Genomic DNA, 46845 nt, shown 5'->3' with positions numbered 1-46845 from the left:
TGATTACATCGAAATGTTTTATAACAGTAAGCGTCGGCATGGTTCGAGTGATCAGATGCCACCGACGGAATATGAAAATCAATATTATCAACGGCTCGGAAGTGTCTAGATTATCCGTGGCGATTCAGAAAGGCCTCCAACCGGAAGCCTTTGTGTACCTACAATACCTTTTGCGTACCGCTATAACTTTTTCTATCATCCAGTTCAAACAGTCAGCGGAGAAATGCAATGAGTGAAGGATTACAGATTGTTATGTCACCGGTACAGATGGCAGCTGTGCTGTCAGATAAAACGGTGACAGAAGCAGAAACTATGCAAAACAGACTGCTTGGTGGCCTGGGCATTGCACTGAGCACCGTTGAGCTGGTAGGTGCTACCGTGTTGTGTGCAGCCCCCGAACCAACCGGGCTAACCAAAGCGGCGTGTGTTGTTGTTGGCGCTCATGGTATGGATGGGATCAGAGCGGCCATCGATCAGACCATCAGCGGGCGAGACACCCGAACGGCAGCATATCAATTAGCCGTTGAAACGGCGCGGCAATTTGGCGCGGATGAAGATACGGCTCTAAACATCGGTCTCACTGTGGATATTGCTGTTCCGGTAGCATTCGGTCTGTCACTTGGTGCAGCCCGGGTAGCCTATGTACGAACCGGTAATTTCAAACTGGCAGAACATGAAGCAATAAAAGGTATCAAAGCTGGCGGGCATACGGTTGCAAAACATGTCGCCATACCTGAAACAGATTTATTAGCCCGTCTGGCAAAAAGTCCACATATGGAATCAGTGTCATCTTTCTATAAAGTTGAACAGGCCGAAAAAGTTATCAGCGCAGGGTTAAAAGCCAATAGATTAAAAATACTACATTGGGCTAACTTATCCCGCGAGTCACGGCACGTACTGGAACTGACCTATAATTTCGGATCTGCAATTGGTTATGGTTTCCGCCAAGGTAGCCAGGTTAAAGAAACATTGTATGTTGTACGTATTGTATTAATTAAAAAAATGTACAACAACAAGCCTTATTACGTTTTAACTGCTTACCCATTCATGAGATAAACCCGTGAAAAAAAAATACCCAGACGTCAGGCTGCTAGTTGTTATTTTCTTTGGTCCAGATTTCCAGATCTTTGGTGAAACTATCGATGAGATCATGGAAAGTTACGTTGAAACAGAAAGTGAATATGCTTTTCGTAACCTGAAAAAACAGACCGCCCAGTTACTCGCTATGGAAAGTGATACAGAGCTAAATAATATTATGTCTGAACTTGCTGAAAATCAGTTTAGGCCCGAGTCATGGGGCGAAACATGGCGCTCTTTTTTACAAAAAGTCTTGCAGCATCTTCCCGAATAACGGATAACGTTACGGCCCACAAGGTGGGCCATGAGTAACAAACAGTTTTTTAACCTGATTGTTCTTTTCCCATCCCGATCTGTGTGCCAATCTCAGAAACCGTCTGGTTAAAACGTTCCTCTTCGAGTTCGACACCTATCGCCCTTCTTCCAAGTGCCAGCGCCGCTTTTATCGTCGAACCTGACCCCATAAAGAAATCCGCAACAATATCCCCCGGCCTGCTGCTGGCAGAAATAATCTGCTGCAACATATCAGCGGGCTTTTCGCAAGGATGTTTGCCCGGATAAAACTGTACTGGTTTGTGTGTCCATACATCGGTATATGGCACCGCTGCGGTGACAGCAAAGTGCCGCCGGAGCGATTTGTACTCTTCCAGTAGCTCGCAGTATTTGCGGTTAAGTGAATGGTACGTGGCCACCAGCTGGTGGTGTGGTTGAACCAGCCCGCTTTGCCGATGTTTCTCTACCGCTATTCTGGTGAATAATACCTGCAATTTCTGGTAATCAGCCTCCCCCGGCAATTGCCACTGACTGGCCCCGAACCAGTGGGAGACCATGTTTTTCTTCCCCGTGGCGTCAGCAATTTCTTTCGATGTCACGCCAAGGGATGCACGGGCACCCTGGAAATATTCGATTAGGGGAGTCATCAGGCTTTGTTTTAACTCTGTGCCTTTCCGCTCGTAGCCATCGTCTTTTGGTCTGTACGGCCCCAGATAGTGCTCTGCAAAAAGGATGCGTTCAGTTGACGGGAAATATGACCGCAGGCTCTCTTTATTGCAGCCGTTCCACCTTCCCCATGGCTTTGCCCAGATGATGTGATTCAGCACATTGAATCTGTGGCGCATCATCAATTCGATGTCTGCTGCAAGACGATGCCCACAAAACAGATAGATGCTGCCGGCAGGCTTAAGAACTCGCCAGAATTGCGCCAGACAGGCATCCAGCCACTTTAAGTAATCCTCGTCCCCCTTCCACTGATTGTCCCAGCCGTTCGGCTTTACCTTGAAATACGGCGGATCGGTAACAATCAGGTCAATGGAATCATTAGGGAGGGTTTGTATGTAGTGCAGGCAATCAGCATTGATTAAATCAATACTGTTTAAATTTACAGTATTTTTCATAGATCAGTAAGCGTATCTCTGATAGGCTCACTATGCTTTTGCGCGAAAGCAGTGGGCCCTGGTTCGCTTGTGACCTCAAACATGAGCGAATGGCTGGAGGGTGCTACAACATCCACCAGCCGCCCATTTCCACAACAGGAACCCCGACATTGATATCAGGGTCATGAAAAGACCCGCATGAGTGAGCCTAAAGTTTTGTGAGTTTATTGGCACGTAAAAGCGGGAGAAACCAACGGTGATAAGTCACTTCTACATGCAGGACACCATGACTGAGGGATAATCCTTCCATCCCCCATGTCTCTGTCGCCAAAATCTTCTAACCGATAAAAAACGTGATATCCAACTTTACCTGAACATTCAGGGCATGACTTATAGGCTTGCCCCGCCTGATTAATTTTGAGAGAACCACGTAAAGGTTTAGCACAACCGCTACATATCCCCATACTTTCTCCTTGCTGTGTGAAAAACCATTACTAGCAAGAAGAGAAAGCACTTTCTCTGATAAATATCACAGGGAGAAAAGAAGCTTTAAGTTCGTGACTAAGTGACCACTCTTAACAGGCTACAATGAAAAATGCGGTCCGCAGTAGTGTTTTTTTTATAAAAAAGAGATATTTTCGAAGCGATAAAGGATATGAAAAGAAACGAGGACCAGGTGGCTGAAGCAACTTCTTTCAAAGTTTTTTATGATGCTCAAGATAACGAATTAGCACAGCATAAAATTGATGCCAAAACCCTAAGCATTTCCATTGGCGCCATGGCAGACCTTATCAGTGCCGCTGATAAACGCCTTAACGAAGGGCAGGAAACGGTTAAGCTTATGGTAACAACCCCTGCTGAGGCGGGATCCCTAGGCATCGCTTATACACTGGTAGAATTGATCCCTGATGCAATCAATGTAGCGAAAGTAATTGGCTTAACTGGTATGGCTGGCGCCGTATTCGGCGCACCTGCACTTTCTTTGGTAAGGCAACTAGGAAGTAAAAAAGTCATCTCAGTAACGAAAAAAGTCGGAACTGATCACTCTGTACTGGAATTGGATGGTGAAGAAATTGTTTGTAATGACGCGGTGGCAAAACTTGTTACCGACCCTGTAATCAGGGATGCGCTGGTCAGCGTAGTTCGGGCTCCACTTGATGGTAAAGAAGAGCCAGTTTTTAAAATAGTCGATAACGAAGGCGAAGAACTCCTCCGCCTCGAAGGTGAGCAAACTGAAGAGATCAAGCCGCTGCCGAGAGGAACTCTGCTGGAAAAAGAAATCTCAACAGAAGAAGTTAACGTACGTTTTGTGCAGGTGAACTTCGATGGTACTTCTGGTTGGAGAATGGTGCATATCGACGAGGAAAGTGCTGTTCATGTTGAAGATCAAGCATTTATCCACCATGTACAAACAGGTCAAATCAGTTTTACAAAAGAAGACTTGTTCGTGGTAGATCTCGAAACAACGAAAACATACACTGCACGCAACGTTACTAAGCGTTATGCTATCAAAAAGGTCAAAAACAAAAGACCAGCTGAGAGGAATTAATGGGGAACGAGTCAGTGGTGCAACTAGTGATATGGATAGGGGTGATTTTGATCGTCCCTGTTTGCTATCGCTTTTGCTATGCTGCATCCTCTTTGTTATGGCGTCGTTTGTTCCCAACAAGGATGTTTGAATTCCAATATAGTGATGAAAATACGGGTCTTAAAAAATCGTTAACAATAAAAGTACCTCGCAATAAAAGCGAGTTGCTCGTTAACCTTATTGATGAAGCCATTCAGGAACAGTCGAAAAGAAAATGAGCACCGATTCAAAACCTTTGAGTACTGGCAAGGCTGCAATTGTTACCACTGGGTGGGGTGCGATTTTAAGTGTAATAGCTCAAGCAATATTTACTGATCCAAATAATCCTTGGAGAACAGTTGCTTTTGCCCTTGTCCCTGGCTGTTCCGCAGTTATTACATATTTTATGAATTGGGTGATATCGAGACATGGTCTAGAATCACCTGAAGATGCAGCTAAGCGTTCAAAATGTAAAAGGGATTTGAAGGAGATAGAAAAACTTCTCAAAGGTAAGATTACCCCTCAAATAAAAGCGACGCTTTTAAAGCGAAAAGAAAGAACTATAGAAATCCTCGTATCTATTGGTAGTAATAGTATTGTTACAGCCGAATCAACAACAAAAAATATAGCTGGTCAATCGGATTGACCAGCTTTGATTCAGAAGCAAACATCCATCTCAAGCCTAATATTAAGCATCGATAAGCACCCCTCTACAAAGCCTTCTGCCAGCATCATCTCGATGCGGATCTGCCTTTCGCTCTTTTTACGTTTCTTAGCCATCTGGCGCTTCGACACCATAAAAACGTAATGCCCTACCAATAGGTGATAATCGTAAGGTCGCTTTTTAAGTAGTCTGGCCATACACCCTTCTATCACCAGTCCGTCGTCGTCGGAACAAGTGATCCGCGTCTTGCCCGTCTGTGGCAGCAGGCCTTTGAACCCGGCGGCGATCGGCGAATAATCGACATTACATGAATCACTCGCAGCCCATGCGCCCCATAGTTCTAATACCTTTTGAATATCACGCATCGGTTACCTCCACTTCACGCCAGCACGCCGATAGCAAGCGCGCGATCTAAAAAACGAAACAGCAGCGCAAGCTGGCTGCCATATTTCTCTTCAAATGCCACGGCGTCAGCGTGCAACTCATCGTGATGCGCTCTGCAAAGCGGTATCACAAACAGGTCATGCGCCTTTGTACCCATCCCACCCTGCCCGTGGCCGATCAAATGGTGGGGGTCGTCCGCCGGGTTGTTGCAGCACATGCACTGCTGCGACTTAACCCAGCGGGTATACTCCTCGTTTTCCCAGCGGCGGCGTTTCGGGAGCAACATAAAAGACTCCGGCGTCTCGGGGTCAATGCGCAGCGCCAGCACCTGCTTGGCCACCTCCTCAACGATTTCCCGCGCCAGCGGCAGGCCGGGTACCAGGTCTGCTTCACGGGTTACCGACCGGATAATCGGATCCGGCATGCGAAGAACCTGCCGGGCGGCATCTTCCGGCAGCACGTCAGCCAGGCCGTTGCGCGCCAGCCACCAGCAGAACTCAGCCAACGTGAGGGGATGAGAATCATCGAAGCCCAGTTCGCGCCGCGTGGTGGTGAGAATGTATTCCGCGCAGTTCGCTCTGGCGATGCCCGCCAGCTGTTCTGTGCTTTGCTTCCGCAGAATATTGTCGCAGTGCCAGCACAGGCGTATCGCGCCGGGCGTGTGGCGCATAGTTGTTAAATTTTCATCGTGCCAGGATTCGTGGGGCCACTGGCACCTTTTCCCCTCCATTAGCCAGCTTTCCAGCCCGTTAATGCCGCCAGCGCGGCGCAGCACTGCTTCATTTTCAAACATACCAGCCAGCGCAGGATCCTCAGCAAGCGGCTGATCTGCTGGCGGCAGTTCGCCGTTTGGCATAACCGCCAGGCGCTCGGGTTCGTTCTCCAGCAGCATTCGTCCGCGGCGAAAATGCGGCAGCAGTTCACGGCCAGGCCTGAACATAACGAGGCCAAGCTCAGTAACGACAACGGGGTTTAACAACGCCCTCACTGCGCATCCCCCTGCGCTTTATGCGCCGTCCAAAGACCACCGATCCACTGCACGCCCTTCGCAGTAAAACGGGCCTGGCTGAAAGCATAATTCGATGCGGTAGTGGTACCGGTCTTCACCTCAAAGCGTTTCGCCTCGATGTGCTGGTGGTGAGGCGTCAGGACGCCCCCCAGGCGATACATGATCCCGCGCTCAATGAGGAAGAGGCGAAATTCCGGCTCTTTTGCGTTAAGCAGCTTCGCCACCTGGCGGAACGACATGGAACCGCCCGCCGTGCAGTAGCGATCGACAAATTCAACCTTAGGCGCGGCGGCAACCAGTTCCTGCTTAAGCTGTTGCTGTTGTTCTGCCAAATCAGCCGCAAGGCGCAATGCCTCAGGTAGTGACTTTGGCACAACCATCGCCTGCTGGCTCTCCAGTTCCTGCCAGCGATCCACCAGGCGGGCGGTAAACTCCGGCGACAATTGTGCCACCACCACATAGCTGTCGCGCTTGCCAATCCGGTAAACTGTGACAGTCTGCCCAAGGTGATTTTTAACTTCCCCCATTGGAGGAAGTTGAATAATCCCACGCTCCGCCAGCCTCTCAATTGAGCGTTTAACATGATCGTGTCGCGACTCAACCAGATCGGCAATGTCACTGCTGCTCATCGTCAATTCCTGCCCGGCAAACAGAACGTTATGCGGGGTGAAAACTGGTACTGCGTTTATCAACTGTTCCATCGTCTTCTCCACTGATTCAGGCGGCTACACCCGCCGTTGATTCATATTTGCTGATCGTTATTTCTACCTTCCCTTTCGTCACTACTTGCTCCCTCACAGAACGGCTACGATGTCAGTCGCGGTTTCCCGCGTGCTGCTTTTGCTGGAGATTGCGCGACGGGCGCTGACGTGATGCAGCGTGAAACCATGCTGTTCATAAAGCTCAATGACGCGAGGTGCGGTTGAATTGCTGATCACCACTTTCGCGCCACGCTGATGCGCGGCCACGCAACATTCAGCCAGCGCAGTCTGGTCATCCCAGCTAAATCCACCAGCGGAATAGTTTGTAAACCCGGTGGTACCGGGAAGTGGTTCATAAGGCGGATCGCAGTACACTACATCCCCCTCACCTGCCAGCAACAGCGTGCGACGGAATCCGGCGTTCATGAAGACACAGTTGTGGGCCATATCCGCAAAGGTTTTGAGTTCCTTTTCCGGAAAATACGGAGCGCGGTATTTGCCATAACCGACATTAAACTGCCCGCCGCGGTTATAGCGGATCAGGCCGTTAAAACAGTGGCGATTGAGATACAGGAAAGCGGCTGCGCGCTCAGGCCCGGCCATGTGCTGGGAGTTGAACTCATCCCGGCAGGCCAGAAAACCGCCCTCATTGTTCAATACGTCAAAGAAGTCTCTCGCCCAGTGCGTTACCAGTTCCGGCACAACAGACAACATCTGGTACAGGTTGATCAGATCCGGATTTACATCGGCCAGAAGAAAATCGGCATGCTTGTCTGAGTTGAGGAACACAGATCCACCGCCGACGAATGGTTCTATAAGTCGCTTACCTGCCGGGATCAGGCGATCCAGCTCAGGCAGCAGCGAATATTTGCCACCGGCCCATTTCAGGAACGGGCGTTGCCAGGTGCGTTGAGAGGCATTTTCTTTCGGTAAAACTTCCGGTACACACGTAACCGCACTCACAGATCACCCCCGATATAGTTTCCCGGCATGGCGCCAAAACTGTCTGTCACGCCATGTGTCATGCCTGCCAGGCAACGGGTGCGAAACTTAATGTAGCGTTCGCGTGCCGTGTGAGTTTTAGCCAGATCGTAAGCCTCAAGCCATGTCGTTGCCGCCCTGCGCCAGAGGTGCCGGGCTTCCAGTCCAAGCGCTGTGTTCTCCAGTTGCGCCAGTTTCTGAGACTCGTCATCTGTCATCAGATCCTCAACGTAATAAACCCAGTTGTGCCCGTTGTTGTGCCGTTCGATTGTTCCGGCGGTGTACAGGCGATCCAACGCACTGCCAACCGAGTTTTCGTTGATGTGCGGCAGCCCTTCAATGATGTAGCGGGCTGACGATACCGGATTGAGTTTCACGAACTCGAATACCTGATCAAATGTGCTCATCCCCGGAACCCCTCTGGAATGGTTGTCTGAACTGTACTCATCGCGTTGATGTCTCTTTCCCGGTTTTTGTCCCATGTATCACGCAATGGGCGGCCTTTAGCTTCCCAGCGTGTGGCGCTTTGCAGGTAACCTTCGAATTTCTTCGGCCCGAACAGTGTTTCAGGGCGCATGTACTGATACTGCTCGTCGTTGTCGTGCCAGTGTTCGTGCTTCAGGTCGATAACCAGTTTCAAATCACTGACGCTGTAACCCTCACGGAGTCGCGCCCGGATGTTTTCCAGTGATGTTCTTGATTTCTGATAGCGTGAACCGCTGACCTGATTCAGATGGGAAAGGACTTCAATCGCATGATCGGTGATCATCACTTCGGGGTCGGGTTGCGCAGCAACCGGACAAGAAGGTTTTTTACTGTCTGATGGATCAGTAGTTGAATTTACTGACGGATCCCCGCCAGATTCTGACGGGTCAGAATTGCCGTTTGTGCTGGATTTCGATGCATCAAATTTTGAGCGGTCAGATTTTGATGTGTCGGAATTTGATGCATCAGATTTTGACGCGTCAGATTCTGACAGGTGAGAAAACGCCCTAGCCTGGAGTTTTGCGACGTTAAGCTGGTAAACGTTCGATGCATTGCGGTTACCTTTTCGACGCTGCTGACGGGATAACCAGCCCTCTTTCTCCAGCTTTGCAATTGCCGTTCTGACAGTGCTTGCGCCCGCACCTAATTGCCGGGCGATAGTTTCGATTGACGGCCAGCATACGCCCTCGTCGCTGCTGAAATCGGCCAGTCGTGCCATTATCGCCACACTGGATAACTTCATGCCAGAAGCGGCGCAGGCGTCCCAGACGTAACCGGTTAATTTAGTGCTCATGGTCGCCCTCTATTTCCCTGAATTTGCGTCGAAACTGCTCAAGCGGGCTGAAACACTCATGCTCATAGCCTTGTCGCAGATAGATAACGCGCTGCGTTTCTGATTCCCTGCGGATAACACGAACCGGGACGCCGTAGTGGTCTTTGAATCTCCGGTTAAGTTCACGCATAAACGTTTTGCCCTCCGGTAATAGATCCCCACGATTGCGCATGCCCGGCTGTGGTTACATGCCACCCAGCGGTTTGATAATCTGCGTTCATACCGAAACGACGGGAGGCCCGGCACCGGGATCATCCGCAGTTGCGGTAAGCGGCTTTTAGCCGTTAAACTGTTCATGCGTTAGTATCTCCCTGATAGCGATACGCCACGGCGCCCGGAGCTGCATACTCGCGGGCGTCACTCTTTTCTGGTGCGCAAAAAACGCGATAAAGCAGCGTTAAATGCTCCTGCCATTTCGCCATCACCTGATAGCTGTTCTCTTCAATCTGCTCGCGTTCCGCCGCGTCAATTACTCCGTCAGCAGTCGCTTTACGTAGATATTCTGAATGCCTACCGATCCATTCGATGGATTCCATCATGCGCTGGTTAATATCCGCATTGCCTACATCGTCAATCTCCACCAGCGGTACATTCACGCTATTCGACTGACGCGAAACTGCATCGGCGATGTGTTTTTTGCCGCTTGCCTGCTGGAGCACCATCGCCCACCCCATCGGGAAGATCTGATCACCACCGGCGCGTAACCGGTTAAACAACGCGTCCTCAGTAACCCCCAGCCACTCAGCCGCCTCGGCATATCCGCCTGGTAACTCAGAAATGGTTTTCTTTATCGCGACCATCAGCCACGCGGGCTGTTTTTCTACTTGCCAGTATTGTTTCCCCACGGTTAATTCCTCTGTTCTGTGGTTACATTTAAGCCGCAGGTTGGCTAGGCTTTATAGGACGATCTGGATTTGCCTCCCACAACAGCCAGGCGGCAGTGAATTTTCCACCAGATGCATTAGCCAACATCTCGGCGTAACGGGTTTTCTTTGTGTATTCAGTGCGCGGAAGCCGACCGCTTTTCACCCACTTGTGAATAGCTACGGCTGACTTGCCACATATTTTTGCCGCAGCAGACTGACCACCAACGGCCTCAACTGCGAGTTCGACAGGATTCATGTACTCTCCTCACCTTAAAATTAACCACAAGTTAATAATAAATATTAACTGACAGCTAAGTCAAGTTTTCGGATATTTAACTGATGGTTAAAAGAGATAACTCGAAAGAAGCGTTTACAGCCCGATTAATGCAGGCGTGCCAGTTGGCAGGTTTGACAGGACATGGGAAAAATAAACAACTCGTTGACTTGCTGAAAAAGGCTGGGGTCAAAGTATCTACGCCCGGCGTTTGGAAGTGGTTCAACGCTCAATCCATTCCTGACACAACAAATATCATGGCCTTGAGCAAAGTCTTAGGGGTCAGAGCGGAATGGCTTGAATATGGTGTCGGCGAACCAACTGAAGGCGGGGAAGTGAAAAGTCTGGTTTCACAAGCTGACTCAGATGTGTTCCGTATTGAGGTGTTGGATTTGACTGTAAGTGCCGGACCAGGCTCATACATGATCTCAGATCACGTTGATGTGCTATATGCCATTGAGTTCACCAGCTCGCATGCTAAAGATCTGTTCGGGAATCGCTCACCGGAAGATGTCAAAGTCATGACTGTTAGCGGCGATAGCATGGCTCCAGCCCTCACTTCCGGCGACCGTTTATTCGTTGATATCTCCGTCAGGCACTTCACTACAGACGGGGTTTACTCTTTTGTTTTCGGTAAAACATTCTATGTGAAACGTCTCCAGATGCAGGGAATGCGCCTGGCTGTGCTCTCTGATAACCCGGCCTATGAGACCTGGTACATCGAAGAGAAAAATCAGGATCAGCTCTATGTGATGGGTAAGGCATTGATCCACGAATCCATAAAATACAATAAATTATAATATCCCCCCTATCCTGACCCGACCAAAGCGTCGGGTTAATAGTTTTACACTCAATTATTCCAGCCATCTCCCGCAGAAAGCCTGGCAGCTCATCTTTTAAAAAATAAATCTATTTTAAAAACAATAGATTGAGTTCATATGCACGAATAATTAACCATTGGTTATTTACAATTATTATCTAATGGTTAATTATTGTATTTATCAACAGCGGACAGGCAGGAAGCCCACGAAGTAGCCGCCCGGGGCGTATGAAGGCCGGGATGATTCGCTACTACATCATTTTTCAAAGGAGTTAACTGTGGACGAGAACGAATTAAAGCATGTCATCGCTCTGTTGCTGGAGGATGCAAAGCGAGTTCAACAACTTGAACCAAATTCAGGTACAGAAGCGCGCATTCTTCTTGCTCAAACAGTGCTGAAAAGTACCCAAAAGAACAACGATGGGAAGAAGCGCCTCAATGGGGTGGAAGTTGTTGAGGCGATCTTGAAACAAAGGGAAAAATCATCTCAGCGCGATTACGAGCAACTCAAAACGGCTCTGTCGGGTCGCTATTAAGTGGATCTAACAACTTGATGGTTCTCAAGTAAGTTTCGCGCTTTTTGTCCGTTATATCAGGCTTTTCAAAGAGTTCACGAAAATGAGCTATAGAACGTTCGAGTTCATCAGCATGCGGACCACCGGCCTCGGTGATAGATGTAGCCAGTCGTGATATCGCTATTTCAATAGCATCAAGTCTGGCATGGAGAAGATCAGCAACATTGTTCATAAAAAGCATCCTGGCTGTGTGAGAGCAACCAAGATACCACCGAGCCTGATGTGGTTAAAAGACAGGCAAGCGGTTTCTTCGTGTGTGGTGAATTGCAGCCCTGAAGGCAACCAGAAGATAAGCATCTGGCGCCACACACGAAGATGCCTCAGCAGTAAACCTGGCAAGTGTGTAGTCGTTTGGCGGTACCCGTTTTATTCCCGTTAGTCCGACTGGTACCGCCCTTTTTACTCAACACAAAAGAGCATCAGCGAGTTACGGACTCATAACCCAATCCACCCGGGTAGGTGCTCTTTTGTGTTGTGTGGGGAGATCATTTAAACGCTCTATCCAGGCGTATATCAGAAGGCCAGTTATTTAACTATCGCCATCCGGCGAGGGATCCTTATACCCAAAATCCGCGCGGTGCAGCGCGCAAAGGAGTAACACCAGTGAAGCAGAATTTTATTCAGACCTACACCGGGAAGAAATTCGATTATCTCGCGGCCACTGCCGATGATGTTGATATTGAGGATATCGCCAATGCCCTCTCGAATATCTGCCGCTTTGCCGGTCACTTACCGGAATTCTACAGCGTGGCGCAACACTCAGTGCTGTGCAGCCAGATCGTACCGGCTGAATATGCCTTTGAAGCGCTGATGCATGATGCCGCCGAAGCGTATGTGCAGGACATTCCCGCCCCGCTGAAAGCTCTGCTGCCTGATTACCGCCAGATTGAAAAACAGGTTGATGACCTGATCCGTGGGAAGTTTGGTTTGCCGCCGGAACACGCCCCGGTGGTGAAGTATGCAGATCTGACCACGCTGGCGACCGAACGCCGCGACCTGGAAATTGATGACGGTACCCGTTGGACTATGCTCGACGGGATCCCGCCTTTGGATCTGATCCAGATTTACCCGCTTCGCCCGGGACAGGCTTTTGCTTTATTCATGAATCGCTTTAACGAGCTGCAGGAAATCCGCAAATGCGCCTGAAAGCCAAAGAGCTGATCGCTAAAGCACGCACCACGGCGGCGACACTGCCACCAGCGGAAGCAAAGTTAATGAACGAAATGGCGGATCGGATTGATATCCAGTATGCAGCTTTGTGTGAAGCACTGAAACACAAAGAACATTTAACGGCTGAAAATCTGGCGAGCCGCGACATCATCGAACGTCTGATCGGGCAATACAGCGCCGCCGGGTTACATGCGATTCAAAACTCACTCAACCCCGGCCAGGCGTTGCTGTATGACGCCATACAGGTTTTGAGAAGCACAGCGACGGAGTTGCCCTCTGAATGCATTCCCGTCGAAGCGCAGGCGGTTACGACCACCAGCAGATCAAACATTTGCAGCAAATGTAAAGTCGGTGCCCGTGACGGGTGCTCGTCTTGCGCGTATCGTTAATTAGCCGGGTGCAGCCGGTAGTGGAGGAACGAATGTCACGAATGATCTCCTTACTCGACTGGGCAAAAGAGGAATTTGGTGCGCAAGCCCCAAGTGAGCGCGTTTTGAAAAAATACGCCAAAGGCAAGATGATGGTGCCACCAGCAATTAAAGTGGGCCACTGCTGGATGGTGGATCGTAGCGCTCGCTTTGTTGGTGTACTTGCTGAACCGCAAATTCCTGTCAGCGCCAGTCCAAAATTAAGACGGATTATTGCCGATGGCTGCTAGACCACGCGCACATAAAATTACTGTCCCGAACCTCTATTGCAAGCTGGATAAGCGCACCGGAAAAGTGTACTGGCAATATAAGCACCCTGTTTCCGGGCGCTTTCATAGTCTCGGCACGGATGAGGCCGAAGCAATACAGGTTGCCACTGAGGCGAATACCATTATTGCCGAGCAGCGCACCCGGCAGATCCTCAGTGTTAATGATCGTCTTGCCCGGATGAAAGGACGACGCACAGATATCACCGTGTCGGAATGGCTGGACAGATATGTTGAGGTTCAGGAAGAACGGCTCGAACACAACGAACTCCGCCTTAACTCTTTTAAACAAAAGGCCAAACCGGTACGTCTGTTTCGTGAGCGCTGCGGGATGCAATATTTAAAGGATATTTCCGCGCTGGATATTGCTGAAATAACCGATGCAGTAAAAGCCGAAGGCCATAACCGCATGGCGCAGGTTGTTCGTATGGTGCTGATTGATGTATTTAAAGAAGCGCAGCATAGCGGGCATGTTCCACCCGGATATAACCCGGCGCTGGCAACCAAACAGCCGCGAAACAGAGTTACCCGGCAACGTCTTTCGCTGGAAGAATGGCAAACGATTTATAACGCGGCGGAACGGCAGGAACCTTATCTCCAGTGCGGAATGTTGCTCGCGCTTATTACCGGCCAGCGTCTGGGTGATATCTGTAATATGAAATTTACGGACGTATGGGATGAGATGCTGCATATAGAGCAGCAAAAAACAGGTTCACGTCTGGCAATTCCACTGGATTTAAAATGCGATGCGATTGGATTAACACTACGCGAGGTTATTTCCAAATGCCGGGATGCTGTGGTTAGTAAATATTTGGTGCATTTCCGGCATACAACATCGCAGGCTAATCGTGGAGATCAGGTTTCCACCAGTTCACTGACCTCAACATTTAAAAAAGCACGCAATAAAAGCGGTCTTGAATGGGAGAATGGAACGGCACCGACGTTTCACGAACAGCGTTCTTTATCGGAAAGACTTTACCGCGAACAAGGCATCGATACGCAAAAACTACTCGGCCATAAATCGAAAAAAATGACGGACAAATATAACGATGACCGGGGAAAAGATTGGGTGATCGTCGTCACAAAAACAGGGTCATGAAGAGGGGGTTTTGGGGAAGAATTTTGGGGAAAGTTTTGGGGAAGATTTTCACAGGCAATAAAAAACGGGAACCAACCGGCTCCCGTTCTTGTTCAACCAAAGCGGTTGATTACATATTCGCGATAATCGCGTCGCCAAACTCGCTACATTTCAGCAGCTTAGCGCCGTCCATCAGACGTTCAAAATCGTAGGTTACGGTTTTGGCAGCGATTGCGCCTTCCATACCTTTAACGATCAGGTCTGCAGCTTCGAACCATTCCATATGGCGCAGCATCATTTCTGCGGACAGAATAATCGAACCTGGATTTACCTTATCCTGGCCTGCATATTTCGGTGCCGTACCGTGGGTAGCTTCAAACAGTGCGCATTCGTCACCAATATTTGCCCCCGGAGCAATACCGATCCCGCCTACCTGCGCCGCCAGGGCGTCAGAAATATAGTCACCGTTAAGGTTCATACAGGCGATAACATCGTATTCAGCCGGACGCAGCAGGATCTGTTGCAGGAAAGCATCAGCAATCACATCTTTAACAATGATCTCTTTGCCGGTTTTCGGGTTTTTAATTTTCTGCCACGGACCACCATCGATCAGCTCACCACCAAACTCTTCGCGTGCCAGCTGGTAACCCCAGTCTTTAAACGCGCCTTCGGTGAACTTCATGATGTTGCCTTTGTGAACCAGCGTTACAGAGTCGCGATCGTTGGTGATAGCATACTCAATCGCCGCACGGACCAGACGCTTCGTCCCTTCTTCAGAACACGGTTTGATACCGATACCGCAATGTTCAGGGAAGCGAATTTTCTTCACGCCCATCTCTTCACGCAGGAACTTAATCACTTTTTCTGCATCCGCAGAGTCCGCTTTCCATTCGATACCTGCATAGATATCTTCCGAGTTCTCGCGGAAAATAACCATATCGGTCAGTTCAGGATGTTTTACCGGGCTTGGAGTGCCCTGATAGTAACGAACCGGACGCAGGCAAACATACAGATCCAGTTCCTGGCGCAGCGCAACGTTTAAAGAACGAATACCGCCGCCAACTGGCGTGGTTAGGGGGCCTTTAATCGCAACGCGATAATCACGGATCAGATCCAGCGTTTCAGGCGGCAGCCAGACATCCTGGCCATAAACCTGGGTAGATTTCTCACCGGTGTAAATTTCCATCCAGGAAATTTTACGCTCGCCCTTGTAGGCTTTCTTCACAGCAGCATCCACCACTTTCAGCATCGCTGGCGTCACGTCAACACCGATACCGTCACCTTCAATAAACGGAATAATCGGATTATTCGGAACATCAAGCTTGCCATTTTGCAGGGTGATTTTTTTACCTTCCGCCGGAACAACTACTTTGCTTTCCATTCACCTCTCCTTCGAGCGCTACTGGGTGTTTTACTCGTTGACTTCATACCGGGGAGCCCGGACTGCATCCGCTCACCTGTTACGTGAATCACACAGAGCAAACCGTTTTTTGTTAATGAATTGTAATGAACCCGTCAATACTAACCGATTGTTGGGTTCCATGAAAGGCGATCGTGATTCAGCTATAATGCGGCAATTGATAACCACTGAAAATACCATGAAGAAAACTTCTTTTAAAAATCACCAGGTTAAGCGATTCAGCTCACGTCATAGTGCGAAATCAGTGCAACAAAACCAGCCTAAACGGGTCATTTTGTTTAACAAACCTTACGACGTTCTGCCTCAGTTTACCGATGAAGCCGGGCGCAAAACGCTGAAAGATTATATCCCTGTGGCGGGCGTTTATGCCGCCGGGCGCCTCGACCGGGACAGCGAAGGACTGCTGGTACTGACAAACGATGGCGCTTTGCAGGCGCGTCTTACTCAGCCGGGCAAACGCACCGGGAAAATCTATTACGTTCAGGTCGAAGGCGAACCGACCGACGAGGCGATTCATGCCTTGCGCAATGGCGTGGTGCTCAACGATGGCCCCACGCTTCCCGCAGGCGTGGAGCAAGTTGATGAGCCAGCCTGGCTGTGGCCGCGCCATCCGCCGATTCGTGAGCGCAAATCCATACCGACCCGTTGGTTAAAAATCACCCTTTATGAAGGGCGTAACCGCCAGGTACGCCGGATGACGGCTCACGTTGGCTTCCCTACCCTGCGCCTTATCCGCTACGCTATGGGAGATTACACGCTGGAAGCGCTCGCAAATGGCGAGTGGCGTGATGCTAAATAAAGGGGAGCGCAATGTTTAAACCGCACGTAACCGTCGCCTGCGTCGTTCACGCACAGGGTAAATTTTTAGTTGTCGAAGAAACCATTCGCGGCAAAGCGCTATGGAACCAACCTGCGGGCCATCTTGAAGCAGACGAAACGCTGGTGCAAGCCGCTAAGCGCGAGTTGTGGGAAGAGACCGGTATTGATGCCGAGCCGCAGCATTTTCTGCGTATGCACCAGTGGATAGCGCCGGACAGGACGCCTTTTCTACGTTTTTTATTTGCCATTGAGCTTAGCGAAATGTGCGCCACCGAGCCGCATGATAGCGATATTGACTGTTGTCACTGGCTGAGTGCAGACGCGATCCTGACTGCGCCAAACCTGCGCTCCGCGCTGGTTGCAGAGAGCATTCGCTGTTATTTAACCGGCACACGCCTGCCGCTGGATACCGTTGGCGCATTTAACTGGCCGTTAACAGGGGATGCCTGTCCCGTCAGCCCGTGATAGAATACGCCGCCCTGAAGTTCTTCGTTGTGAGTATTCTATGTCTGAAAGCCCAAAAAAAGTGATCGTCGGTATGTCCGGCGGTGTCGACTCTTCTGTCTCCGCCTACCTGTTGCAACAACAAGGGTATAAGGTGGAAGGCCTGTTCATGAAGAACTGGGAAGAGGATGACGGCGAGGAATACTGCACCGCGGCGGCCGATCTTGCCGACGCGCAGGCCGTCTGCGACAAGCTCGGCATTGAGCTTCACACCGTCAATTTTGCCGCAGAATACTGGGATAATGTGTTCGAGCATTTCCTGGCGGAATATAAAGCCGGGCGCACGCCAAACCCGGATATTCTGTGCAATAAAGAGATAAAATTTAAAGCATTCCTTGAGTTTGCCGCCGAAGATCTTGGCGCAGACTTTATCGCTACCGGCCACTATGTGCGCCGCGCGGATGTCGGCGGCAAAAGCCGCCTGCTGCGTGGCCTGGACGGCAACAAAGATCAGAGCTATTTCCTTTATACGCTCGGCCATGAGCAAATCGCGCAAAGCCTGTTCCCGGTAGGCGAACTGGAAAAACCGCAGGTGCGTCAAATCGCGCAAGAGTTAGGCCTGGTCACCGCGAAGAAAAAAGATTCCACCGGTATTTGTTTTATCGGTGAACGGAAATTCCGTGAATTCCTCGGTCGCTACCTGCCCGCTCAGCCTGGCAAAATTCTTACCGTTGACGGTGAAGAAATTGGCGAGCATCAGGGGCTGATGTACCACACGCTCGGCCAACGCAAAGGCCTGGGCATCGGTGGGACAAAAGAGGGTAGCGAAGAGCCGTGGTATGTGGTCGATAAAGATGTGGAAAATAATATCCTGATAGTTGCGCAGGGCCATGACCACCCACGGCTGATGTCCGTTGGCCTGATTGCCCAGCAGCTGCACTGGGTCGATCGCGAGCCGCTCACCGGCACGCTGCGCTGCACAGTGAAAACCCGCTACCGTCAGGAAGATATCCCCTGCACGGTCACCGTACTCGATGCCGATCGCATAGAAGTGCGTTTTGACTGTCCGGTGGCCGCCGTCACCCCAGGTCAATCCGCCGTCTTTTACAGCGGCGAAGTCTGCCTCGGCGGCGGAATTATTGAGCAGCGTCTGCCGCTGCCCCTTTAAAAAATAGATACCGGACTGGCGAAAGCCCGCACAAGTGAAAGATGCGGGCACTAAAAGGAGTGAGCGTGGCGAAGAATTATTACGACATTACCCTGGCGCTGGCAGGAATTTGCCAGTCAGCACGTCTGGTGCAGCAGCTTGCGCACCAGGGGCATTGCGACAGCGACGCGCTCCATGTTTCGCTCAACAGCGTTATCGATCTCAATCCGGACTCGACGCTTGGCGTGTTTGGCGGCAGCGAAACGAACCTGCGCACCGGGCTGGAAACCCTGCTCGGCGTGTTAAACGCCAGCAGTCGCCAGGGGCTGAATGCCGAGCTGACGCGCTACACGCTGAGCCTGATGGTGCTGGAGCGAAAGCTTGCTTCCAGCAAAGGCGCAATGGATACGCTTGGCGATCGCATCGCTGGTTTACAGCGCCAACTGGAGCATTTTGATCTGCAATCAGAAACCCTGCTCAGCGCCATGGCGGGGATTTATGTCGACGTTATCAGCCCGCTGGGGCCGCGTATCCAGGTCACCGGCTCACCTGCCGTGCTGCAAAGCCCGCAGGTGCAGGCAAAAGTGCGCGCCACGCTGCTTGCCGGCATTCGTGCCGCCGTGCTGTGGCATCAGGTTGGCGGCAGTCGGCTGCAATTAATGTTTTCCCGTAATCGCCTGTCAACACAGGCCAAACAAATTCTCGCTCATTGTTAACCTCCCGGAGTTGTGACTTATGGAATTATCCTCCCTGACCGCCGTTTCCCCTGTCGATGGACGCTACGGCGATAAAGTCAGCGTGCTGCGCGGGATCTTCAGCGAATACGGTTTGCTGAAGTTTCGTGTGCAGGTAGAAGTACGCTGGCTGCAAAAACTGGCGGCGCATACGGCTGTCAAGGAAGTTCCTGCTTTTGCCCTGGACGCAAACGGTTACCTCGACAAAATCGTCGAAGACTTCAATGAAGAAGACGCACGTCGTATCAAAACCATTGAGCGCACGACCAATCACGACGTGAAAGCCGTCGAGTATTTTCTTAAAGAAAAAGTGGCAGATGTCCCGGCGCTGCATGCAGTGTCTGAATTTATTCACTTTGCCTGCACATCTGAAGATATCAATAACCTGTCCCACGCGCTGATGCTGAAAACCGCGCGTGATGAAGTCATTCTGCCTTACTGGCGCAAGCTCATCGATTCGGTGAAAGAGCTGGCGCAGCAGTATCGCGATATTCCCCTGCTCTCCCGCACCCACGGCCAGCCTGCGACGCCGTCGACTATCGGTAAAGAGATGGCGAACGTTGCCTATCGTATGGAGCGCCAATTCCGCCAGCTAAATCAGGTGGAAATTCTGGGCAAAATTAACGGTGCAGTCGGTAACTATAACGCGCATCTGGCGGCCTACCCGGACGTTGACTGGCACCAGTTTAGCGAGGAGTTCGTCACCTCGCTGGGCATTCAGTGGAACCCCTATACCACCCAAATCGAGCCGCACGACTATATTGCCGAGCTGTTTGACTGTATCGCGCGCTTCAACACTATCCTTCTCGATTTTGATCGCGATATCTGGGGATATGTGGCTCTGAACCACTTCAAACAGAAAACCATCGCCGGGGAAATTGGTTCTTCAACCATGCCGCACAAAGTTAACCCGATCGATTTTGAAAACTCCGAAGGCAACCTCGGCCTGTCAAATGCGGTGTTGCAACACCTGGCGAGCAAACTGCCGGTTTCACGCTGGCAGCGCGATCTGACGGATTCCACCGTGCTGCGCAACCTCGGCGTCGGCATTGGTTATGCGCTTATCGCCTATCAGTCTACCCTCAAAGGTATCAGCAAACTGGAGGTTAACCGCGAGCGTCTGCTGGACGAACTGGATCATAACTGGGAAGTGCTGGCCGAACCGATCCAGACCGTGATGCGCCGCTACGGTATCGAAAAACCGTATGAGAAACTCAAAGAGCTGACCCGCGGCAAGCGCATCGATGCCGAAGGTATCAAGCAGTTTATTGATGGGCTGGCCCTGCCGGAAGAAGAAAAAGCGCGTCTTAAAGCCATGACTCCGGCCAACTATATTGGTCGTGCAGTCACCATGGTCGATGAATTGAAATAATCTTCTGCTGAATGAAAACCCTCTTTTGTCACAAAAGAGGGTTCTTCTGCTGTGGTTTAATAAATGTTTATCCCCTCGTACGGTGAATCAGCGTTAAACTCTTAATATCTATAAATATGGAGAAGTGAGACGATGCGCGTACTCGTTGTGGAAGATAATGCCCTGCTGCGTCACCATCTGAAAGTTCAGCTACAAGAACTCGGACATCAGGTGGATGCGGCGGAGGATGCAAAGGAAGCCGATTACTTTCTTAACGAACATATTCCAGACATCGCCATTGTCGATCTGGGGTTGCCGGATGAAGATGGTCTGTCGCTTATTCGCCGCTGGCGAAGCCACGAGGTGACAATTCCGGTGCTGGTATTAACGGCGCGGGAAGGCTGGCAGGATAAGGTCGAAGTGCTGAGCGCCGGTGCGGATGATTATGTCACCAAGCCGTTTCATATCGAAGAAGTGGTGGCGCGCATTCAGGCTCTTATGCGGCGAAACAGCGGCCTTGCCTCACAGCTTATCTCCATGCCGCCTTTCCAGGTCGATCTCTCCCGCCGCGAGCTTTCCATTAATGATGAAGTTATCAAGCTCACTGCGTTTGAATACACCATTATGGAGACGCTTATCCGCAACAGCGGCAAAGTCGTCAGTAAAGATTCGCTGATGCTGCAACTCTATCCCGATGCGGAATTACGCGAAAGCCACACGATTGATGTGCTGATGGGGCGATTGCGCAAAAAAATTCTTGCCCAGTATCCCTCCGATGTTATCACCACCGTGCGTGGTCAGGGTTATTTGTTCGAACTGCCGAAATGAGAAACCTGCTGCGCCACTTTCTTCCGCTGTCGCTGCGGGTTCGCTTTTTACTTGCCACGGCGGCGGTCGTTATGGTGCTCTCGCTGGCCTATGGCATGGTGGCGTTAGTAGGTTATAGCGTCAGTTTTGACAAAACCACTTTTCGCCTGCTGCGCGGCGAGAGCAATTTGTTCTATACGCTGGCAAAGTGGGAAAACAACAAACTTAGCGTCGATCTGCCAGAAAATCTGAACCTGCAAAGCCCAACGCTGGCGCTGATTTATAATCAGCAGGGCCAGCTTATCTGGTCGCAGCACGACGTGCCGTGGCTGCAAAAACGAATAGCGCCGGAGTGGCTCACCGCCAACGGTTTTCATGAAATCGAAACCAATATTGATGCCAGTAGCACGCTGGTGGATGCCGATCATGTCGCGGCCAGAGAGTTACAGGAGCTTCGCGAAGACGATAGCGATTCCGAGATGACCCACTCCGTGGCGGTCAATATCTACCCCGCGACGGAACGGATGCCGCAGCTAACGATTGTCGTGGTGGATACCATCCCTGTTGAGCTTAATCGTTCCTATATGGTGTGGAACTGGTTTATGTATGTGCTGGCAGCCAATTTGCTGCTGGTCATTCCGCTATTGTGGCTGGCGGCGTGGTGGAGCTTACGGCCCATAGAAGATCTGGCGCGGGAAGTTCGGGAGCTGGAAGAGCATCACCGCGAGCGTCTGAACCCGGAAACCACCCGCGAGCTGACGCGCCTGGTACATAACCTCAACCGCCTGCTGAAAAGTGAACGCGAGCGTTACGATAAATACCGCACCACGCTGACCGACCTCACCCATAGTCTGAAAACCCCGCTGGCCGTGCTGCAAAGCACCCTGCGCTCGCTGCGCAGCGAAAAGTTAAGCGTGAGTGATGCCGAACCGGTCATGCTGGAGCAAATCAGCCGTATCTCACAGCAAATAGGCTATTACCTGCACCGGGCCACCATGCGCGGCAGCAGCAGCCTGTTAAGCCGGGAACTGCACCCGGTCGCGCCGCTGCTTGATAAACTGGTTTCAGCACTGAATAAAGTTTACCAGCGTAAAGGCGTTGATATCACCCTGGATATTTCACCGGAGATTAGCTTTGTTGGCGAACAAAACGATTTTATCGAAGTGATGGGCAACGTGCTGGATAACGCCTGTAAATATTCTCTGGAGTTTGTCGAGGTTTCCGCCCGGCAGACGGATGATACGCTGCATATCGTGGTCGAAGACGATGGTCCCGGTATCCCGCTAACCCAGCGGGAGGTCATTTTCGATCGCGGTCAACGGGTCGATACCTTACGCCCGGGTCAGGGTGTCGGCCTCGCGGTGGCACGGGAAATCGTTGAACAATATGACGGGCAAATACACATTGCTGAAAGCCCTCTCGGTGGAACGAGGATGGAAGTTATCTTTGCTCGTCAGCATAACGAGGCAGCGCCTGGTTAAGCGCATTACTGCTCGCCGCTAAGCGGTAGAAAAACAGGCCTTCACTTCGCCAACGCACTATTTTGTGCGTTTTTTTTATTTCCGGCTATCGCCGTGCTGGTATTATTACTGCTGTATATTTAGGTGCAAAACAGCAAATTAAAGGTAATTCTTTGTACAATCATCGCCTGAAGAATAGTTATTTTTGACCTTGCATCAGAGAATAACACCAAAACGCAAGGCCATCGCAATGAATATCAGCACCATACCAAACAAAAAAAATAGGGTGGCCTTTTTATGGCGTGGCTCCTATTGTTCCCCCTGAAACAAAATCACAGCACCACACAAGAATAGTCATCAAAAAAATCAAATCATTATTTTTAAAACATGTCATTTCTGTTTTTAGGAAATATCATGACTTATTTTAAGATACGTCATTCCTAAATAATAATATAAGCACTCAGCGGCTTTATAATTATTACGTGAACGCAAATCAAACAAGCGGAGAAATATAATAGCTACTACGACCAATGTTTCATTTTTAGCCGAATACACCCAGGTTTCAGCCTGGTCCGGTGCATTAAAAATCACTTTAACGAATAATATCGGCGCCCCGCTCGAAAGCCCGGTCGAAATTATTTTTGATATGCCGGTGGAAGTTTCGCCCAGCACGAACACTGGGCTTACGGTTGAAAACAGCGGTACGCCGACAACACGCGTGGTGGGGCAGCTCTCACCGGAATTGACCCCCATCGCCGATGGCGAAAGCGTCAGCTTTACCGTCGGCCTCGGTTCCAGCACGGGTGGGTTAACCGCAGACGTATTATCGACAGCCTATTATGTAAACGGTATGCTGGCACAAGGCGGCGGTGACGAAGGTTCTGAGCCGGATGATAATGCACCTTCCGCACCCGCCGGGCTGTCGGCCACGGCGTCCACCAGCTCGACCATCGACCTTTCGTGGAATGAATCCACTGATGATGTCAGCGTCGGCGGGTACATTGTTTACTACACTCCGGAAAATGGCGTGACACAGTCGAAACGTGTTACGGCACCGGCAACCACCGTTACGCTCGATGGCCTTAGCGCTGATACCCCGTACAGCATTTATGTTCAGGCCTACGATACGTCAAATAACTTATCTGATGCGTCAAATACTATTAATGTACTGACCGCCACGGTGCCAACGGATGTCACGCCGCCTACCGTACCGGCGAATTTACGCCTGACCGCTATTACGCAGAATTCCGCTTCTCTGGCATGGGATGCCTCCACCGACAACAGCGGCGTGAAGAACTACGTTGTCTCCTGGTCCGCGCCAGGCAGCGCCGCGCAAACCTCGACGGTCACCGGCACGTCAGCCACCCTCACCGGTCTGTCGGCCAATACAGCCTATACCTTTAGCGTGGTTGCGGTTGATAACGTCGGTAACCAGTCAAATAGCAGCGCCAGCGTCAGCGGCACGACGCTGGGCCAGCCTGCTGCGGGCAGCGGGGAAACCGATTTTTCACCGTACGTTGACGTCAGTACCTTTGCGAAATGGGCAACAACCCTTCCGGCTCTGACGCCAGACTTTATTAACGACGCGATTGCATTAGGCATCAAATCTTTCCACCTGGCATTCCTTGTGCAGGACCCCTCTAACCCCAGAAGCCCGGTCTGGGGTAACGGTACCTTCCCGCTGGAGAGTATCGCACCGCTGGTGAATATCATCAGAAATGCCGGCGGCGAACCGATCTTTGCGTTTGGTGGTTTCTCCGGGGTGGACTTCTCCACCACGTGGACCGTCAATGAACTCGCCGATCTTTATATTCATATCGCCCAGACCTACGGCGTGACTACCATTGACCTGGACTTTGAAACCGCAGGTTTCTATAACAGCAGTGTCGCCTTCCCGGCATTTGTACAGGCAAGGAACACCGTACCTGAGTTAGAAGTCAGCGTGACACTGCCGGTATGGCCTACTGGATTAACCGCAGCTGGCCTCGATGTGCTCAATGTAGCCGCCGCCAATGGACTTCAGCCCTACGTGAATATCATGGCGATGGACTACGGCCCGATCTTTGCAGGCGATTATGCGATCCAGGCGATTAATTCCACTAAAGATCAGATGAAAACTCTCTGGGGTTACACTGATTCTGAAGCGTATGAAAAAATTGTTGTTACGCCGATGATTGGTCATAACGATACCGACCCGTTAGTCTTCACCGTCGAGGATGCTATTCAGGTCGCTGAGTTTGCTAAGCAGAATAATCTGCATCAGGTAAGCGAATGGTCACTGGGCCGCGACTTCGCGCCAGGCACGGTTGACTCCCATGGCAATATGCACAGCAATGACAAACCGACCAGTACGCTTATCGTGGGTCAGGAAGATTATGCGTTTACCAAAGCATTCCAGAACACCCTGAGTTCTTAATCATCTTTACCGGGGCCGGTAGCGGCCCCGTCCTGTGTCCTTCTTCCGGCAAAACCCTTTTCACCCACACCTGGCCTTGCCCCATTCCTTAAGCCATTCTGTTGCACCCATTATCGCCTGCCGTTCTTCGCGCCTGCCTGTAACAGGGAATAAGCGCGTATCTGCGCAACGGCAGGTATTTCTGCACAACAAGCTGGTTTAATAACCTTCAGCTGACTTAAGCCACAGGAAAATAACTTTCCTGCCGCTACGCCGGGATTTTATCTTTTTTTCATCGCGCACAAAAACTTCATCTGGATCACTTCTTATATATAAAGACAGTTCAGTCAGAACCTTAGCCAGAATATAATCCGATATATAATTAATATTAACGAGAAATTTAAGATTAAAACAGAGAGTGATATTACAGAGCACACTTATATCTAATATTATCAATTATTTATGCCACATCCAATAATTTAAACACCATTTTTCTGGGCTGCTATTATTTAACTGTTGCCACCTTATCTCACGGTAGTAAAAGGGGCGTAGCACCAGGTCTGAAATTTATTTAGGACGCTTCGCGGTATATTTTAAGATATATCACAAACTGAATCAGTATATATAACCACGAGTGCTGGCATATATTGCGCACTCTGAATCTCATTATGGAGAAATAGTATGGCTGTTACCTATAATTACCTTGCCGATGCCCAATACACATACCTCACTCCCTGGTATGGTACATTACAAATCGTGTTGACCGACCAGTCCTGGAATGGGGCAGGGCTGGAAGCCCCAATTAAATTTGCTTTTGATATGCCCGAGGAAGTGATTCCGAGTACAAACACCAATTACGATGTCGATGACAGTGGCGTGGCTACCACGCATGTATCGGGTACCCTGCCGCAGGCTCTGCCCGGGAGTGGACGACTCATTTTTAACGTAAATATTAGTTCTCCTACAGGAACATTAACCGCCGACGATTTGCCGACGGTATATTATGTCAATGATGCAACAATCATTGGACACCCACCTGTCGGGCCCGACAGAATATGGGTACCTGAAACTAGCGATACGACAGCCACCTTTATGTGGCATCCTGGAACGGCGGGAGATTATCCAGTTAAGGAATATTTAATTACTCTTGCCTATACTGCTCCGGATGGTAATCGTGTATACCGGGAAATCAGCGCATCGCAGGCGCCACTTACAGTCACCGATTTGCCGCCAGATACGCTAATAACGGTTTTCATCCAGGCGGTTGATGAGCAAGGTGGCGTATCCCCTGCAAATGCTTTCCAAACCTTCAGAACTGACCCGGCAAAATAACGCAAACCTGTTGTCTCTTTTCCGGGGCCGGAAACGGCCCCGCTTTCTGGCATCTCATTTGTACTTTCCATCTTTTCATCGTTATTCACCTTCCTTATTTTTTCTTCATTGGCGGGTCTTTATGCACCATTAATTAAAGAGGCTTCAGGATAAATTATGAATATAAAAATACGCTATCAATACAATTAAAAAACACATCACTTCAACCCTCAGAAAATAATAAGCTTGTCGATAACACAGCTTTTGATATATTTTGTAAGGCTTATAAGAAAAATACCCTTACAGAGACATAATGAATTTCCGCCACCATACAATACATTAGCTCGAAAATCATAGTAAAATTATAAAGCAGGCTTGTAAAAATTAAGAACGCATTAGGCAATGATAACGATAGCAGCAAATTAAACCTTTTAAAGCATCCATATGGCATTCAGAAAATATATCAAACACCCATACCGTTTCAGGCTATCATAAATGAGTAACAACAGCGACACTCATGAAATGAGGCCCTCGCGAATAAAGCATTTAAATAATTTAAGATGCTTCACCTTATAAATTGTTAATTAGCGATTTTTCAGGCCGTTAAAATCAAAAAAACTGCACGGCAAATCATTCACTCATAGTAATTGAACAGGAGAAACAAAAGGGCCGTTATCTATGGTATCAACTCGATGCCGAATATATGAGTTTTACGCGCTAATTAAAGTGAACTGGAAATTACCATTACCAACGTCGCAGCAACGGAAGATTTGGAACAACCCCTTACCTTCGCTTTCTTTATGCACCGGGAAAACGTACCCAGCACCCATTCGCAGTTCGTTGTCACTAATAGCGACGTTGCAACCTCACATGTGGAAGGAACACTGCCCGCCCTGCCGAAGCGCGACAGCATCACCTTTACCGTCAGCATCAACAGCCCTGACGGTACACTGACTACCTGAATTTCCAAAACTATTCTATATTAATGACCAGGTAATCGATACGTACAGACCCAACGTTCCTACCGGAATCAATGCAACAAGCAAGGCTCCAACCTCCATCTCTTTGACATGAAAGCCGGCCACCGCGACCACCTTCCCTGTCAAAGAATACCCTGTCTACTATCTTGATGTGTTTGATCCTGATAAGGGATGGCAGGTAATGATTGTTCAGGGTACCTCCGCGACGATCAGCGGTCTAACCCCTGCCACGAATTACCAGTTCTATGTCCGTGCGGTTGACGAACGAAGCGGCCGTTCTTCGTCCGTCGGTGTTTCGGGTATTTTTGTACATACTTCTGCCGAAAAACAATTTTGTTCTGCCCTGCACGCTTTCAGGGGCTGGCAACAGCCCCTTTTCTATGTCCCACTTACGCTAACACACCGCCCGTCACGCCCTGTATATACCTTTATCGGCCAAATTGGATAAATATGAACAATGCAGCCGCCTATTTATATTCAGTATGAAGGAAAACTTTATTAAAATAGTTCGCAATACAATGCTTTTAAACCCAACAGAAATAACACATCTGCTGAAAATGCGACATTTAATATTCTTTTTTCAACAGTCGTGATTAATATCAATCAAGTTGCACAAAGAATCACCCAAAATATTCATCGCATTATATTTAATAACATGACAAAACTCAGGAGCCTGAATGTTAAAAATTAAGCCAAGGCTGAAAGATAATAACAATAAAAAACACCATTCATTTATAAATCAACCACGTAATACGCAACCAAAACATTAGTCAGGCACGTCACGCCAGGCTATCATAAATATGTACCAACCACGATACACATGTAATTAAACGTTTTATAAATGTAGCATCTTAATGATTTAAGAAATCTCATCCAATGAATTGAGATTTAACAGCTTGCCATGATGTGAAATATACACACCGAATGGCAAACCACCATCTATTTAATTAATCCGGAGAAATAAAATGGCCGCTATTTATGGTTATGAAGTCAGTTCTGAATATATCAGTTTCACCCGCTGGTCGGGCGAACTGCAAATTACCTTAACTAACATCTCAGCATCTGATGATATCGATGGCCCGGTGACCTTTGCATTCGATATGCCCTACGAAGTGGTCCCCAGCACTGGTTCGGGGTTTGAGGTTAAGAACAGTGGTATCGCCACAGCGCATGTGGAGGGTACACTGCCTGCGCTGCCTGCACAGGGAAGCGTTACGTTTGTTGTTAACATCAGCTCCCCTAACGGCACACTCAGCTCGATCAAGCTGCCGACGCTCTTCTATATCAATGACAGAGTCGTCGTTACGTTCAGACCGAACGCACCAACAGGCCTGCGGGTAACCGCCACGACTACATCATCAATCTCTTTGGTGTGGAATCAAGCCGTCGCAACAACCTTCCCCATCGAAGAATACATTGTCTATTATGATGAGGCGCTTGCGGACACCACCGAATGGAAGACAATAACTGTGCAGGATACTTCAGCCACTCTGACAGGCCTGAAGCCCGGAACCACTTACTTATTCTATGTACGTGCAGTTGATGAACAGGGGGGCCGCTCCCTGTCTAAAGACAGTGCCCTGGTCAATGCGCGCACCCAAAGCGAAAGTTAACTTACTTCTCTAATTCTTTTTTCAGGGGCTGACAACAGCCCCGTTTTTACGTCACAAACACTTGCACCCTACCAGTACTGGCTGACAGAGCACGCCCTTGCATCTTTCTTCAGACTCTTCATGGTTTGACAGGACAAAACCGTGTATCGGCATTACTATAATCATTGATTCAGTCACTGATTATTTGCCGGAAACGCATATGGAATATCATCTAGAAATAAACTGGCCAGACTTTATTCAACGCTACTGGCAAAAACGCCCGGTGGTGCTGAAGCGTGGGTTTAACAATTTTGTCGATCCTATCAGCCCTGACGAGCTGGCGGGACTGGCGATGGAGAACGAAGTGGACAGCCGACTGGTCAGCCAGCGCGATGGCAAATGGCAGGTCGAGCACGGGCCTTTCCAGAGCTACGATCATCTGGGCGAAAACCACTGGTCGCTGCTGGTTCAGGCCGTTAACCACTGGCACCAGGGCGTTGCCGCGCTGATGCGTCCCTTCCGCGCCCTGCCCGATTGGCGCATTGACGATCTGATGATCTCCTTTTCTGTTCCCGGCGGCGGCGTCGGCCCGCATTTCGATCAGTATGATGTCTTTATCATTCAGGGAACCGGCCGTCGGCGCTGGCGCGTGGGTGAAAAGGCACAGTTGAAACAGCACTGCCCGCACCCGGATTTGTTACAGGTTGATCCTTTTGACGCCATCATTGACGAAGAGCTGGAACCTGGCGACATCCTTTATATTCCACCGGGTTTCCCGCATGAAGGGTACTCGCTGGAAAATTCCCTGAACTATTCCGTGGGCTTCCGTGCACCGAGTGGCCGGGAGCTTATCAGCGGCTTCGCCGATTATGTGCTGCAGCGCGAGCTGGGCAGTCTGCGATATAGTGACCCGGATGTGCCGCTGCGCGAGTTGGCTGCGGATATTGTCCCGCAGGAAATCGATAAGCTGCGCGAAATGATGCTGGCGCTAATCAACCAACCGGAGCAGTTTAATGAGTGGCTGGGCGAGTTTATCTCTCAGTCACGCCACGAGCTGGACATCGCGCCGCCGGAACCGCCCTATCAGCCAGACGAAATCTACGATGCGTTGCAGCAAGGGGACAAACTGGTGCGCCTGGGCGGGCTGCGCGTGCTGCGCATTGGTGAAGAGATCTTTGTCAACGGTGAGAAAATCGATTCGCCGCACCGTCCGGCGCTGACTGCGCTGGCAAACCATATGGTGTTGAGCAAAGAGATGTTTGGCGCAGCGCTGGAAGATCCCTCTTTCCTCGCCATGCTGGCCGCGCTGGTGAACAGCGGCTACTGGTTCTTTGAAGATTAAACCTGCCACCAGATGCCCGGTAATCACGTTACCGGGCCTTTTCCTTATGCTTTCGCCGTCAGTTCCGCAATGCGCACAATAACCTGCACCGCTTTTTCCATCCCTTCCAGCGTGACGAACTCATGCTTACCGTGGTAGTTATAACCGCCGGTAAACAGATTCGGGCAAGGTAACCCCATAAACGAGAGCTGCGCGCCGTCGGTCCCGCCACGAATCGGCTTCATGTCCGGCTCAATATTGCAGTCCCGCATGGCTTGCTGCGCAATCTCCAGAATATGCGGATGCTCGACCACCTTTTCCCGCATATTGTAATAACTGTCCTCAATAATAAGTTCGATATAGCAATCCGGGTGCAGCCCTTTGCCCACCTGTTTGGCAATTTCCATCATCTTGCGCTTGCGGGCTTCAAAGGCTTTGGTGTCGAAGTCACGGATGATGTAGTGCATCTCCGCCCGCTCAACCGTACCTTTGATGCTGGTGAGATGATAAAAACCTTCGTAACCCTCGGTCTGTTCTGGGCTTTCTTCCGGCGGCACCAGCCCATGGATACGGCTGGCAAGCGTCAGGGCGTTCACCATCACCCCTTTCGCCGTGCCGGGGTGCACATTGTTACCGACAATTTTGATGGTGACCGATGCGGCGTTGAAGTTTTCAAACTCCAGCTCGCCCACGCCGCCGCCATCCACGGTGTAAGCCCACTGCGCGCCAAAAGCCTCGACATCGAAATACTTCGCGCCTTTACCGACCTCTTCATCGGGCGTGAAGGCCACGCAAATATCACCGTGCGGAATATTTTTCTCGATAAGCACCGCCAGCGCAGTCATTATCTCGGCGACCCCGGCTTTATCGTCAGCGCCCAGTAAGGTTTTGCCATCGGTGGTGATAAGCGTCTGACCCAGCAACTGGTGTAGCACCGGGAACATGACCGGCGAGAGAATTTCATCCCCGACGCCAAGCGCGATATCGCCGCCGCGATAATTTTCAACGATTTGCGGATTCACATTTTTACCGCTGCAATCGGGCGACGTATCAACATGGGAAATAAAGCCAATGGCCGGTACAGGCGTGGCGACATTGGCGGGAAGCCTTGCCATCACCGTACCTTTTTCGCCGAGGGTGATATCCACAAGCCCCATCTCTTCAAGCTGCTGTTGTAGCAAACGCAGGAGCTTCCACTGTCCGTCGGTGCTGGGCACCTGGCGCACGCCGGGCTTTGATTGAGTATCCAGAGAAACGTACTGTAAAAATCGTTCTAATAATTTGTCCATTAAGCCCCTCCCACAAGATGTCGCATCATTATTAATAAGCATCAAAAGACAAATATTGCGTCAGGTCACTTTTACTCCGCAAACGAGATTTTTTTGAGATTTTGATGACCTATTTGAACAATAGTTGAGAAAATCTCCATTCGTGCGGCGAAAACGCAACAACCATTGGCGATTTCAGAGGTTTGCCGTAGAATGCCAGCCCTAAAATCGTGCACAACCCCAAGGTGGTTAATCACAAACCCCGCATCAGTTTAGTCAGTCGATGCGAAAACATGGGACAGAGTAAAAAATTGAACACAAAACCGCGTTCGCGTTCACCGCTCGTGCAGTTGGCGGGTATTCGCAAAAGCTTTGATGGCAAAACGGTCATTTCAGATTTTAACCTGACCATCAATAACGGCGAATTTCTGACGCTGCTTGGCCCTTCCGGTTGCGGCAAAACCACGGTTTTGCGCCTGATTGCCGGGCTGGAAAGCGTCGATGTTGGTCACATTCGCCTGGATTCCCAGGACATTACCCAGGTTCCGGCGGAGCACCGCCACGTCAATACCGTATTCCAGAGCTACGCCCTTTTCCCGCATATGACCGTGTTTGAAAACGTGGCATTTGGTCTGCGGATGCAAAAAACACCGGCCAGCGAGATAACACCGCGCGTGATGGACGCGCTGCGTATGGTCCAGCTTGATGAGTTTGCTCAGCGCAAGCCGCACCAGCTCTCCGGCGGCCAGCAACAGCGCGTCGCAATTGCCCGCGCCGTGGTCAACAAGCCGCGCTTGCTCCTGCTGGATGAATCCCTCTCTGCGCTCGATTACAAACTGCGCAAGCAGATGCAAAACGAGCTAAAAGCCCTGCAACGTAAGCTCGGTATCACCTTCGTCTTTGTCACGCACGATCAGGAAGAAGCGCTGACCATGTCCGATCGTATTGTGGTGATGCGTGACGGGCGCATTGAGCAGGACGGCACGCCGCGCGAAATTTACGAAGAGCCGAAAAACCTGTTTGTCGCCAGTTTCATTGGCGAAATCAACATTTTCAACGCAACGGTGATAGAGCGTCTGGATGAGAGCCGCGTGCGCGCCAACGTTGAAGGCCGCGAGTGCAACATCTACGTAAACTTCGCCGTGGAAAAAGGGCAGCGACTGAATGTTCTGCTGCGTCCTGAGGATCTGCGTGTTGAAGAGGTCAATGACGGTGCCGAGGTAGAAGGCCTGATAGGTTTTGTGCGCGAGCGCAACTACAAGGGCATGACGCTGGAGTCGGTGGTTGAGCTGGAAAACGGCAAGATGGTGATGGTCAGCGAGTTCTTTAATGAAGACGATCCGGACTTTGACCATTCGCTGGACCAGAAGATGGCCATTACCTGGGTAGAAAGTTGGGAGGTCGTACTGGCTGATGAAGAGTACAAGTAAATTCCAGAATGTGGTGATCGCCACGATCGTCGGTTGGCTTGTACTGTTTGTTTTTTTGCCCAATCTGATGATCATTGCCACCAGCTTTTTGACCCGTGATGACGCAAATTTCGTCAAGATGGTCTTTACGCTGGATAACTACACGCGCCTTAGCGATCCGCTCTATTTGGACGTACTGCTGCATTCGCTGAATATGGCTGCTATCGCCACGCTCGCCTGCCTGGCGCTGGGCTATCCGTTTGCCTGGTTTCTGGCCAAACTTCCGGCAAAGGTGCGCCCGCTGCTGCTCTTTTTATTGATTGTGCCTTTCTGGACTAACTCGCTAATCCGTATCTACGGGCTGAAAATTTTTCTCAGCACCAAAGGCTATCTCAATGAGTTTTTGCTGTGGCTGGGCGTGATTGATACCCCTTTGCGCATCATGTACACGCCGTCGGCAGTGATTATCGGTCTGGTTTATATTCTGTTGCCGTTTATGGTGATGCCGCTCTACTCCAGCATTGAAAAGCTGAATAAATCCCTGCTGGAAGCGGCCAAAGATCTCGGTGCCAGCAAGCTGCAAACATTTGTACGCATTATTCTTCCGCTGACCATGCCAGGGATTATCGCCGGTTGCCTGCTGGTGATGTTACCGGCGATGGGGCTGTTTTATGTGTCGGATTTAATGGGCGGCGCGAAAAACTTGCTGATTGGTAACGTAATCAAGAGTCAGTTCCTGAATATCCGCGACTGGCCGTTTGGCTCGGCCACCAGCATCACGTTAACGGTGGTGATGGGGCTGATGCTGTTGGTTTACTGGCGCGCTTCGCGCCTTCTGAATAAGAAGGTGGAACTCGAATGACAGGCCGACTGCTGCGCGGCGGGTTTATGACCGCCATTTATGCTTACTTATATATTCCGATCATTATCCTGATCGTTAACTCGTTCAACAGCTCACGCTTCGGCATTAACTGGCAGGGATTCACCACCAACTGGTATAGCCTGTTGATGAATAACGACAGCCTGTTACAGGCGGCGCAGCACTCGCTGACCATGGCCGTGCTGTCGGCCACCTTCGCCACGCTTATCGGTTCGCTGACGGCGGTGGCGCTCTATCGCTATCGTTTTCGCGGTAAGCCTTTTGTCAGCGGGATGCTGTTCGTGGTGATGATGTCGCCGGATATCGTGATGGCGATTTCCCTGCTGGTGCTGTTTATGTTGCTTGGCATTCAGCTCGGCTTCTGGTCGCTGCTGTTTTCGCATATCACCTTCTGTCTGCCTTTTGTGGTGGTGACGGTCTATTCACGTCTGAAAGGCTTTGATGTGCGCATGCTGGAAGCCGCGAAAGACTTAGGCGCCAGCGAAATGACCATTCTGCGCAAAATCATTCTGCCGCTGGCGATGCCGGCAGTGGCAGCCGGCTGGCTGTTAAGCTTTACCCTGTCGATGGATGATGTGGTCGTTTCGTCTTTCGTCACCGGGCCGGGCTATGAAATTCTGCCGCTGAAAATCTATTCGATGGTAAAAGTTGGCGTGTCGCCTGAAGTGAACGCGCTGGCAACCGTGCTGTTAATTTTGTCGCTGGTTCTGGTGATTGCCAGCCAGCTTATCGCTCGTGATAAAACCAGGAGCCTGTAAGGTTCGTTACCGGGGGGACGTTAAATGAAAAAATGGTCACGCCACCTGCTCGCAGCGGGCGCTCTTGCCGTCGGCATGGGTGCTGCGCATGCGGACGACAACAAAACGCTCTACTTCTATAACTGGACGGAGTATGTGCCGCCAGGCCTGCTTGAGCAGTTCACCAAAGAGACCGGCATCAAGGTGATTTATTCGACCTACGAGTCGAATGAAACCATGTACGCCAAGCTTAAAACCTATAAAGATGGCGCGTACGATCTGGTGGTGCCGTCCACCTATTTCGTGGATAAAATGCGCAAAGAAGGCATGCTGCAAAAGATCGATAAAACGAAGCTCACCAACTTCCACAACCTCGATCCGCAGATGCTGAACAAACCGTTCGATCCGGATAACGACTACTCTATCCCCTATATCTGGGGCGCGACCGCCATTGGTATTAACAGCGAAGAGATCGACCCGAAAAGCGTATCCAGCTGGGCAGATTTATGGAAGCCGGAGTATAAAAACAGCCTGCTTCTGACCGACGATGCGCGCGAAGTGTTCCAGATGGCGCTGCGTAAGCTGGGCTACTCCGGTAACACGACCGATCCGAAAGAGATAGAAGCGGCGTATAAAGAGCTGCAAAAACTGATGCCAAACGTTGCTGCGTTTAACTCGGATAACCCGGCGAATCCCTATATGGAAGGCGAAGTAAACCTTGGCATGGTGTGGAACGGCTCTGCATTTGTGGCGCGCCAGGCCGGTACGCCGCTGGACGTGGTGTGGCCGAAAGAAGGCGGTATTTTCTGGATGGACAGCCTGGCTATTCCGGCAAATGCGAAGAATGTGGAAGGCGCACAAAAGCTGATTAACTTCCTGCTGCGCCCGGACATCGCCAAACAGGTTGCGGAGACCATTGGTTACCCGACGCCGAACCTTGCCGCGCGCAAACTGCTCAGCCCGGAAGTGGCGAACGACAAGACGCTCTATCCGGATGCAGAAACCATCAGTAAAGGCGAATGGCAGAGCGATGTGGGCGATGCCAGCACGCTGTACGAAGAGTATTACCAGAAGTTGAAAGCAGGACGCTAACTGTTTTGCCCGGTAACGCTTGCGCTACCGGGCCGCTTTACCGCCGCTTATAACCCTTTCAGCAGTTTTTCGACATACTCCGGCACCACTTCACTTGCCAGCCCGTAATGCTTCTCTTCGAACTCGCTACCGACCTGGCTTGGCTCCAGATTAAGTTCGACGGTATGCGCGCCATGCAGTTTTGCTTCGTGCACAAAACCCGCCGCCGGGTAAACGTGCCCGGAGGTACCGATAGCGATAAACACATCCGCCATTGCCAGCGCATGGTAGATATCATCCATACCCAGCGGCATCTCGCCAAACCACACAACATGCGGGCGCAGCACCGACGGAAACTGGCAGCAGTGGCACTTATCATCCTCAGTGACATCTCCCGTCCATTCCAGCACCTGACCACTGTGCTGGCAGCGCACTTTCAGCAGCTCGCCATGCATATGGATGATATGTTTGTTCCCGGCACGTTCATGAAGGTTATCGATATTCTGCGTCACCAGCAGCAAACGATCGCCCAGCGCCTCTTCCAGCTTCGCCAGCGCCAGATGCGCGGCATTCGGCGCAATCTCCGGCTGCTGTAACTGGCGGCGGCGATCGTTGTAAAACCGTTGCACCAGCTCAGGATTGCGGGCAAACCCTTCGGGTGTCGCCACGTCTTCCACATGATGCTCTTCCCACAGGCCATCGGCCGCGCGGAAAGTACGAATGCCTGACTCAGCGGAAATGCCCGCTCCCGTTAAGACTACAACTCTCGGTTTTTCCATCTCTTCCGGCACCACTCTGTCTCTGAAAAATATTCGCTGGCGTAAGCGTTCGCGTAAACGGCGCTTGTTACGCCGAAAACGGCTGAGACGATGTAAACGACGCGATTGCATGGCATCCTCTCAGGATTTAGTCAGTAAGATGCAGAAACGCTGCACCACGCATACCGCCCGCATCGCCGTGGCGCGCACGTTCGATACGCGGCACGTCCCCGGCGGGCAGCAGATGCGGCCGGATACGCTCCGGCAACAGTGTAGTTAAGGCGCTGAAATTCGACAAACCGCCGCCGATCACCAGCAAATCAGGATCAACGATAGTCAGGATATTGCCAAGACACACCGCCAGAAGATCCGCGTAGCGCTCCACGTGCGCACACGCCGTCGCCTCCCCCTGCTCCCAGCGCGTGATAATTTCCGGTGCCGTCAGGGTCTGGTGGTAAAAGTGCTGATACAGCCAGGCAAAACCGCGCCCGGAAAGGTAGTTTTCGATACAGCCGAGTTTGCCACACCCGCAGCGCGTGAGCGGGAAATCAAACCCCATCAGCGCAAGCGCATCGACAGGCAGACGGATATGGCCAAACTCTCCGGTAATATAGCGCCGCCCGGTGACCGACTTGCCGTTCACCACCAGCCCGCCGCCGACGCCGGTACCGAGGATAAGCCCCATCACCAGCGGATACTGGCGGAACTCATCATCCCAGGCTTCAGAAAGCGTAAAGCAGTTGGCGTCGTTATCCAGCCGCACATCCCTGTTGAGTAAGTCACATAAATCACGGCGCAAAGGCTTGCCGCTGGCAGCCGGAACATTGGCGGCATACAGCGTGCCATCGGCGGTTTCCGGCATGCCGGGAATACCGATCCCGACGCTGCCTTTGACGCCAAAGCGCGCATCCGCCTCGTCCACCAGGCTTGCCAGCGCATGCAAAAATGCCTCGTAACTATCATGCGGTGTCGCGACGCGCTTTTCCCACTGCAAGCGTCGCTCGCTGTCGAATACACCCAGCGCAATTTTCGTTCCACCAATGTCGAAACCGTAATTCATTGCCACTCCTTCGGCGGGATTACTGCCCGCTCAGCACGCGTGCCGGATCAATATTGCTTGCCCGGCGTGCCGGATACCAGCTCGCCAGCAGGCTTAATACCAGCGCGGTCGCCAGTACGTACACCACATCCAGTGGGTGTAATTCCGAGGGGAGAAAATCGATAAAATAGATATCGCCCGACAGAAACTGATGACCGATAATTTTTTCAATCAGGTTGATGAGCGGCGTGAGCTGCAACGCGGCCACCACGCCAATAACCACGCCGCACAGACTGCCGAGCAGCCCGGCCAGCAGCCCGTACCAGACAAAAACGGCGCGGATCAAACCATCTTTCGCTCCCAGCGTACGCAGCACGGCGATATCCCCGCTCTTATCTTTCACCGCCATCACCAGCGTCGAGACGATATTAAAGCAGGCCACACCAATCACCAGCACCATCGCGAGGTACATAATGGCGCGGATCATCTGAATATCGCGGTACATATACCCGTACTTACCGATCCAGCTTTTAATATACACGTAGCTGTCGGTCACCTGGCCTGCATCGCGCACCAGTTTGTTCGCGTTAAACACATCGTTAACTTTGATGTCGATGCCCGTCACGCTGCTGCCCATCTCAAGATACTGTTGCGCATCCTGCAGCGGGATCATGGCGAAACTGTGGTCAAGCTGGCCGCTCAGTTGCAAAATACCGGTAACGTGCAGGCGCACGCGTTTTGGCTGCAATAATTTATGTGCATCGTCCGAGTTCGGGATCATGATTGAGACCCAGCCGCCTGCTTTCACGTTCAGCGCATCGGCAACCCCTTTGCCCAGGATGATTTGCTGCTCACCGGCTTTAAAATTTTGCCACGCATCGCCCTGGACAAATGTCGGTAGCGCGCTTAGTTCGCTCTCCTGAGCAGGATCGACGCCTTTGACCTGGAGAGCGCGCAGATTAGTACCGCTCTCCACCAGCCCCGTGAAGTTGATATAAGGGGCCGCTGCCTCGATACCCGGCACCTTTTTGACCTTTTCCAGCGCCGTGTTCCAGTTGTTCCACGGCTGGTTGACCGGCTCGATTTCACCGTGCGGCACCACCGCAAGGATGCGGTTATTCAGCTCGCGCTCAAAACCGTTCATCGCGCTCAGCCCGACAATCAGCACCGCCACACCCAGGGCGATACCAATCGTTGAGATAACGGAAATCAGCGACACCATGCCGCTGCGACGCCGCCCACGGCTAAAACGCAGCGCAACCAATAACGACAGGGGTGCGGCCATCAATCTGCCCCCATCAGGGTCATTTCAGTATTCAGGCGGCCATCGCGCATCTCCAGCTGGCGGTTCATGCGCTTCGCCAGCTGCAAATCGTGCGTCACCACCAGAAACGCCGTGCCCTGGGCGGCGTTCAGCTCACCCAGCAGCTGGAAGATGCTGTCTGCATTGCGTGCATCAAGGTTGCCGGTCGGTTCGTCTGCCAGCACCAGGCGTGGATTATTGACCAGCGCGCGTGCAATGGCGACGCGCTGGCGCTCGCCGCCGGAAAGCTCCGACGGGCGGTGAGCGGCACGGTGCTCAAGCCCGACGGCACGCAGCATTTCGCGCGCGCGCGCGTCAATCTCCGCCGGTTTCTTTTTGCCGATAAGCAGCGGCATCGCCACGTTTTCCAGCGCGGTAAAATCGGGTAACAGGTGGTGAAACTGGTAGATAAAACCGAGCTCACGGTTGCGCAGCTCCGCTTTCGCGCCGGAAGAGAGTTTGCTCATCGATTGAGAGCGGAAAATCACATCGCCGGAGGTCGGCGTATCCAGCCCGCCGAGCAGGTGCAGCAGCGTACTTTTACCGGAACCGGAGCTGCCGACGATGGCCATCATTTCGCCTTCCGCCATGCTAAAGCTGACATCGTGCAGGACATCCGTCTGCACCGTGCCTTCCTGATAGCGTTTGCACAGGTTGTCGCATTGCAACAGGATCTTATTCATAACGTAAAGCCTCAGCGGGTTGAGTGGCGGCAGCGCGCCAGGAAGGATAGAGCGTGGAGAGCAGCGCGATGGCCATCGCCACCAGCGCGATAGTGATGACCTGTAGCGGTTCAATCGCCACCGGCAGCGTAGCACCGTCAAGCAGCGCGCCAATAATCGGCATCACATTGTTTAGCTGGCTGGCGAGCAGCGCGCCAAGCACCGCGCCCAGCAACGCGCCGATGATCCCGGCGCTGGCGCCCTGCACCATAAAGACGGCCATGATTTGGCGGCGCGTCAGCCCCTGGGTTTGCAAAATCGCCACTTCGCCCTGCTTCTCCATCACCATCAGGCCAAGCGAGGTAATAATGTTAAACGCAGCCACGGCAACAATCAGGCTTAAGAGCAGCCCCATCATGTTTTTTTCCATGCGCACCGCCTGGAACAGCTCGCCTTTGCGATCGCGCCAGTCCTGCCATTTTGTGCCTTCCGGCAGCGGCTGCTGACTCAGCACATCCACCTTAAGCGGTTCGTTCAGCCACAAACGCCAGCCGGTAATATTCCCGGCCGGGTAGCGCATCAGGCGCGAGGCATCCTGAATATTCACCAGCATCTGGTAGTCATCCACTTCACTGTTGGCGGCAAATGTCCCTGCGACCGTAAAGAGGCGCTGGCTCGGCAGCCGCCCCATCGGCGTGAACTGGCTGGCGGAAGGCACCATCAGGCGAATCTGATCGCCACGGTTGACCCCTAATTGCCCGGCAAGCCGCTCGCCCAGGATAATGTTGTACTTACCGGCCTGCAGAACGTTTTGCTCAACGTTGACCAGGTAGGGCGTGAGCGGATCTTTTTGCGCCGGATCGATACCGAGCATCACGCCGACCGCCACGCTGCGCGCGCTTTGCAGCACCACATCACCGGTGGTCAGCGGCGCAATACGCGTAACGCCCTGTAATTTTACCGCGCTTGCCGGGAGTGTTTGAGGGTTAAGAGAGCCATGTTGCGTTGAGAGAGTGGCCTGCGGCATCAGCCCCAGGATGTTGTTTTGCAGCTCGCGTTCGAAACCATTCATCACCGATAACACGGTCACCAGCGCCATAACGCCCAGGGTGATGCCAATGGTCGACAGCCAGGAGACAAAGCGGCCAAAGCGGTCTGCTGCACGTCCGCGCATATAGCGCAAACCTATGAAAAGAGTGACAGGCTGGTACATGAAATCCGTCTGGTTGCTGAAAGCAGAGTCAGGAGTATATAAGCGAAAGCACAGAGCGTAAATGAGTGAAACGGTAAGTTTTCGTCACGACACGGGGAAAAAAGTTCCAGAAATCAATTCAATAATTCAGTTTTGCTAACGTAACCCCGGCTTCGGCATCCTCTGATATTTATCCGAAAATGAGTAAATACAGACACTTTCCGGTTACGTTTCCGCCGTCTATGAGAAAAAGTAATAGATCTTTTTTCAGGGATACAGGCGCAACGTTATGAAACAAAAACAATTATGGATTAACCAAATTAAAGGATTATGCATCTGTCTGGTGGTGGTGTATCACTCGGTCATCACTTTTTATCCGCACCTGACGTTTTTCCAGCATCCGTGGGCAGAAACGCTGGCGAAGTGCTGGATCTACTTCAACCTTTATCTTGCTCCCTTTCGTATGCCGGTGTTCTTTTTTATCTCCGGGTATCTGATTCGCCGCTACATCGATGAGGTCTCCTGGAAGGACTCGATTGATAAACGCATCTGGAGCATCTTCTATGTGCTGGCATTGTGGGGCGTGTTGCAATGGATTGGACTGAGCCATCTCAACGACTGGCTGGCGCCAGAGCGGGATCTGAGCAATGCGTCCAACGCCGCCTATGCGAATGACTGGGCAGGTTTCCTGCACGGTATGCTGACCGCAAGCACCAGCCTGTGGTATCTCTACGCAATGGTCGTTTACTTTATGCTGTGTAAATGGCTGAGCCGCTGGAAAGCGCCGCTGATGGTGGTGTTGCTGGTATGCAGCGTCGTGATTAATTACCTGCCGCTGCCGTGGTGGGGGTTAAACAGCGTGGTGCGCAACATGATCTACTACAGCATGGGCGCGTGGTATGGCCCGGCGGTGATGGCGTGGGTCAAGAACGTCTCGCTGCGCCGCTACGCCCTGCCGTTTGCTGTTGCCTGCGTTGCGGCATTCGGCTTGTGGATGTTCAATATGCCGCTGCCTTTGTGCATGCTGTCGATTGTCGGCATCATGCGCCTCTTCCAGGAGATGGAGCTGCGCTTCCCACCGTCGGAAAACAGCGTGCTGAACATTGTCGGCACCAATACCATCGCCATCTATACCACGCACCGTATTTTAATCGAAGGCTTTAGCCTGGCGATGCTCAAGCCGCTAAACGCAGGCGCGCTGCCCGCCGGGGTTGAGCTGGCAATACTGCTGCTTTACCCCTTCGTCACCCTGTTTATCTGTACGCTGTTTGGTTTGCTGGTGCGTAAAATCTCTACCGCGCTTTTTGGCGATCTGTTCTTTACCCCGCCAGCAAAACTGCAACAAACCGCTACTGCACGCTGAGGTTGGCGAAAATAGCGCAATCACAGATAATAATGGTATTGCGTTTCAGTGATATGCCCCCATAAGGGGGCTATATCCTTTTAGAGATCGTGGCACTTTTTATGTCTGATAAATACCGTTATTCCCTGCCCGGCAAAGCGGGTGAACAGCGCCAGCTCGGTGAACTGACTGGCGCGGCCTGTGCAACCGAGGTTGCGGAAATCGTCGAGCGCCACAGCGGCCCGGTAGTGCTGATTGCGCCCGATATGCAAAACGCGCTGCGTTTACACGATGAAATCGGGCAATTTACCGATAACCTGGTGATGAATCTTGCCGACTGGGAAACGCTGCCTTATGACAGCTTCTCGCCGCACCAGGAGATTATCTCCTCGCGCCTGTCGACCCTTTACCAGCTTCCCGCCATGCAGCGCGGCGTGCTGATTGTGCCGGTAAATACCCTGATGCAGCGGGTGTGCCCGCATAGCTATCTGCATGGTCATGCGCTGGTGATGAAAAAAGGCCAGCGGCTCTCGCGCGATCAACTGCGCGCGCAGCTCGACAGCGCCGGCTATCGCCATGTTGATCAGGTGATGGAACACGGGGAGTATGCCACCCGTGGCGCGTTACTGGATCTCTTTCCGATGGGCAGCGCGCAGCCTTACCGTCTCGATTTTTTTGATGACGAAATCGACAGCCTGCGCCTTTTCGACCCGGATACCCAACGCACGCTGGAAGAGGTCGAGGCCATCAATTTACTGCCCGCGCATGAGTTTCCTACCGACAAAACAGCTATCGAACTGTTTCGCAGCCAGTGGCGCGATAAGTTCGAGGTAAAGCGCGACGCCGAGCATATTTATCAGCAGGTCAGTAAAGGCACCCTGCCCGCCGGGATCGAGTACTGGCAACCGCTGTTCTTTAGCGAACCATTGCCGCCGCTGTTCAGCTATTTTCCGGCCAATACCTTGCTGGTGAATACTGGCGATCTGGAAGCCAGCGCCGAGCGCTTTTCCCAGGAAACGCAGGCGCGTTATGAAAACCGGGGCGTTGACCCGATGCGCCCGCTCCTGCCGCCCGACGCGCTCTGGCTGCGTGTTGATGCCTTATTCAGCGAGCTAAAAAACTGGCCGCGTGTGCAGCTTAAAACCGACGCGCTGGCCGAAAAAGCCGCGCACGTTAACCTCGGCTACCGGTCTTTGCCGGAGCTGGCGGTTCAGACGCAGCAAAAATCCCCGCTGGAAAGCCTGCGTAAATTTATCGAAAGTTTTGACGGGCCGGTGGTGTTCTCGGTCGAGAGCGAGGGCCGCCGTGAAGCGCTGATTGAACTGCTGGGGCGTATTAAAGTCTCGCCGAAGCGTATTTTGCGCCTTGATGAAGCTACCCGCAAAGGCTGCTATCTGATGATTGGCAGCGCGGAGCATGGTTTTATCGATACGCTTCGCAACCGTGCGCTGGTGTGCGAAAGCGATTTGCTCGGCGAGCGTGTCGCCCGCCGTCGCCAGGATACTCGCCGCACCATCAACCCTGATACGCTTATCCGCAACCTGGCCGAACTGCACGAAGGCCAGCCGGTGGTGCACCTGGAGCACGGCGTTGGCCGCTACGCCGGGATGACCACACTGGAAGCAGGCGGTATCAAGGGCGAATACCTGATGCTGATGTATGCCAATGACGCGAAACTGTATGTGCCGGTGTCGTCATTGCATCTTATCAGTCGTTACGCAGGCGGTGCGGAAGATAACGCGCCGCTGCATAAACTGGGCAGCGATGCCTGGACGCGGGCGCGGCAAAAAGCGGCGGAAAAGGTACGCGATGTGGCCGCCGAACTGCTGGATATTTACGCCCAGCGCGCCGCGAAAGCAGGCTTCGCCTTTAAGCATGACCGGGAGCAGTATCAGCTCTTCTGTGACGGTTTCCCGTTCGAAACGACCCCGGATCAGGCGCAGGCTATCAATGCAGTGCTCAGCGATATGTGCCAGCCGCTGGCGATGGATCGCCTGGTGTGTGGCGACGTTGGTTTCGGCAAGACCGAAGTCGCGATGCGCGCGGCGTTCCTGGCGGTGGAGAACAATAAGCAGGTGGCGGTGCTGGTGCCCACCACACTGCTTGCCCAGCAGCATTTTGATAACTTCCGCGACCGCTTCGCCAACTGGCCGGTGCGCATTGAGATGCTGTCGCGCTTTCGTAGCGCAAAAGAGCAGGCGCAGGTACTTGAGCAGGCCGCTGAAGGCAAAGTGGATATCCTTATCGGTACCCATAAGCTTTTGCAAAGCGACGTCAAACTCAAGGATCTCGGCCTGCTGATTGTGGATGAGGAGCACCGTTTTGGCGTGCGCCACAAAGAGCGTATCAAAGCAATGCGTGCCGATGTGGACATCCTGACGCTGACCGCCACGCCTATCCCGCGCACGCTCAATATGGCCATGAGCGGAATGCGCGACCTGTCGATTATCGCCACGCCACCGGCGCGCCGCCTGGCGGTGAAGACCTTTGTTCGCGAGTACGACAGCCTGGTGGTACGCGAAGCCATTCTGCGTGAAATCTTGCGCGGCGGGCAGGTTTATTACCTGTATAACGACGTGGAAAATATTCAGAAAGCGGCGCAGCGGCTCGCAGAACTGGTGCCCGAAGCGCGTATCGCTATCGGTCACGGGCAGATGCGCGAGCGCGAGCTGGAACGGGTGATGAACGATTTCCATCACCAGCGTTTTAACGTGCTGGTGTGTACGACGATTATCGAAACGGGCATTGATATTCCGACGGCCAATACCATCATTATTGAGCGCGCGGATCACTTCGGCCTTGCGCAGCTTCACCAGTTGCGCGGTCGCGTCGGGCGTTCTCACCATCAGGCTTATGCCTGGCTGCTGACCCCGCATCCGAAAGCGATGACCGTGGATGCGCAAAAGCGTCTGGAAGCTATCGCCTCGCTGGAAGATTTGGGCGCAGGCTTTGCGCTGGCGACCCACGATCTGGAAATCCGTGGCGCGGGTGAACTGCTTGGTGAAGATCAGAGCGGGCAAATGGAGACCATTGGCTTCTCGCTCTATATGGAGCTTCTCGAAAACGCAGTCGATGCGCTGAAAGCGGGGCGCGAGCCGTCGCTGGAAGATTTGACCAGCCAGCAAACAGAAGTGGAGCTGCGCATGCCTGCCCTGCTGCCGGACGATTACATTCCAGATGTGAATACACGGCTGTCATTCTATAAGCGTATCGCCAGTGCCAAAGATGAGCACGCGCTCGATGAGCTGAAAGTGGAGCTTATCGATCGCTTCGGGATGCTGCCGGATGCCGCGCGTAACCTGCTGGATATCGCCCGCTTACGCCAGCAGGCGCAGAGGCTGGGCATTCGTAAACTGGAGAGCAACGAAAAAGGCGGCATCATTGAATTCAATGAGAAAAATAACGTCAACCCGGCGTGGCTGATTGGCCTGTTACAAAAACAACCGCAGCACTTCCGCCTTGATGGCCCGACGCGGCTGAAGTTTATGCATGATCTGGCCGAGCGGAAAGCGCGCATGGACTGGGTACAAAGCTTTATGCAACAACTGGCCGAAAACGCAGCAGCCTGATCGGCAAAAACCGGGCCATTTGGCCCGGTGATACCCGGTAAACACAAAACTTTACAGATACTTTGCACAATCCCAGGAGTATCTTTCCGTTCCGGCCACCATAATTCATCAGCAATTTGTATTGCAATAACCTTATGATTTAGATGGATTATGGTCATGATTAAAAGTGTGCGTTTTTCCCGCTGGATAACGCGTCTCACCGTTGTCGCCGCAGTCGTTTTCGCTGTGCCCTCCTGGGCCAACACCTGGCCTCTCCCCCCTTCCGGCAGTCGTCTGGTCGGAGAAAACCGTTACCATGTCGTGCAGAACGATGGCGGTTCGCTGGAGGCGATCGCCAAAAAATACAACGTCGGTTTTCTGGCCCTGTTACAAGCCAACCCTGGCATTGACCCCTATGTTCCGCGTGCAGGCAGTGTTCTGACGATACCCCTGCAAACGCTGCTGCCGGATGCGCCGCGCAAAGGGATCGTTATCAACCTTGCGGAGCTGCGCCTCTATTACTATCCACCGGGGAAAAACGAGGTCACCGTTTACCCGATCGGTATCGGCCAGTTGGGGGGTGACACGTTAACCCCGACGATGAAGACTACCGTATCAGACAAACGCGCCAATCCCACCTGGACGCCGACCGCCAATATTCGCGCACGTTATAAAGCCCAGGGGATCGACCTGCCCGCAGTGATGCCAGCCGGGCCGGATAATCCGATGGGCCATCATGCTATCCGCCTCGCGGCTTTTGGCGGCGTGTACCTGCTGCACGGCACAAACGCCGACTTCGGCATTGGAATGCGCGTCAGCTCCGGCTGCATTCGCCTGCGTGATAACGATATCTCAACGCTCTTTGCCCAGGTCACGCCCGGCACGCCGGTCAATATTATTAATACGCCGATTAAAGTATCAGTAGAACCTGACGGCACGCGCCTGGTTGAGGTGCACCAGCCTTTGTCGAAATCGATCGACGAGGATCCGAAAACGCTGCCTATCGTGCTGGATAGCGCAATGGAAGCCTTTAAAAATGACGCGCAGAGTGATGCGGAGGTGATGACGCATGCCATGGAGGTGCGCTCCGGTATGCCGGTCGATGTGACTCGCCATAATGTCGAGAGTGCGACGCAGACGCTGTAAGCACGCAGCGCGGTTAAGAAAAGCAATAAGAAAATAAATATCCTCCGGCATAGCCGGAGGTTTTTCAGATGCGCCTATAAGGCTCTATTACCAGCCGCGCCCTAACAGGCGCATACGATCTGACATTTGCATCAAACTTCGTTACTTACGGCCCGTAA

48 protein-coding genes and 1 pseudogene are annotated in these 46845 nt (G+C 51.9%); 31 read left to right on the top strand and 18 right to left on the bottom strand.

Going from position 1 to position 46845, the window contains the following annotated elements:
* The 3 genes from ACTU3N_RS16335 to ACTU3N_RS16325 form a co-directional block, all read left to right on the top strand.
* A partial coding sequence (locus ACTU3N_RS16335; protein WP_140417647.1) for an IS3 family transposase occupies positions 1 to 109 on the top strand: 109 nt, incomplete at its 5' end.
* A gap of 119 nt (positions 110 to 228) precedes the next feature.
* A complete protein-coding gene (locus ACTU3N_RS16330) occupies positions 229 to 1056 on the top strand; it encodes an RNase A-like domain-containing protein (protein ID WP_443087175.1) in 828 nt (275 codons plus the stop codon).
* 4 nt (positions 1057 to 1060) lie between these two features.
* Positions 1061 to 1351 (top strand): contact-dependent growth inhibition system immunity protein, encoded by a 291-nt coding sequence (locus ACTU3N_RS16325; protein ID WP_443087174.1) that lies wholly within the window; start codon positions 1061 to 1063, stop codon positions 1349 to 1351.
* A 49-nt stretch (positions 1352 to 1400) separates the two neighbouring features.
* Here ACTU3N_RS16325 and ACTU3N_RS16320 read toward each other — a convergent pair whose 3' ends face one another.
* On the bottom strand, positions 1401 to 2471 hold the full coding sequence (locus ACTU3N_RS16320; protein ID WP_443087173.1) for a DNA-methyltransferase: 1071 nt from the start codon (positions 2469 to 2471) through the stop codon (positions 1401 to 1403).
* Positions 2472 to 3126: 655 nt separating this feature from the next.
* Between ACTU3N_RS16320 and ACTU3N_RS16315 the strand changes: the two genes are divergently transcribed.
* Both ACTU3N_RS16315 and ACTU3N_RS16310 read left to right on the top strand, forming a co-directional pair.
* The gene (locus ACTU3N_RS16315; RefSeq protein WP_443087172.1) at positions 3127 to 3999 is read left to right on the top strand and encodes a hypothetical protein; all 873 of its coding nucleotides are present in this window, start codon (positions 3127 to 3129) and stop codon (positions 3997 to 3999) included.
* A 253-nt stretch (positions 4000 to 4252) separates the two neighbouring features.
* Positions 4253 to 4663 carry a hypothetical protein gene (locus ACTU3N_RS16310; protein WP_443087171.1) on the top strand — a complete coding sequence of 137 codons (411 nt, stop codon included), beginning with the start codon at positions 4253 to 4255 and terminating at the stop codon, positions 4661 to 4663.
* Positions 4664 to 4674: 11 nt separating this feature from the next.
* Here the strand turns inward: ACTU3N_RS16310 and ACTU3N_RS16305 are convergent, their stop codons facing one another.
* The 9 genes from ACTU3N_RS16305 to ACTU3N_RS16265 all read right to left on the bottom strand — a co-directional run bounded on the left by ACTU3N_RS16305 (position 4675) and on the right by ACTU3N_RS16265 (position 10196).
* Positions 4675 to 5046: an antiterminator Q family protein gene (locus tag ACTU3N_RS16305; RefSeq protein ID WP_443087170.1), complete on the bottom strand. Its 372-nt coding sequence runs from the start codon at positions 5044 to 5046 to the stop codon at positions 4675 to 4677.
* Positions 5047 to 5060: 14 nt separating this feature from the next.
* Positions 5061 to 6053 carry a DUF968 domain-containing protein gene (locus tag ACTU3N_RS16300; protein ID WP_443087169.1) on the bottom strand — a complete coding sequence of 331 codons (993 nt, stop codon included), beginning with the start codon at positions 6051 to 6053 and terminating at the stop codon, positions 5061 to 5063.
* Entirely contained in the window at positions 6050 to 6775 is a 726-nt protein-coding gene (locus ACTU3N_RS16295; protein WP_443087168.1) for a phage antirepressor KilAC domain-containing protein, read from the bottom strand. The genes ACTU3N_RS16300 and ACTU3N_RS16295 overlap by 4 nt, the downstream gene beginning before the upstream one ends.
* A gap of 93 nt (positions 6776 to 6868) precedes the next feature.
* Positions 6869 to 7738, bottom strand: a complete 870-nt coding sequence (locus ACTU3N_RS16290; protein WP_443087167.1) for a DNA adenine methylase — start codon at positions 7736 to 7738, stop codon at positions 6869 to 6871.
* Positions 7735 to 8163: a hypothetical protein gene (locus ACTU3N_RS16285; RefSeq protein ID WP_443087166.1), complete on the bottom strand. Its 429-nt coding sequence runs from the start codon at positions 8161 to 8163 to the stop codon at positions 7735 to 7737. Before ACTU3N_RS16285 ends, ACTU3N_RS16290 begins: the two co-directional genes overlap by 4 nt.
* Complete coding sequence (locus ACTU3N_RS16280) at positions 8160 to 9035, bottom strand: conserved phage C-terminal domain-containing protein (protein ID WP_443087165.1); 876 nt, start codon at positions 9033 to 9035, stop codon at positions 8160 to 8162. The genes ACTU3N_RS16285 and ACTU3N_RS16280 overlap by 4 nt, the downstream gene beginning before the upstream one ends.
* Entirely contained in the window at positions 9025 to 9204 is a 180-nt protein-coding gene (locus ACTU3N_RS16275; RefSeq protein WP_443087164.1) for a DUF4222 domain-containing protein, read from the bottom strand. The genes ACTU3N_RS16280 and ACTU3N_RS16275 overlap by 11 nt, the downstream gene beginning before the upstream one ends.
* 163 nt (positions 9205 to 9367) lie before the next feature.
* The gene (locus ACTU3N_RS16270) at positions 9368 to 9919 is read right to left on the bottom strand and encodes a YmfL family putative regulatory protein (protein WP_443087163.1); all 552 of its coding nucleotides are present in this window, start codon (positions 9917 to 9919) and stop codon (positions 9368 to 9370) included.
* A 28-nt stretch (positions 9920 to 9947) separates the two neighbouring features.
* Positions 9948 to 10196 (bottom strand): hypothetical protein, encoded by a 249-nt coding sequence (locus ACTU3N_RS16265; RefSeq protein WP_443087162.1) that lies wholly within the window; start codon positions 10194 to 10196, stop codon positions 9948 to 9950.
* 83 nt (positions 10197 to 10279) lie between these two features.
* Here ACTU3N_RS16265 and ACTU3N_RS16260 point away from each other — a divergent pair, with 83 nt between their 5' ends.
* Positions 10280 to 11014, top strand: coding sequence for a S24 family peptidase (locus ACTU3N_RS16260; protein WP_443087161.1), 735 nt, complete (start codon positions 10280 to 10282; stop codon positions 11012 to 11014).
* 298 nt (positions 11015 to 11312) lie between these two features.
* Entirely contained in the window at positions 11313 to 11570 is a 258-nt protein-coding gene (locus ACTU3N_RS16255; RefSeq protein WP_443087160.1) for a hypothetical protein, read from the top strand.
* On the opposite strand, the gene ACTU3N_RS16250 is transcribed toward ACTU3N_RS16255, so the two are convergent.
* Complete coding sequence (locus tag ACTU3N_RS16250) at positions 11542 to 11781, bottom strand: hypothetical protein (protein ID WP_443087159.1); 240 nt, start codon at positions 11779 to 11781, stop codon at positions 11542 to 11544. The two genes, ACTU3N_RS16255 and ACTU3N_RS16250, sit on opposite strands and share 29 nt — an antisense overlap.
* 431 nt (positions 11782 to 12212) lie before the next feature.
* Between ACTU3N_RS16250 and ACTU3N_RS16245 the strand changes: the two genes are divergently transcribed.
* The 4 genes from ACTU3N_RS16245 to ACTU3N_RS16230 are packed head-to-tail and all read left to right on the top strand — an operon-like array spanning position 12213 to position 14572.
* The gene (locus tag ACTU3N_RS16245; RefSeq protein ID WP_443087158.1) at positions 12213 to 12755 is read left to right on the top strand and encodes a hypothetical protein; all 543 of its coding nucleotides are present in this window, start codon (positions 12213 to 12215) and stop codon (positions 12753 to 12755) included.
* The gene (locus ACTU3N_RS16240) at positions 12746 to 13168 is read left to right on the top strand and encodes a hypothetical protein (protein ID WP_443087157.1); all 423 of its coding nucleotides are present in this window, start codon (positions 12746 to 12748) and stop codon (positions 13166 to 13168) included. The genes ACTU3N_RS16245 and ACTU3N_RS16240 overlap by 10 nt, the downstream gene beginning before the upstream one ends.
* Positions 13169 to 13200: 32 nt before the next feature.
* Entirely contained in the window at positions 13201 to 13437 is a 237-nt protein-coding gene (locus ACTU3N_RS16235) for an excisionase (protein WP_443087156.1), read from the top strand.
* Entirely contained in the window at positions 13427 to 14572 is a 1146-nt protein-coding gene (locus ACTU3N_RS16230) for a phage integrase Arm DNA-binding domain-containing protein (RefSeq protein WP_443087155.1), read from the top strand. Before ACTU3N_RS16235 ends, ACTU3N_RS16230 begins: the two co-directional genes overlap by 11 nt.
* Positions 14573 to 14681: 109 nt before the next feature.
* Here ACTU3N_RS16230 and icd read toward each other — a convergent pair whose 3' ends face one another.
* Complete coding sequence (icd, locus tag ACTU3N_RS16225) at positions 14682 to 15932, bottom strand: NADP-dependent isocitrate dehydrogenase (protein WP_443087154.1); 1251 nt, start codon at positions 15930 to 15932, stop codon at positions 14682 to 14684.
* A 217-nt stretch (positions 15933 to 16149) separates the two neighbouring features.
* Here icd and rluE point away from each other — a divergent pair, with 217 nt between their 5' ends.
* From rluE to ACTU3N_RS16160, 13 genes and pseudogenes are all read left to right on the top strand, one after another.
* The gene (rluE, locus tag ACTU3N_RS16220) at positions 16150 to 16770 is read left to right on the top strand and encodes a 23S rRNA pseudouridine(2457) synthase RluE (RefSeq protein WP_443087153.1); all 621 of its coding nucleotides are present in this window, start codon (positions 16150 to 16152) and stop codon (positions 16768 to 16770) included.
* A gap of 11 nt (positions 16771 to 16781) precedes the next feature.
* Entirely contained in the window at positions 16782 to 17255 is a 474-nt protein-coding gene (locus tag ACTU3N_RS16215) for an NUDIX hydrolase (protein WP_443087152.1), read from the top strand.
* 40 nt (positions 17256 to 17295) lie between these two features.
* Positions 17296 to 18402: a tRNA 2-thiouridine(34) synthase MnmA gene (mnmA, locus tag ACTU3N_RS16210; protein ID WP_443087151.1), complete on the top strand. Its 1107-nt coding sequence runs from the start codon at positions 17296 to 17298 to the stop codon at positions 18400 to 18402.
* Positions 18403 to 18467: 65 nt separating this feature from the next.
* Positions 18468 to 19097 (top strand): high frequency lysogenization protein HflD, encoded by a 630-nt coding sequence (hflD, locus tag ACTU3N_RS16205; RefSeq protein ID WP_443087150.1) that lies wholly within the window; start codon positions 18468 to 18470, stop codon positions 19095 to 19097.
* A 19-nt stretch (positions 19098 to 19116) separates the two neighbouring features.
* Entirely contained in the window at positions 19117 to 20487 is a 1371-nt protein-coding gene (gene purB, locus ACTU3N_RS16200) for an adenylosuccinate lyase (protein WP_443087149.1), read from the top strand.
* 132 nt (positions 20488 to 20619) lie between these two features.
* Positions 20620 to 21294: a two-component system response regulator PhoP gene (phoP, locus tag ACTU3N_RS16195; RefSeq protein ID WP_443087148.1), complete on the top strand. Its 675-nt coding sequence runs from the start codon at positions 20620 to 20622 to the stop codon at positions 21292 to 21294.
* Complete coding sequence (gene phoQ, locus ACTU3N_RS16190; RefSeq protein ID WP_443087147.1) at positions 21291 to 22754, top strand: two-component system sensor histidine kinase PhoQ; 1464 nt, start codon at positions 21291 to 21293, stop codon at positions 22752 to 22754. The genes phoP and phoQ overlap by 4 nt, the downstream gene beginning before the upstream one ends.
* 625 nt (positions 22755 to 23379) lie before the next feature.
* Complete coding sequence (locus ACTU3N_RS16185) at positions 23380 to 25149, top strand: fibronectin type III domain-containing protein (protein WP_443087146.1); 1770 nt, start codon at positions 23380 to 23382, stop codon at positions 25147 to 25149.
* A 660-nt stretch (positions 25150 to 25809) separates the two neighbouring features.
* Positions 25810 to 26460: a fibronectin type III domain-containing protein gene (locus ACTU3N_RS16180; RefSeq protein ID WP_443087145.1), complete on the top strand. Its 651-nt coding sequence runs from the start codon at positions 25810 to 25812 to the stop codon at positions 26458 to 26460.
* Between the two features lie 749 nt (positions 26461 to 27209).
* Positions 27210 to 27401: a hypothetical protein gene (locus ACTU3N_RS16175; RefSeq protein WP_443087144.1), complete on the top strand. Its 192-nt coding sequence runs from the start codon at positions 27210 to 27212 to the stop codon at positions 27399 to 27401.
* Between the two features lie 148 nt (positions 27402 to 27549).
* Positions 27550 to 27867 (top strand): annotated as a pseudogene (locus ACTU3N_RS16170) (fibronectin type III domain-containing protein); the annotation flags it as partial.
* A gap of 517 nt (positions 27868 to 28384) precedes the next feature.
* Positions 28385 to 29032 (top strand): fibronectin type III domain-containing protein, encoded by a 648-nt coding sequence (locus ACTU3N_RS16165; protein ID WP_443087143.1) that lies wholly within the window; start codon positions 28385 to 28387, stop codon positions 29030 to 29032.
* Between the two features lie 199 nt (positions 29033 to 29231).
* Positions 29232 to 30353, top strand: a complete 1122-nt coding sequence (locus ACTU3N_RS16160) for a ribosomal protein uL16 3-hydroxylase (RefSeq protein ID WP_443087142.1) — start codon at positions 29232 to 29234, stop codon at positions 30351 to 30353.
* A 44-nt stretch (positions 30354 to 30397) separates the two neighbouring features.
* Here ACTU3N_RS16160 and pepT read toward each other — a convergent pair whose 3' ends face one another.
* Positions 30398 to 31621 carry a peptidase T gene (gene pepT / locus ACTU3N_RS16155; RefSeq protein WP_443087141.1) on the bottom strand — a complete coding sequence of 408 codons (1224 nt, stop codon included), beginning with the start codon at positions 31619 to 31621 and terminating at the stop codon, positions 30398 to 30400.
* A 290-nt stretch (positions 31622 to 31911) separates the two neighbouring features.
* On the opposite strand from pepT, the gene potA reads away from it, so the two are divergent.
* The 4 genes from potA to potD are packed head-to-tail and all read left to right on the top strand — an operon-like array spanning position 31912 to position 35718.
* A complete protein-coding gene (potA, locus tag ACTU3N_RS16150; protein ID WP_443087140.1) occupies positions 31912 to 33030 on the top strand; it encodes a spermidine/putrescine ABC transporter ATP-binding protein PotA in 1119 nt (372 codons plus the stop codon).
* On the top strand, positions 33014 to 33871 hold the full coding sequence (potB, locus tag ACTU3N_RS16145) for a spermidine/putrescine ABC transporter permease PotB (protein ID WP_443087139.1): 858 nt from the start codon (positions 33014 to 33016) through the stop codon (positions 33869 to 33871). Before potA ends, potB begins: the two co-directional genes overlap by 17 nt.
* Positions 33868 to 34647, top strand: a complete 780-nt coding sequence (potC, locus tag ACTU3N_RS16140; RefSeq protein ID WP_443087138.1) for a spermidine/putrescine ABC transporter permease PotC — start codon at positions 33868 to 33870, stop codon at positions 34645 to 34647. Before potB ends, potC begins: the two co-directional genes overlap by 4 nt.
* 24 nt (positions 34648 to 34671) lie before the next feature.
* Positions 34672 to 35718, top strand: coding sequence for a spermidine/putrescine ABC transporter substrate-binding protein PotD (potD, locus tag ACTU3N_RS16135; protein WP_443087137.1), 1047 nt, complete (start codon positions 34672 to 34674; stop codon positions 35716 to 35718).
* A 47-nt stretch (positions 35719 to 35765) separates the two neighbouring features.
* On the opposite strand, the gene cobB is transcribed toward potD, so the two are convergent.
* The 5 genes from cobB to lolC are packed head-to-tail and all read right to left on the bottom strand — an operon-like array spanning position 35766 to position 40633.
* Positions 35766 to 36587, bottom strand: coding sequence for a Sir2 family NAD+-dependent deacetylase (gene cobB, locus ACTU3N_RS16130; RefSeq protein WP_443087136.1), 822 nt, complete (start codon positions 36585 to 36587; stop codon positions 35766 to 35768).
* 16 nt (positions 36588 to 36603) lie between these two features.
* Positions 36604 to 37515, bottom strand: coding sequence for an N-acetylglucosamine kinase (gene nagK, locus ACTU3N_RS16125; protein ID WP_443087135.1), 912 nt, complete (start codon positions 37513 to 37515; stop codon positions 36604 to 36606).
* A gap of 19 nt (positions 37516 to 37534) precedes the next feature.
* Positions 37535 to 38779 carry a lipoprotein-releasing ABC transporter permease subunit LolE gene (gene lolE / locus ACTU3N_RS16120; protein WP_443087134.1) on the bottom strand — a complete coding sequence of 415 codons (1245 nt, stop codon included), beginning with the start codon at positions 38777 to 38779 and terminating at the stop codon, positions 37535 to 37537.
* A complete protein-coding gene (gene lolD, locus ACTU3N_RS16115) occupies positions 38779 to 39480 on the bottom strand; it encodes a lipoprotein-releasing ABC transporter ATP-binding protein LolD (protein WP_443087133.1) in 702 nt (233 codons plus the stop codon). The genes lolE and lolD overlap by 1 nt, the downstream gene beginning before the upstream one ends.
* On the bottom strand, positions 39473 to 40633 hold the full coding sequence (gene lolC, locus ACTU3N_RS16110; RefSeq protein ID WP_443087132.1) for a lipoprotein-releasing ABC transporter permease subunit LolC: 1161 nt from the start codon (positions 40631 to 40633) through the stop codon (positions 39473 to 39475). The genes lolD and lolC overlap by 8 nt, the downstream gene beginning before the upstream one ends.
* Positions 40634 to 40940: 307 nt before the next feature.
* On the opposite strand from lolC, the gene ACTU3N_RS16105 reads away from it, so the two are divergent.
* The 3 genes from ACTU3N_RS16105 to ldtC all read left to right on the top strand — a co-directional run bounded on the left by ACTU3N_RS16105 (position 40941) and on the right by ldtC (position 46687).
* Positions 40941 to 42014, top strand: coding sequence for an acyltransferase family protein (locus tag ACTU3N_RS16105; protein ID WP_443087131.1), 1074 nt, complete (start codon positions 40941 to 40943; stop codon positions 42012 to 42014).
* A 101-nt stretch (positions 42015 to 42115) separates the two neighbouring features.
* The gene (mfd, locus tag ACTU3N_RS16100) at positions 42116 to 45562 is read left to right on the top strand and encodes a transcription-repair coupling factor (protein ID WP_443087130.1); all 3447 of its coding nucleotides are present in this window, start codon (positions 42116 to 42118) and stop codon (positions 45560 to 45562) included.
* Between the two features lie 156 nt (positions 45563 to 45718).
* On the top strand, positions 45719 to 46687 hold the full coding sequence (gene ldtC / locus ACTU3N_RS16095) for a L,D-transpeptidase LdtC (protein WP_443087129.1): 969 nt from the start codon (positions 45719 to 45721) through the stop codon (positions 46685 to 46687).
* Positions 46688 to 46845 lie beyond the last annotated feature (158 nt).

Source organism: Vagococcus sp. WN89Y (assembly GCF_052220145.1).
Classification (GTDB): domain Bacteria; phylum Pseudomonadota; class Gammaproteobacteria; order Enterobacterales; family Enterobacteriaceae; genus Kosakonia.
The sequence above is the reverse complement of the archived record's forward strand: the minus strand, read 5'-3'. Positions and strand labels throughout refer to the sequence as shown.

What these genes read in the sequence shown, in the direction of transcription:
- ACTU3N_RS16310 (WP_443087171.1), top strand. Translation starts at nt 4,253, where the DNA reads ATGAGCACCGATTCAAAACCTTTGAGTACTGGCAAGGCTGCAATTGTT.
- mnmA (WP_443087151.1), top strand. Translation starts at nt 17,296, where the DNA reads ATGTCTGAAAGCCCAAAAAAAGTGATCGTCGGTATGTCCGGCGGTGTC.
- ACTU3N_RS16160 (WP_443087142.1), top strand. Translation starts at nt 29,232, where the DNA reads ATGGAATATCATCTAGAAATAAACTGGCCAGACTTTATTCAACGCTAC.
- ACTU3N_RS16180 (WP_443087145.1), top strand. Translation starts at nt 25,810, where the DNA reads ATGGCTGTTACCTATAATTACCTTGCCGATGCCCAATACACATACCTC.
- cobB (WP_443087136.1), bottom strand. Translation starts at nt 36,587, where the DNA reads ATGCAATCGCGTCGTTTACATCGTCTCAGCCGTTTTCGGCGTAACAAG.
- ACTU3N_RS16240 (WP_443087157.1), top strand. Translation starts at nt 12,746, where the DNA reads ATGCGCCTGAAAGCCAAAGAGCTGATCGCTAAAGCACGCACCACGGCG.
- pepT (WP_443087141.1), bottom strand. Translation starts at nt 31,621, where the DNA reads ATGGACAAATTATTAGAACGATTTTTACAGTACGTTTCTCTGGATACT.
- ACTU3N_RS16305 (WP_443087170.1), bottom strand. Translation starts at nt 5,046, where the DNA reads ATGCGTGATATTCAAAAGGTATTAGAACTATGGGGCGCATGGGCTGCG.
- ACTU3N_RS16250 (WP_443087159.1), bottom strand. Translation starts at nt 11,781, where the DNA reads ATGAACAATGTTGCTGATCTTCTCCATGCCAGACTTGATGCTATTGAA.
- ACTU3N_RS16215 (WP_443087152.1), top strand. Translation starts at nt 16,782, where the DNA reads ATGTTTAAACCGCACGTAACCGTCGCCTGCGTCGTTCACGCACAGGGT.
- ACTU3N_RS16230 (WP_443087155.1), top strand. Translation starts at nt 13,427, where the DNA reads ATGGCTGCTAGACCACGCGCACATAAAATTACTGTCCCGAACCTCTAT.
- ACTU3N_RS16275 (WP_443087164.1), bottom strand. Translation starts at nt 9,204, where the DNA reads ATGCGTGAACTTAACCGGAGATTCAAAGACCACTACGGCGTCCCGGTT.
- ACTU3N_RS16330 (WP_443087175.1), top strand. Translation starts at nt 229, where the DNA reads ATGAGTGAAGGATTACAGATTGTTATGTCACCGGTACAGATGGCAGCT.
- ACTU3N_RS16235 (WP_443087156.1), top strand. Translation starts at nt 13,201, where the DNA reads ATGTCACGAATGATCTCCTTACTCGACTGGGCAAAAGAGGAATTTGGT.
- lolD (WP_443087133.1), bottom strand. Translation starts at nt 39,480, where the DNA reads ATGAATAAGATCCTGTTGCAATGCGACAACCTGTGCAAACGCTATCAG.
- potD (WP_443087137.1), top strand. Translation starts at nt 34,672, where the DNA reads ATGAAAAAATGGTCACGCCACCTGCTCGCAGCGGGCGCTCTTGCCGTC.
- potB (WP_443087139.1), top strand. Translation starts at nt 33,014, where the DNA reads ATGAAGAGTACAAGTAAATTCCAGAATGTGGTGATCGCCACGATCGTC.
- purB (WP_443087149.1), top strand. Translation starts at nt 19,117, where the DNA reads ATGGAATTATCCTCCCTGACCGCCGTTTCCCCTGTCGATGGACGCTAC.
- icd (WP_443087154.1), bottom strand. Translation starts at nt 15,932, where the DNA reads ATGGAAAGCAAAGTAGTTGTTCCGGCGGAAGGTAAAAAAATCACCCTG.
- phoP (WP_443087148.1), top strand. Translation starts at nt 20,620, where the DNA reads ATGCGCGTACTCGTTGTGGAAGATAATGCCCTGCTGCGTCACCATCTG.
- ACTU3N_RS16105 (WP_443087131.1), top strand. Translation starts at nt 40,941, where the DNA reads ATGAAACAAAAACAATTATGGATTAACCAAATTAAAGGATTATGCATC.
- ACTU3N_RS16185 (WP_443087146.1), top strand. Translation starts at nt 23,380, where the DNA reads ATGCCGGTGGAAGTTTCGCCCAGCACGAACACTGGGCTTACGGTTGAA.
- lolE (WP_443087134.1), bottom strand. Translation starts at nt 38,779, where the DNA reads ATGGCCGCACCCCTGTCGTTATTGGTTGCGCTGCGTTTTAGCCGTGGG.
- ACTU3N_RS16260 (WP_443087161.1), top strand. Translation starts at nt 10,280, where the DNA reads ATGGTTAAAAGAGATAACTCGAAAGAAGCGTTTACAGCCCGATTAATG.
- ACTU3N_RS16295 (WP_443087168.1), bottom strand. Translation starts at nt 6,775, where the DNA reads ATGGAACAGTTGATAAACGCAGTACCAGTTTTCACCCCGCATAACGTT.
- rluE (WP_443087153.1), top strand. Translation starts at nt 16,150, where the DNA reads ATGAAGAAAACTTCTTTTAAAAATCACCAGGTTAAGCGATTCAGCTCA.
- ldtC (WP_443087129.1), top strand. Translation starts at nt 45,719, where the DNA reads ATGATTAAAAGTGTGCGTTTTTCCCGCTGGATAACGCGTCTCACCGTT.
- ACTU3N_RS16280 (WP_443087165.1), bottom strand. Translation starts at nt 9,035, where the DNA reads ATGAGCACTAAATTAACCGGTTACGTCTGGGACGCCTGCGCCGCTTCT.
- ACTU3N_RS16285 (WP_443087166.1), bottom strand. Translation starts at nt 8,163, where the DNA reads ATGAGCACATTTGATCAGGTATTCGAGTTCGTGAAACTCAATCCGGTA.
- nagK (WP_443087135.1), bottom strand. Translation starts at nt 37,515, where the DNA reads ATGAATTACGGTTTCGACATTGGTGGAACGAAAATTGCGCTGGGTGTA.
- ACTU3N_RS16165 (WP_443087143.1), top strand. Translation starts at nt 28,385, where the DNA reads ATGGCCGCTATTTATGGTTATGAAGTCAGTTCTGAATATATCAGTTTC.
- phoQ (WP_443087147.1), top strand. Translation starts at nt 21,291, where the DNA reads ATGAGAAACCTGCTGCGCCACTTTCTTCCGCTGTCGCTGCGGGTTCGC.
- ACTU3N_RS16265 (WP_443087162.1), bottom strand. Translation starts at nt 10,196, where the DNA reads ATGAATCCTGTCGAACTCGCAGTTGAGGCCGTTGGTGGTCAGTCTGCT.
- ACTU3N_RS16320 (WP_443087173.1), bottom strand. Translation starts at nt 2,471, where the DNA reads ATGAAAAATACTGTAAATTTAAACAGTATTGATTTAATCAATGCTGAT.
- mfd (WP_443087130.1), top strand. Translation starts at nt 42,116, where the DNA reads ATGTCTGATAAATACCGTTATTCCCTGCCCGGCAAAGCGGGTGAACAG.
- potC (WP_443087138.1), top strand. Translation starts at nt 33,868, where the DNA reads ATGACAGGCCGACTGCTGCGCGGCGGGTTTATGACCGCCATTTATGCT.
- lolC (WP_443087132.1), bottom strand. Translation starts at nt 40,633, where the DNA reads ATGCGCGGACGTGCAGCAGACCGCTTTGGCCGCTTTGTCTCCTGGCTG.